Genomic DNA, 57,671 nt, shown 5'->3' on the forward strand with positions numbered 1-57,671 from the left:
TGACATCTGGGTTAGACATTCGGTCAACATCTGAAACGTTGCTGAAACGCCGCTGTATGTAAACGCGTGGTTTGCGCAGTCAGGAGTCGATCCGGGCCAACGCGAGTCCCACGCGGCGGCGTCCGGCGCAACCGTGGGGGCGCTATCGAACTGGGCCTTGCTTGCGATTCCGCCCGGAGTCCGAGCTGACGCTCGAACCAATCAAGCACTTCGCTAAGAGGTCGAAAGCGGCGCCCACCGTTCCGCCAGGCACATCAGCCGACGGATCAATTCACGGCTCCCTGACCGTGGCCCTCAAACTCTCAAACACGCCATTCCGAAACGGCATGAACACTCTAAAACCATTCCGTAAGAGACAGTTTCGAGCTATACAGTCTCGCTGTTGCCGAGTCCCAACGTACCGCTGACTGCGCTCATCGAAATTCCCCAGTTGTGCTTGCTGGAATTCCTCACCTGTGAGCGTCGGTCAGTGTATCGGTTGGCGTGTTCCGGTGGTAGCTCTGCGGAGGCTGTCGGCGGCGGCGTGGTGATCGCGTAGGCGGTAGGACTCGCCGTCGAGGTTGATCACCACCGAGCGGTGTAGGAGTCCGTCGAGCATGGCTGCGGCGACGGTGGTGTCTCCGAGGATATCGCCCCAGGCGCCGACGCCACGGTTGGTGGTGATCACGATCGAGGTCTTCAAATATCGTTGGGAGACAACCTGAAACAGTGCCGAGGCTGCTTCAGCGGGTAGCGGGAGATAGCCCAGTTCATCGATCACCAGGAGCGTTGGTCCGGCGAAGAAGCGCATGGTGGTGGCCCAGCGTCCCTCGAGCGCGGCGCGGTGACAGCGGGCGGCCAGATCGGCGGCGGTGGTGAAGTAGGTGCGATACCCAGCATGTGCTGCAGCCCTTGCCAATCCGACTGACAGGTGTGTCTTGCCGGTGCCCGGCGGGCCGATCAACAGAATGTTGGTTGCCGACTCCAGGTAGCGGCAGGTGCCCAGTTCGTCGATGAGGTTGCGGTCGATGCCGGCGGCAGCGTCGACGTCGAAGTCATCCAGGGTGGCCGGGGTGGGTAAGCAGGCGAACCGCAACCGCCCGGCCAACCGTCGGACGGTGCTGGCGTCGACTTCGACGGCCAGGAGTCGTTCCAGGGCGACGGTCAGGGACAGGCCTTCGGCGGTGGCTTGGTCCAGGACGGCGGGCAGTGCTTCGGCGGCGGCGTTCAACTTGAGCTCGGCCAAGTGGGAGCGCAGCTGCTGATAGCGGCTGGCGGCTTGCGTGGATGACTCCGTGGTGGCAGAGCGGGTGACCTTCGGGGTGCGGGTGGTGGGGGTCATTGGATGGTCCTGTTCTGGGCGGCCCGCTCGTAGGCGGACAGGTCGATGACAGTGGAATGGGTTGCAGTGGTGCTTGTTTCAGAGCTGGGTGACGTCCCGCCATGAAGTTGGAGTAGTTGTGCGGCAGCAGCTTTGGCCGCCAGCCCGGGTGGGATGCGTTCCTTGCGGCGATGCGGACGCCCGGTGGTGGCGGCGGCCATCGCCGCGGTGTCCAGTGCGATGACGTGTCCGCTGTCGCGGACCATCACCCCGAGCCCATCGGCGGCCAACCGGTGCCGGGCGATCACGATCCCGGCGGTGGTGGCGATGTCGAGGAACTTCCCGCCGACCGGATGGAACACGCTCACCGCGGCGGCGGCGAGCTCCGGTGGTACCGAGTAGCGGTTGCCGCGGTAGGACACCATCGCTTGCCGCGATGCGGTCCGCGCTTCGGTGAGGATCACCGGATACGGCGTCGCCGGCGGCGGCGAGAGCGGTTCACTCTTGGCCACGGTCAGCACCGAGGAGCGCCCGTCTGCGGTGGCACGCAGGCGGGTGTCACCCCGAACGCGAGCGAAACGGTCCACGTCGGTTTGAGCCTGCTCGGCGGTCAGTTCATCGGCCAGGGTGCGCTGAGGGGGACCCGTTTGGTGGTCCAGTCGCTATGCGACTTGGGGTTGGTGGGTCGTGGTCCACTGTAGAGCGAACTCGGCTGGAGTGCGTTCGCCGTGGGCGGAGTGCGGCCTGTTGGCGTTGTAGTCGCAGCGCCAATCTTCGATGATCACGCGAGCCTCCAGCAGCGAGTAGAAGCGCCACGAGTTGAGCAGTTCATCACGTAGCCGACCGTTGAACGATTCGATCCAGGCGTTCTGCCACGGCGAACCGGGATCGATGAAAAGCGAACCGGCACCGTTGAATCGGCACCAATCACTGACCGCGTGCGCCACGAACTCGGGACCGTTGTCGAAGCGCACGTAGTAGGGCGCCCCGTGGGCGAGGACCAGGCGATCCAAGACCTCGACGACACCGTCGGCGTCGATGGAGCGGTCGACTTCGATCGCGAGCGCTTCGCGGGTGAACTCGTCGATCACGTTCAACATCTTCATGGTGCGGCCATCGGCGGTGGTATCGAACTGAAAGTCCATCGCCCAGATCACATTCGGACGGATCGGTGACATCGCGCCCACGGCGACACCGATACCGGTCAGACGCTTCTTCTTGCGGCGTTGCGGGACCCGCAGACCCTCCTCACGCCACAGACGACGGATTCTCTTGTTGTTGACCTGCCAGCCAGCTCGGCGGGCCATCTTGGCTGCGCGCCGCCACCCCCAGCGAGGCCGGTCGGTGGAAAACCGGCGCAGCCAGGCACGTAACTCGGCCTCCTCCTCGGTGATCGGCGGTGGCGTCAGGCGCATCGTGGAGCGGTGGATGCCCACCACCGTGCACGCTCGGCGTTCGGATACCCCGAACCGGTCGCGCAGCACACGGACGGCGCGGCGCTTGCGGTTCGGGGTTAGAAGTTTCCCGCCGAAAGGTCCTTGAGCATGTCAATGTCGAGGGCCTGGTTGGCGACCAGCTTCTTCAACCGGGAGTTCTCCGACTCGAGTTCTTTGAGCCGTTTGGCCTCGTTCGCCTTCATGCCGCCGTACTGGGCAAGCCAGCGATGCCACGTCGACTCAGCGATCTCCAGATGCCGGCACACCTCGTCGAGTGCCTGACCGCCGGCGAGGAGCTTGTGGCCCTCGGCGAGCTTGCGAATGATCTGATCCGGCGTATGCCGCCGGCGCTTGTTCGATGCCATGTCGTCGTCGATTCTTCCTGCCCGAACACTCGGGCAACAGAGTCGCACAACAACTGGACCACTACGACGGGCTCACCTCAGCGCCACCACCGTTGGGCAGCAGTGTGATTGACCTTCTCCACCACACCCTTGCGGTTGCCGCGTCTCGGCGGACAGATGGCCACCGAGACGCCGTAGTGCTTGGCCACCCCGGCGAAGCTCCCGGTCACCCGCCCGCTGCCGGGATCGCACACCGTGGCCATCCGGTCGAAGCGCCACACACGGCTGACTCCGCCCAGGCCGCGGGTCACCCGGTCCAAGCCGGCGACCAGATGCGGCTGATCCTCCGAGGGCGACAACGCCGCTCGCCACTTACCCGAGTGCGCGAGGGATCCGACTAACAGGTGCGCGGTCTTGCCCCACCCCCAGGATGTCGGTGGATCGGGCAATTCCAGTCAGTCCCATTGGGTTTCATCACCTGGCGGATGCGGGATGACCGCATTCGGGCGCTCGGTGGCGGTGCGACAGGCCGCACACGTTGGCCGCAGATCCCGATTGCGGATGTGGCGGGTCAGGCTTTGATACGACAGCCCGAACCCGAGGCCCTCCAACTCGTCGAACAGGGTCTGGGCCCACAGATGCGGGTCCTCGACCAGCCGCGCGGTGATGTAATCCACGAACGGGTCGAACGGGTCCGGTGATGGCCGGGCACGTACACCGGGCGTGCCGTCACCGGCCAAATACTTGCGGACCGTCTTGCGGTCGTGGCCGGTGTGGCGGGCGATAGCCGAGATCGACCAACCACGTTTGTGTAGGGCGTGTACTTCCATGTCGTTCTCCCATGTGAGCATGAGAAAGCGGGCCTCCTTCGAGTGGAGCTGTTGGCGTCAGACACCAGCAGCATCGAGGGAGGCCCGCCCTTCTCGGCGGAGCCACACGGGTGGGGAATTTCGATGAGCGTCAGTGGGGAAATTCAGCGAGCGCAGTCACCGCTCCATCGGAAGCGCTGTACACGTGGTCTCCGTCCCTAGGTTTGGACCTTTGAGCTGCACAGTTAATACTGCAGGCTGGCACCGACACGATTCGGCCACGTACGTCCAGCTGCGCCCGGCACCCTGATCGGTCGCCAGACATCGCTTGAGCTGCGCATATGCTTACGGAGATTGGTGATCAACTGCGCAAGTCGAATTAAGACGAGAGATTTGCCGCTCATATTAAACCTATGAGGCAGAGGCTTCCGTCGATACTTCCGTCAAACCGTATGTGGCATGGCGTCGGCTTCCAAACTGCTCAACTCGACCTTGCGCCAGCAGCGTGCGAATGGTCTGGGTCCAGATATCCTCCGGAATGCCCGTCCTGTCTAAGATCTCCCGCTTACCCAGCGGTTGCGTCGACTCCCTGAGGGCATCCGACACTAATTCCACCATACGTCCGGCGTCGTGGACGGCGTCCGTAAGTTCGCGAGTCAATTTTCGCGGCAATGGAAGATTCAGTTCACGAACACGCTGCCAGCAGGCCGCCTTCTTGCACCATTCTGTCACATTTCCACTGCCAGGTGCGTCTATGAGAACCTCGCGGATCGCAATGCAGGTCGACTCAATGGCCTGCGCCAGCGCGTCAGAGATGTTCTGATCCAACCAGATACGGTCGAGATCAATCTGTTGCGATGTCCGATGCGCAAGGTAAGCGATGGTGTATGTAACGATGTTGGCGCGATAACCTCCGAACTGCTGGTCGGAGACGATCCGCTCGGTCCGCCGGAACAGGATCGCCATCGCCACAAGACGCTCAAAATATTCCTGTGTGGCCTGAGCGCGCCCACGTTGCGCGAGTCGCACCGTGAAGTGGTTGAAGTTCTTTTCGGCGCCCAGACTCACAAGATGAGGCAACTGATCCCATGAGTTTTCGAACTTCGCGAGATCGGTTTTGGTGAACTTCTGACTAGTCGGATTCACCGTCTTGAACATGCGCTTGCGTGCTGGGGTGCCCTCCTGTGCAAGCGCGTCCTGATATTGGCCGCGTGCGCGCTCGTAGAACCAGCGGGTTTGTACCTGACTGCCTCCGACGGCTGGCGCCCACACCGAACGTGACCACTTCTCGATCTGGACGTGGAAGGGGTCATTAGCTTCGAAATCTGCTTCGTTGACCTTGTTCTGGCTATTCGCGTATCGCGAGATGAGTGGGACGATCTCACTCAACTGGCTTTCTGCTACCACGGTCAACTTCACCGGAACCTGGATATGGGATATGTCGGCCTTCGTCCGCTTTGCCACGTCATGAATGGAAGCGGTTGTCTGTCCGCCGTTCACGATTTGGAGGTCCTTCACGGAGGCGATACCGAACCCCCCGTCGTCCATGGGGACGACCTTCACTGCCGACGCTGTAGCCGATAGACCGTTGTTGTAGGCCAAGAATCGATTAGGTTCGTTGAGAATCGTCTTCCTGATTCCTTGGTTTACTTTCCCGCGAGTCTGTAGAAAAGCACGAACATTGCGCTCTAGTAGCCGGGTACCGTACTCGTCGTAGATGTCTGCAAGAACCGATCCCGGGACAACCGCCAAATGCGCGGCATAGTCGCTCCATTCGTGTGGTACCACAAGGCACGGCAGCGGTTCGCCGAAACGGCGGACAAAGTCGATATTGATGGACTCCTGCTTTTGACCTGAGGTCACCGCGCGGTGCAGCCGCCTGATATCCCAGACATGGAAGGAAACCTGGAAACCGTCGTGCGTCTCGGGGCGACGCTGCTTGACTGTGGTCTTGCCGTCCGTCACCAGGAAGAGCCGCACTTTCTCCAGTCCGGCCATCTCACGGATGCTGAGCACCATGTCGAATTGTGCGGTGCTCTCCTCCATGGACAGGACCAGATCGCCTCTGGCCCTGTCGAAGAAGGTAAGCATCCGGGTAAACCCGGTTTCCACTTGATCGCGCGGCACCGTCTGCGGTGGGATGCTCTGGGTATAGATCGGCAAAATGAGGTCTAGGCGGCGGTCCTCGTCAGCTAGCGAATATCCCCCGACCCGCATCCCGCGATCTTGAAAGTACGCAACCTGCCCGTCATCGAGTTCGCCTATCTCAGTGAGTTCTTGGATGATTCTGGCGGTGAAAGTCTCCACTCGGAGCATCTCCGCACCCTCCAGCAGAGACTCACTGAGCACCTCCTGACGCAGATCCTCGGCGAACTGATCGACATCGTCAGGCACCCGTGGCCTCCCGAATGATCGGCACCAACACAGAGGCGTCCACGATGAACGGGCCAAGTGCGCTGACCGAGATGCTGTATTCGACATCACCCACGCCCGGGGGGCAGTCCGACTCCACCAGTCGCGGGAAGCCATCACCGATCAGGAAGATGCCTGCCGCGCGCACCGTGTAACCATCCCGGTAGACCCCCGCCTGAGCGTCCAAATAGTCGGCATCGAACAGTCGATCCTCAAAAATGTCGGCCGCCATTGGGTCCTGCAACCGCTTGCGGACCTCAGCGATCATGTCGGGTAGCGTCTGTCCCGCCCCCTCGCGGGCGTCTAACGAAAGCTGGTATAGAGCAAGGTGTTTCAACGCCGTCGTGTCGAGCTGCCGTTCGCTGGCGATGCGCAGCAGCTGCGGCTGCGCACCGATAGTCGTCTTGACCTCGACCGCAACCTCGCCGAAGGCGAAATCCTGTGGCCTCCCATGTGGACCCACCCACGCCTGCACCGCAGTGAAGGCCGGTACAGCACCCAGCAGGATGGTGCGCAGGAAGAAAAGCTCGCCAAACAGCCCACGCTGGCGTTCCGGTGTTAGACCGGTACTGCTCCCGCGTAGGAATCGTTGCCACCGCCGCACACGCTCGGTGACACGGGCCGCCACATCAGCCTTGTCGACCCCAGCCGCCGCGGCCTTGGCAACGTCGATGACCAACGTGTCAAATAGGTCGGCGAAGGACGGTTTCGATAGCACTAGCTCGAGCGCCTCCCCGCCAGCCGTTGCCGGCACCCGGCATAGGTCCAGCCCGCGTCCGCTGGGTAGCTCTCCCAGTTCAACACCCGACAGGTCGACGTCGATGAGCAACGCGCGTGTTTTGGCGGGCTTCTCTACGACCAAGTAAAGGTCGGCGACGGACTCCTGATGGATGCGACGCCTGAAACGGCCCTCCGCCGCAGCCTCGGCGGCCAGCTCCGCCCAGATCTGTGAGACGTTCACCCCGACGCCAACTCCTGCTCCCAGTAGACGTTATTGATCTCGTATTCGATCGGCTTAGCGTTGTCGCTGTTAGGGAAGCTAGCGGCGATCCCGACGATTGGGTCCGAGTCAACATCGAGCTCGGCGAGCTCTGGGTCGAGCAGATAGATCAGCAGCAGACCCCGACCGCGCGGTCGGGCCATCCGGATGGACGGGCCGTTGGGATTGTCTGGCGGGGTCATGCGGGTGGACTTCGTCAGGCCCGACTTCCACAGCATTCGCGTCCTCTGCAGGGCGGCCGCAAGCTCGTCCTCATTCAGATCAATCTTCTCGTCCGAGGGGCTGACCAACCGGCGTATGACGTACTCCTCGCCTAACGGCTCATTCGCCGGAAACTTAGCGCGCTCCGTGCAGCCGACGCTGAACCCGGGCCACTCCCGCAGGGTGCCCGGGTTGGACATCAGTCCCACGGTCCACGAACTTAGTTCGGCCGGATCGTCCTGTAACCGTACTCGGATGTAGTCCGCCATCACCCGGGACTGCGCCTTGGTAGCGCCCCTGTGTGTTTCGAAGGCGTCCAAGAAGTTCGCGACGATGTGTCCGTCCACGTCGTCCCAGACGATATTGGGATTTTTTGGGTCGATGGGTCGCCGGACAGCCGAGTTCTGCAGCAGGGCGGTCAGTTGTTTTGTCTGCTCGAAGTTGCCGGCGATGACCGCGGCCTCACGGCTGAAGACGATTGTCTCACTGACGCTTCCCGAGTAGGACAGCTTCATCCGGGTGCCGGTGCGCATCTTCGCCGCCGCGGTCACCATCAGATTGTCCGGGGATCTGCGGACCCGTAGGCCGAAGTCGTCGGGCGAGCCCCCGGTGAGCGCCATCTCGTCGAACTGGAGCAGCAATTCCTGATTGGCGAGCGCGATGTTCTTGTACCAGCGTTGCAAGTCTGCTGTCGTGAACAGCCGACACAGATCCTGGTAACCGGGCCGGTATCCGAACCAACGCCCCATCTGCAGCAACGTGTCATACATCCGGGAGGCGCGCAGGTAGTAGCTGACACTCAACCCCTCAAGTGTCAGGCCGCGGGAGAGCTTGTTCCCACCGACGGCGATGACGCTGACGCCGTTGGGTTTGCCGAAGTAATCCAGCGCATCCTTGGCGGTCCCGTTAATGATCTTGATCTCGATCTTCAGCGCGGCCTTGCGCAGCGCGGAGTGCACTTGGTCCCAGGTCACTTGGACCAGCTTCTTGTCGTCGACGAACGCCGTACTGGTCACGACGAAGTCCTTCTCCCAGAGGTCCCTCAGTTCGTCGACGAGATTGTTCTTCTTGCGCTTGTCACCGAACTCCAACAGATTCCGGATGTAGGTCAGTTCGGAACCAATCAGATCTGCCACCTGCTGCTGCACGTCGTTGAAACGGGTTACGTGGACCAACATCGAGTTGTGCTCAGTCGACTGTCCGCGCGCGCTGCGTGCTGCGCAGACAAGCACGAAGCTGAGGATGGCCTCGCGCAGCGAGTCCGGCAACTCTGCGGGTACCTGATATCCGTTTCGGTGGTTGTTGGGCATCCACGTGTCGGCGTCATCGACGTTGCGAGCGATCGGATAGGGCTCGACAGCCTCGATGTTGGCGTCCGGGTCACCCGTAAGGCCAAAGACCTTGGTCGCGCCGATGTAATCCGACGGCTCCTTCAAACTCAGGAGGAAGCTCCGCGGGAAAAGGTCCTCACCGTGCTCCTTGGTCTCTGCACCCTTGTAGATGAAGATGTTTGCGAACGGTGTCGCGGTGTAGCCGATGTATGCGCTCTGGTCGAAGCCGTCCAACAACTTCCGAATGCATCCATTGATCGCCGTCGGATCCGTGTCGGGGTCGAATGCGCCGGTACGCGTGTCGAAGGTGTCGCGAGTGTTGACCGAGGCGTGGTCGCACTCGTCGTCTATTACTAGCAGGGGGACGTGCGGGACCCTAGCCTTCGTCGCACCTTGTTGCAGCACCTGCTGGGTGGTGGTGGCCCACGCGATGAGGTTTTCCAGGATGCTTTTATTCTTCTTAACCACCAACAACAGCGGATCGGACCCACCGACGTTGATGCCGGCGTTCTCGGCGATGTTCTTCTTGAAGTCCCCCCGCTGAGCGCTGTTGGTCAGCGTGTTGACGATGTAGAAATCGACACCCGGTAGTAATCCCACCCCGAGCCTGGTGTTGGTCTTGTCGAACAGCATCCGTTTCTGTGTGTCGTAGCCAAGGAACCCTTCGTCCAGCCTCAGCTGGGTCTGACTGCGCAGGCTATCGTCGATGCCGGCAAGCACGACGATCAGCTTGTAGCCGGCGTCGGCGGCTTTGCAGATCAAACCGGTGTAGTTGGCCGTCTTGCCAGATTGGACTTGCCCGACCACCATTCCCCGCCGGTCCCATCGGCCAGGCCGAAGGGGATTCTCCAACCGGCTCAGGATCTGGTCGGTCACCTGATCCAGCTTCGTGGTGGATCGTGCGGTGTAGCCCTTCTCGTCCTCAAGGTAGCGCTGGTAGCGCTGCCACAGCCGCCAGTTAACGTCACCGCGGCGGTCGGGCAGCCAGTCAAGGTGATCCTCCCCCTCCCGACCGTCCAAAAACCCGGAGTCAGGGATGTAGACGTTGCAGTCCGCCTCGACGTCGCGGATCAGCTGATCGCGTTCAGGTCGCACCGCACTCATGGGCTCCATCGCGAGCACTTGGTCTACAACGTCCACCACCGCAGCGTTCGTGACGGGATCGACTGCCGCCAGCAGCATCACAGCCATACGCCTAGCCATCTGCAAGGGTGTCAAACTCACGCACCGGCCTCCTCTTCGTTGTGGGTGTCTAGGACCTCGTAGAGCTCCGGGAAGTACTGGAACGGATCGGTCGTCAAGACCCGGTCCCGCGCCGCGACGTGACCATCGCCCCGCCGCCGCAATGATTTGTACAGAGCGACCGCCAACGCTGACAGTTGATTCGAGGAAACGCCCTCGAACGGCCCCGCCTGCTCCTCGGGCCTCTCGGCACTGGCGATCGAAATCAACGGCACCGGGATAGTGCCCTCGACGATCTGCAGCAGATTGCGCACGTTCGGTGCCGACGGATGCTCCAACGCCTCGACGACCGCCGGATGCTCGCGGTTCACCTGATAGGAGACCTTGCCGTGCAGCACCCGCTGCACCCACGTTGGGATTAGGCCTTTCTCCTTCTGCCTGGTCAAGATCTTGCCGCGGTGCCGGTACACCTCCACCGCGCGAACGCGGGTCACCTTTGCGATGCGGCTAAGTTCCGCCCGCAGCACCCCGGGCGGCTGCGCCATCGACTTGCGAACGTCGATCTGCCACAGCTCATCCATGTCGTTTGTGATGTCGACCTGGATCCGGGCGAGCTTGTAGTGCTCTTCCTTTTGGAAGCCGAGCCCCAGCCAATCCCCGGCTACCAGCAGGCGTTTGTTCCGGTAGACGTAGAAGCCCTGCAGGCTGTTCCATCCACGTTTCCCGCCGGCGAGATCGAATTCCTCCTCAGTGAGCTTCGACCGGTGGGGCAGCACCACCGGCTGGACCAAGACCTTTCCGCCTGCAAGCGGGAGTTCTTCAGTTGCCAGTACCTGCCGGGCCTTGCTACGCGATAGGAACGGATCCCACGGCGGGACCTTGGTTTCGTTGACCGTGACGGTCCGGCCCTCGCGCGGGGTCAGGAACCGGTGGAAGGTCATCGACAGGTGCGAACGCACCAAACGGGCCAACTCCAAAAAGCGACGATGCGCGCCTTCGTCGTCGACATCGGTGGTAGCCACGATCCGGTCCATCTGCTGCCAGATGACCACGGTCCCCCGCGGCTGCTCGTTGAGGCGCTCTGCGAGGTCGGCGCAATCCATGGGATAACCGTGCAGCAGCCTCCATTCGTGGGTCGCCACAACGGTGTCTAAGTCCCAACGACGTGCGTGGAGCCCCGACGCCTCGGTCTTCGTGATCACGGTCAGCCGCCTGCACTGCGAGAAGGACGCCGTTTTCAGACCGAGGCCGAATCGCCCAAGATCGTCGGCCGCACGCTTCTCTTGGGGGCTTGTGCTGCCCGGGCGCATCGCCTGCTTAAGCTCGGGCTCTGTCATGCCCCGGCCGTTGTCCCCGATGGCGATCCGGCTGTTAGCTCCGTCCCAGTCGAATTCGATCCAGATCCGGTCCGCCGTCGCGGTGATGCTGTTGTCGATCAGATCGGCCACGGCAGTTTGCGGCGTATAGCCGAACGCCCGCAGGGACTCAACCAGGGCGGCCGGATCCGGCGCCGCGAGATCGAAGTTATCCCCAGATATGTCCCCATCCACAGGGCGAGGCTACGGCGGGTAGGGCCCCAAGCGCTGCCGCACCGCCGATGCGGGCTACCGTTCCGATGCTTGGAGGTGCCTGACGTCGGTTTTAGCTGTAACTCACGTACCGGGCCGCGTAGGGCTCAGTGGCCGCGAGTCGGCCAGTAAATGTCCGAGCATGCTGCTTAACTTGAGCCCATCAATGGCACTGAACTGAAAGCGTTGCTGCAATGAAACTTTCCACTGCGGCCCCGTCGGCGGCTCGGCTCACGTCCTCCCTGCGGGACATCGGCTATGACTTCGTCAGCGCGGTCGCCGACCTGATCGACAACAGCATCTCGGCAGGCGCAACCGACGTGGCAGTGGAGATCGAGTTCGCGGGCCCGGACTCAGTGGTCTACGTCGCCGACAACGGCTCCGGCCTCAACGCCCGCGGCATGATGGAGGCACTGCGTTTTGGTAGCCGCCGCACCTACGGTTCCGGCGATCTGGGTCGCTACGGTCTCGGTCTCAAAACGGCATCGCTATCCCAGGCTAGGTGCGTGACGGTTGTTTCGAGGCCCGCCGTCCGCAAGCGTCCACTATGGCGATCTTTGGACTTGGATCTGATCGCGCAACTCGACGAATGGGTCCTAGCCGAGAACCCCCCCGACCACGCCGTCGAAAAGAGCGAGGAGATGCTCGGCACCGGCACCGGCACTGTCGTAGTCTGGCAAAACCTCGATCGAGTGCTTCCCGCCTCTGGCGCCCACGGAGGTTGGGCAAAACGGCGTTTCGAGGTCCTTGCGGACAAGACGAAACAGCATCTAGCCATGGTGTTTCACCGGTTTCTCACGGGTGAGAGTGGCGCTCCGAGGATCTCCATCCGCGTCAACGGCGACAAAGTGCATGCATGGGACCCGTTCGTCCGACACGAACCAGGCACCCAGCAGCTGACCAACCAGCAGTTCGAGCTAGAGAGCGCCACGGGCGTTGGGGCGGTGGAATTACGTCGTTACATTCTCCCCGGCAAGAAAACGTTCAGCACCCTCAGTGCATTCGACGAAGCCGCGGGACCTCTGAATTGGAACAGACAGCAAGGTCTCTACATCTACCGCGAGAATCGGCTGGTGCAGTGGGGCAGTTGGGCAGGCACCCGCGGCATTGACGAGCACACCAAGCTGGCACGCGCGAGCCTTGACTTCGATAGCAACCTCGACGAAGTCTTCAACATCAACGTCGCGAAGATGCGGGTATCTGTACCCGCGCAGCTCAAGCAGATGCTTGACCGTCCGGTCAGCGAGCTGTGCATCCTCGCCGATCGGGTTTACCGACGGCAAGACGCCGACGTCGGCGATGACGCTAACGACGACGTGGTTGACCGTGATGAGAAAGCGCCGGTTAGCGGCGCGTTATCGGAGGTCGGCTTGGCTCTGAAGTCGGCGGCGATTCAGTCTGGCGAATACGACGGGTTCCGGAGCGTTATGAGGGTCATGAATGAGCAGCACCCCGAGCTGGCTCGAGGACTAGGCTTTTAGGGCTGCGCAGCCACACACCACCGATTCAGCGGACACTCACCGCACTTAGGCATGTCCACCAGGCAAGTCTCGGCCGCCAAAGCAATCAGCGCTAGGTGTGCAGACCGGGAGTGGTCCCCCAGCCCGATCATGCCGGCCACCGCGATCCGACCGTCCGTGTGCACGTTCCTCTTGTCGGCGTCACTACCTCGGAACCGGCTGGCAACGCGGAGAACACCCTTCGTGATCAGTACAGGCTCCTCGGTCTCTTTTCCGTCCGCCGTGGTGGGCAACGCCAGTTCCACTAAGTCGCAGAGAGCCGCCGGCAAGGCGGACAGAGCAGCCCGGTCGATGCTCGGCTGCCAAAGCGCAGTCGGGGCGATGGCCATCTGTTCAGCCAGCTGGCGCACGGCCGACATACGCTGCCCTCGACCAATCCCCGACATTAGCTCGTCCAGCAAATCGATTGCTGCCTTCATTGGGGGGTTACTAGCGGACACGTCAGCCTGGGCCGTGTCAATTACTTTCCATACCGCGCTCACGACCGTGGCGCTAGCGCGGTCAAGCAATATCTCACCCAGGACGAACTTCCACCTGCTTTTGGTCTTTAACCAGGGCATCGGGCCGATGGTGGGCTGTTCGCAGAACCAACTAGCCAACGTCGCCGAGACGTGTCGGGTCGATTTCCTTTCCTTCACTTTCAAATCCAACGACGACCGCACTGCTTCGCCGACCACCTGCCCAATAAGTGGCGGTACCGCGTTACCAATCTGCTTGAAAGCTACCGAGGGCGGACCGGCGAACCGGAAATCGTCAGGAAACGTTTGGATCCGAGCGGCTTCCCGCACAGTCAGCGTTCGCGGCTGTCGCGGATGGATGTACCAATAGCCGTCCTTGGCGATGTGGGCGGTAATAGTTCGCGACAAATCATTCTCGTCGAGCTTTTTGTATTTGTCATCGAAAATGTCCTTGCGATATCGCTGGAATTCTGGTGCAAGATCGGTGTACTTGGTTTTGTGCGTCATCGACTCGAAAGCCGCCCGGTCATCCTCACGCACCGGCCTAGTAATGTGGTCGAACAATCGCTCGGCGTCTGCTTCCGCCACCCGGCGTCGTAACCACCGTTGATATCCGGTTCGGGGTCCGCGGTAGTCGGCCCACCCGAACGCGCCGCCCTCTGGACGCCACCCCCCCTCTACCGGGGGCATATCCCCGATTGCGTTCCAAAGAGTGACCCGTTGAGGTGACTCGTCCGGCCAACTGAAAGCGACTCCGCCCCTAAGCGCGACCAACAACAGGCGCTGCCGCATCTGAGGCACGCCGTAACGCCATGTGTCAATCACGCGCGCCGATACCGAGTACCCGATCTGCTCCAGCTCCTCAGTCATGCTGCGCAGAATGAACATCTCGCGATCTAGCGCCATATCCGGGACGTTCTCCATGACCACTGCCTCAGGGCGGGCCAATTGGACCACTTCCAAGAATGACCGCCACAGGTCGCGTCGCTCGTCATTCGGATCGGCGGTCCCCGCCAAGACACGGGACCGGATCTTGGAACGGCCAGCTCGCGAAAACGGCTGGCAAGGTGGGCCGCCTGCAACCAGGTTCACATTATTGCGCTTCAACAGTTTGGCGACGCGCTTTATCGTCGCCGGATCCGCCAAATCCTCCTCCAGCGACATTCCAGGGAAGTGATGCCGGTGGGTCTGCACAGCAAAGTCGTAGTGATCGACTCCCAAAACCACGCCGAAACCGGCGTCCTCAAGTCCCAGACTCATCCCGCCAGCACCGCTAAATAGATCAGCCGCCAGCTGAACACCCCGTAAGCGCATGTCGGTGCACAAGGCAGCCAGGTCCTTCTCCGTGCCGACGTGTCCCACGTGCGCCGGTAGCTCGAGGAACGGTCCGCGGATCTGCTTCACCGCGTAGTTCCGCGTCGATGTCGAAGCAGATTCCAAACTCATGCCGCAAGACTAAGGTAGGGCTGTGACGCTTCATCGAGGCTCGCCGCCCATCCAGGAAGCCTCGCTGTTGATGACGGTCGAAGAACCCGCGCCACCGGCCGCGAACCCGCTGGATCCGCCGACAGAGCAAGTTCGACGACGGATGCAGTCGCAGAAGACAACCGGCACAAGGATCGAGCTCCAAGTACGGCGAGGCCTTCATTCCCGTGGCTACCGATATCGCGTCGACCGGCGTCTCTTACCTGATCACCCATTCCGGGGTGACATCGTGTGGGCGACGCGCCGACTTGCGGTGTTCCTCGACGGCTGCTTCTGGCATGGATGCCCGGTCCATGGAACTGCCCCTAAATCCAACGCTGAATGGTGGAGGACGAAGCTTGCGGGCAACCGCGATAGAGATCGACGGACCGATGCGATTCTTGAACGGCGCGGCTGGACAGTAATCAGGTTCTGGGAACATGAAAATCCGGACGAAATCGTTGAATCGATTATCGACCGACTGAAAAGACGCCCGTAGGTCCCCCGCTGAGACTGCCTAGCTCGGCATAGTTCGGAGATCGCGAGTGACCACCTGCGCATGCCGGTTGCGCAACAACTCTGACCCGCTGTCGCAGAGATGAGACGCCCGCTGCTCACTCTGAGACACGCGAGCCCAGAGGAACTACGGGCATCAATGCGATTTGACCAACGCTTGACCGATCTTCCTCGCCATCAACGGTGGCACGGCGTTGCCAACCTGCCTTCCCCGCGAAGTTAATGAGCCGCTGAAGCGAAACCCAGAGGGGAACGTTTGGATTAGTGCCGCTTCGCGCAGGCTTATCGCACGATCCTGCTCGGGGTGACCAAACCGGCCGTTCGAGTAGGACAGACAGCGAGTCGTTAGTCCAGAAGCGGGTCGATCCCACCACATCCGTCCGTACGCGTCAGTGTGACCACCGTGAACGAGGTGACAGTCAGACAGCAAATTCCTGTCCCAGTCTCGTCTATCGCCTCCCTCCGGTGTGTTGCGGATACGCTCCTTATTGACCTCCGATAACCGCATAGCGGCATGATCGGGGTCGCGATCATCTACCCCACCGTCGGGGAGCGGACGTAGATGGCCAATGGCTTTCCTCACCGTGCACGGGGGACGCTTCGTCACCGCGTGGGTCGGACGAGGCAGCACCGGCATACCGATGCGGGAGGCGACGATTACAAGTCGACGCCGCTCTTGCGGAACCCCGTAGTCGAGCGCTCTGAGCACATCAAGTTGGGTCACGTAGCCAGCCTTCGCCAGGGCCCGCAAAAACTCGCCAAGTGGCCCGTTACTGCTGGCGGCTTGTAGGCCTGGAACGTTCTCGACTACCACCAGCTCTGGCCGCAACGCCGCAACAAATCTCTGAAATTGCTGCAACAAAGTTATTCTGGGGTCCAGCGATGACCGAAACTTATTCTGACGCGAAAAGGGCTGACACGGCGCGCAACCTGAGAACAATCTCACGCCATTGTGCGTTGTAAGGACCTCAACTTCCTCAATGGAAACCTCCCTAATGTCACGGTTCAGAACTGCGACTCCAGGAAAATTTCGCCTGAAAGAATTGGCGCTGTCGGCATCGTGATCGATCGCACCACTGATTTTCAGTCCAGCATCGCTGAAGCCCTTGCTCGTACCGCCACACCCGGAGAAGAAATCGAATACCGATACTTCGTCGGGCCTCACAACTTGACACTCTCGACGAAGCCTTGGACTATCCCAGCTATTAAAGAAACCGTTTCATCACTTGCCGAGAGCTTACTGATTTCGGCCTGCTGAAAGACAAATATCTCGTCACCCGACGCCGGCCTCCCGAGTTCTTGAGTGGCAATTTCCAGCCATGCACCCTTTACTTTCCGCTCTTCGTCATGCAGGGTTTTCTGTTCGAGACGTGAATCCCGACTGCGAAGCAAAAACTCCTCAGGCGTGTCGACTGGTAGGAAGTTCACGAACATCCGGCGCCAGTCCAGAACTGCGCGTAACGACTCTCGGCGATGACCAGCACTCTCCTCCTCACTCGAGCCGTATGGAAGCTTAGGTTCGTTGCCGTTCAAGGAAGCAACCACGACCTCTTCTAAGTGATCTGGCGCGACGTTTCCGGATGCGACAGGTTCATCCGTTTTTTGGTCACCATCCAGCAGGAGCAAGAGTCCACCCCTCTCGTCATGCGCCCACATCGGCACATAGTGGCTCCATAGCGTCTCAGCCCCGCCAGGTATGAACTTGACGTCTACCGAGTCCGCTATGGGCAACCCTTTGATGGCGAACCGTACCAGCGCGGCGGCGAGGCGGTCCTCAACCACTACCGTGGGACGGTCGTACGACGCTCCCACTGCTTCGAACGCTGCGTGAGGTGCAACGCCCTGCGAGGGCATGTCTACCCTGCCGTCATCTGCCCGTATTGACAGCACCTTTATTGCGTTGACCGGCAGCGTCCGAACCATTTCAGGCGCATGGGTAGCCAGAACTATTTGATGGTGGTGCCGCTTCGCGACATTCGATAAGAAATTGATCACTTCACGTTGCGCCGAGGGATGAAGCGAAACCTCCGGTTCGTCAAATAAAATGAGTGACTTAGGTTCAGCGGCGAGAACTGAGCACACCAACATCACCGCCGCATATTCTCCGCTCCCCGCAAAAGCTTCCGAGTACTGAATACCCGCCGCTTTCATCAAAACAGTCCAACCGCCCTGTCGCCCAAAATACCGATGATGAATAACTCGAATTGACTCGTATTTCCGGCCCAGAATTGCTTGGATCGCAACTAGCTCTTCTTCGCCAACGGAATGAATTGGCTTTATTATCCGTTCGGCCCCGTACCAGACGTCGCTGCGCTTTTGTTCCGATATCGCCCCAGCCAGACGAGTTGATCGTTTTCGTATTGCAGACTTTCGCAAACGTAACGCTTGCATAAAAGTCAGCGCTCCGGGTCGATTGATTTCCGAATGATAGAAAGCCCAGTCAAATGCCGAGAGCTGCGAACGGAAGTCGAGATAAAGAACTTCTTTGTCGAGAGTGTTCCATCGCGTTTTCGACCCGTCCTTCGGCTGGGCCCCGCTGAAATGGTACTTGTCCATGTTGTCGGGTGCGCTTGTAAGGGGGCGGCTTGGCTCAAATAGGTCAGGATCGATTTCATTCTTCGAGCGTGAACTTCTCCGGCGGCCTATACGGGTCTTAACAACCTCAACCAGGCCACGGGCAGTATCGGAGTATCTTCCGTAAATAAAGCGATGGCGAGCATCTGGGGCAATGGCATCCATCGCGGTACCAAACCAATAATTTCCTAGATCATTTCCCGTCGGACTGCCCTGCAGCGCACGCAAGATCGCAGTCTTGTTACAACCATTTGGGCCGACAATAGCGGTCAGCGGATGACTGAACTCGATCCTCAAACCCGTGACCAGATTCTTGAAAACGGGAAAACGTATGTAGTGAATGGCGGGTTCGAAAACACCCTTGCTCCACATGCGTGAAAGCTGATCGTGAAGCTCGTCCAAGGCCCCCCCAAGCTAGTACCTGCAGGAAACTTAGCAAGGTTCACCTGTCATCGGGACTAACGTTCGGCGCGCGTCCGGTCGAAAATCCCCAGCTCCCAAACCGTGGCGGGCCTAGCGAGCTGTCATCTACAACGGACGAGTAATGCCACGACCCCCTGACCGGGAACTGGAGCGACTCGGGCTACTCGGATCTCAGGCGGCAGACCCTGCACGTCCGGGTCGTAGCTGTGCGGGTCGAGCGCGGCCGCCGTCGACCAATCTGCCGATGACACCGGTTCACGACCGAACACCCCCTTGAACGCAGCTTCCTCGTTTCGACGTCTGTCGGCCTCCGACTCGGCGTGTCCCGGCGGCCCCTGCTTGAAGTCGACCGCTTGAATGGCGCCGTCGTTCGATGGGTCTCCTTCACCCTCGAACCGGATCCCTTGCAGTTCCCCGGCATTCTCAGTGAGCTGGTCGCCGACCAGACGATCGGTCTGCACCAGACGCTCGGCATGCCAGCGGATGTATTCTGCGTGCTCCATCGCCGCCCGGTGACGTACAACAGCGGTATCTGGATCGAAGTCGCGAGCGTCGATGACCGAAAGGTTCTCGGCCACGGTGAACCCATCCCTCTCGGCGTCGTCAATGGCATCCAGGGCCGCTCGCTGCGCCGCACGCACGTCACCGGCACCTCGTTCGGCGATCTCGGCAGCGGCCGCTTGCATTGCGCTCTGCTGTCTCACCACCGCGAGGTCAGTCGTAACCCGTTGCACCGCTGCGTCCTTAGCGGTCCCCACCCACTCAGTGCCACCGGGCGCGGCGACGTTCGCCCGATGCCGGTCGAATGCGTCCTCGGATTCCGAGGCGGATTCACGCCACCGTGCCGCCGCGTCGCTGAGGTGGGCGCTCTGCCAGCTCTGAAGCTGCGACTTTGTCGGCGAGGGTGACGCCACGGCAGCAGGATTCACATGGACTCCGCGAGGCGTCCCCTTGCGTCGGCGTCTGCCGTGTCATATGCGTCGGCGCTCGTGAGCATGTCGGCCGCGACAGCCTTCACCCGCTGCGCTTGGCGCCTTCGGACACTGACCACGGCACCGTTCAATGCCGCCACACCTGCATGGCTGGGTTGACTTCCCACGTCCGATCCCTGGTCGCCGCGCCCGGCGAGATCGGAAGCGAGGGCGACGCTGCTACCTGCGCCCTGCCTCAAACCCGCGGCGTCAACCGACAACGGCATCTCGTCCACCCCCTAGATTCTGCCGCACGCCAAGCACGGACTTGCGCACCATTACCTCGAGCCCCACCCCTCACCCCCGCAACCGCGCATTGATCGTCGCCAACACGCTCCAGCCGATCAGCGTGCCCAGCGCGATCGAGAAGATCGCCGCGACCGCCGTGCCCAACGTGTAGATGTCACCTTCTCCTGCCACCGCCTCACCGAGCGTCTTGAAGCTCAACGCCCCGGGGACCAACGCCCAGAACGCCGCGAGCATCATCACGATCGCCGGCGGCGAGGTCTTGATCCGCGCCTCGAGCATCGCGAACGGCACCACCAGGAACGCCCCGACCGCACCGGAATGCGTTGCGTTGAGGAACATTCCACCCACCTTCTGCCCGATCAGTGCCACCCCGACCGCGAGCACCAGCCATAGGAACGAGCCCATCGGCGCCGACAGATAGAAGTAGAGCCCAATCGCGATCACCACGATGGCCACGTACAGCGACCAGCCACCCATCTGCGCCGACGGCTGCTGCGGCACCAGACTCGCGTCTCGACTGCGGCAAGTAGCGCCGTAGGCCTGCGACGAGCTCGGCGGCCGGACCGGCCCCGACCAGGTCTGCACCGTGCACACCGAGACCGCCGACTACACGATCGACATGAGCTTCCCGGTCGCCTATCCCGACCAATCCGCACTGGCCTCCGTCCTTAGGCGCCAGCGGGACCAATTCGTCCAGACGCTCAGCGAGCTCCCCGCCCGCGACGTCCCCAAGGCGCTCGACATCAAGTCGACGACGTACGCGGCGGGTCCAGCGGGTACCGGCACCGAGAGCCTGGTGCTCGAGGAGTACGTCAACGTCGGCGGGGCTCACCCGGAGACCTACTACGACGCGCTCAACTTCGACATTGCCAAGAAGGCGCCTATCACCTTCGAGACGCTGTTCAAGCCGGGCACCGACCCGGTCGCGGTGCTCGACCCCATCGTCGAGGAAGAGTTGCGGAACCGCCTGCAGGGCGCGCCCGTCGACGCCAACCCCATCGGTGCGCAGATGTACCAGAACTTCGCCCTCACCGACGACGCGGTGATCTTCTTCATCGGCCCTGGCCAGTGGACGATCGAAGCCGCTGGCGCGCAACAGGTCTCGGTGCCGCGTAGCGCGCTCGCGTCGATCCTGGCCTAGCTGCCAGCAATCTAGGGAAGCAGTTTCGTACTGCCATCGATCGCATGGGTGGTGCTGACGATCTTCGCGATGCAGTTGTCCCGGTCGAACCCCTGCTGAGTGCACCAATCGAGAATGTCGTAGGGGTTGTCGGACTGAAGGCCGACCACGGTAACCCAGAAATTCCGTCCGTCATAGGTCGACCAGTCCCCCGACCACAGCAGCCGGACGTTGGGGTAGATGCCGCGCAGGCGTAGGTGCTCGTCGAGGATCGCCTGGTTGTTCCAGGTGATGCCCTTCGCCTCGAGGCCAACGCGTTTCGAACTAATCTGCGGGATCCAACGATCGGCGAGATAGCTCGCGACCGAGGAGCGGTCCTCGTCGGCGATCCGCTGCAATCGAGCGAGACTGACCTGCTCCATGTTTGGAGGAGGCGGCGCGGCGCTGGTGCGCGTCGGCGTCCAGGTCCGCGTCGGCTTCGAAGAGGAGGTCGTCGGATCGTCGCTAGTGCCCATCAGCAATTCGACCCCGGCCTTCGCCTCCGCTTCGGTGTAGCTCATCTCCGGGTGCTGCGCGACGTGAACGCGGTAGAACTGCGCGCCCGCGGGCACGTCCGCCACGCGGAAGCGCAGCACGCATCCGTCGCTCTCCTTGTAGCCCGCCGAGATCGACCCCTTGGCCAGCAGCGTGCCCGACTCGTTCTCCACTGTGATGGGAGCGTTCGGGCCGACGTCGCCGAACTCCCGCGCGCCCGCGCAGCCATAGCCGGCGGGAAGACCCGACGTCTTGACCGCGTCGTTGGCCAAGCGCAATGAACCCGCCAGGCTGAACGGAGGTTGCGATGGTTCGCGCGCCGGCGCTAGCGCGAAGTACCCGACCAGCGCCACCACGACCAGGACGACTGCCGCAGCGGCGGCGATCCACGGTCCTCGACGACGACTAGTCTTCGCCGCGGGTGGTTGCGGCGCCGCGGCCGCGGGCACGGTCGCTGCCGCCCGCAGCATGGTGTCCGCGTCATCGAATGATGACGGCGTCCCGGCGGGCACCGGCAGCACACCCTCCTCGAGGGCGGTGACGAAGTCCGCGCACGTCGCGAACCGTTCGTCGGGGTCCTTGGCCATCGCCCGGGACAGCGCTGCGTCGAACCGAGCCAGCTCGGGCCGGGCACCTCCGAGGGACGGCGGATCCGCGTTGAGGTGCTGACTGATGACGACGGCGGCATTCGAATGCTGATACGGCTGCTTCCCCGTCAGCAGGTGATAGGCGGTTGCCGCCAGTGAGTACTGGTCGGCCCTGCCGTCGAGCGGCAGTCCCATCAGCTGCTCGGGCGCGGCGTAGGCGGCAGTGCCGACGGTCATGTTGGTCGCCGTCAGGCCACCGGAGGTGTTGTCGGAGAGATCTCGTGCTACACCGAAGTCGCCCAACAGGATTCGTCGTTCGCCGGGCTCGGCGTCGGCGAGCAGGATGTTGGCCGGCTTGACGTCGCGATGCAGCAGCCCCTTGGAGTGCGAGTAGTCGAGCGCCGAGGCCACCGCCTCGACGATGGCCAGCGCGTCGTCGACGGGCATCCCGTCCGGGTGCTCGTCCAGCAGTCGGCTCGCGTCGTCACCGTCGACGAAGTCCATCGAGATCCACAGCCGACCGCGATACTTGCCACGGTCGAGGATTCCGACGATGTGCGGGTGCCACAGCTTCGATGCCAAATCGGCTTCGCGGTTGAAGCGTTCGATGTAGTCGGGATCGGACGAGATGGCGGTCTTCAAGACTTTGATCGCATCGTGTCTGGGCAGCCTCGGGTGCTGAGCGAGGTAGACCTCGCCCATTCCCCCCGCGCCAAGCTGCCGCTCAATCGTGTAGCCGGCAAACTTCGCGCCGTTCGCCAACGGCATGCAACGACGGTACCCATCAGGTACCTGATCAACACGAGTTATCTGCGAAAGTGGGCCGGTGATCGGCCTACGCTGACACCCATGCCCACGATCGACGTCGCCCATCCCCCGCAACTCGTCATGCGCCTGCTCAACCCGACCCTGCGCACCGCGCTCCGTGTCCCCGGCCTCGGCGCGTCGCTGAAGGACTTCATGGTCCTCGAGTACACCGGCCGCAAGTCGGGCCGACGGTTCTCCGTGACCATCAGCGCGCACCACCTCGACGGCGAGCTCTACGCCATGGCCGAAGCGGGCTGGAAGTACAACTTCGCCGACGGCGCGCCCGCCGACGTCTGGTACCGCGGGAAGCAGACGCCGATGCAGGGCCAGCTGATCAAGGACCCCGCGACCGTCGCCGACATCGCCCACCGCGTGGCCACCGGCTACGGGGCGAAGAAGGCGCAGCGCTCCATGGGTCTGAGCTTCAGCACGCCGACGGTGCCCTCGCTCGACGATTTCGCCGAGGCAATCCCGCGGCTGCACATCGGCGCGATAAAGCTGACCCCGCGCACCTAACCCTCACCGCCGCAACCGCGCGTCGATCGTCGCCAACACACTCCACCCCACCAACGTCCCGAGCGCGATCGAGAAGACCGCGGCCACCGTCGTCCCCAGCGTCGTGATGTCGCCCTCGCCGGCTACGGCCTCGCCGAGGGTCTCGAAGCTCAGCGCGCCCGGCACCAATGCCCAGAACGCCGCCAGCATCATCACGATCGCCGGCGGTGACGTCTTGATCCGCGCACCGAGCATCGCGAAGGGCACCACCAGGAACGCCCCGAGCGCACCGGAATGCGTGGGCGACAAGAACAATCCGCCCACCTTCTGTCCGATGAGGGCGACGCCAACGATGAACACCAGCCACGCGAACGACCCCTTGGGCGCCGAGAGGTAGACGTACAACCCGATCGCAATCACGACCACCGCGACATAGAGCGACCAGCCGCCCATCTGCGCCGACGGCTGCTGCGGGACGATCTCCGCCCCGAGGTGAATGCCCAGGCCGACGCCGAACACCAGCAGCATCAGCTGCATGACTCCATAGATCAGCCGGGTGGCGCCACTGATCATCTGCGCACTGGCCAGCTCCATCGCGCCGATCGTCAACGCCAGGCCGGGCAGCAGGGCCACCAGTGGCGGACTGATCACCCGCAGCAACCCATCGTTGGCGGCATCCGCGACGAACCACGTGGCCAGCAGCGTCACCACCGCCGCCGCCAGCGTGGGCAGCACGGCGTTCAACGTGGGGAACGGCCGACCCAAGATGACGATCGCCCCAACCACCGAGCCGAGGAACACGTAACCCCACAGCGATGCCCACGTCGGGTTGATCACCATGCCGAAGCCCAGCGTGGTGATCGTGTACCCGATGACGGTGGTGACCGGACCGAATCGCGGCGGCATGGTCCGCGCCGCCGCCGCTTCACGTGCCGCATCGGCGGCGGTGATGGCGCCGAACTCGGCGAGTTCGGCGATCGCGTCGACCCGGCCAGCCAGGTTCAGCTGCGTGGTGGGGTTGACCACCGTCTCCACCTCGTAGGCGACGGTGCCGACCTGGACCACCAGCGCCGTCGGCAGCACCACGACGCGGACGGTCTCGCTGGTGTAGTTCTTGGCGATCGCCAACAGCCGTGCCTCCACCAGGTGCGTGGGCTGCTCGCACTCGATCAGCGCGATGCCCAGCTCACGCAGCATCGCGGCGACCTCGGTGTCGTCGTCGACCGGTCCCCCGGTCAGGGCCCGCGGCACTTCCTTGCGGATCGATTGCAGGAACCCCCGCGCGTCATCGCTCATAGCGGTGATTGTGACGGGCGGCTGGCCGACCGCCCAACCCCACCGGCCGGCCGCGCCGTCTCAGCCCGTCGGCGTGGTGTCGGATGCCCGCGGGCGCGTCGCACCCCACAGTCCAACACCGATGCCGACGACGGCGCCGCCGAGCCCGATCAGCTGTTGAGACCGCCTCATCTGGTGATGAGCGTTCAACCCGCCGAGGAGATCTGCCGCGTCCGCACCACCGGAGGCCAGGAACCAGCCGCGCGTCTCGCGGCCGCGAAGGGCTGCCGTCGCGAGCAATCCGCCGATGAGCGCGTCGCGGTAGCCCATCGAGTACAGCAGCAGCCGTGCGCTGCCCACCGGTTCGTCTGGGTCACCCCACCACCTGTTGGCGCGAACCGGATCGACGAGGAACGAGAGTCCCGACGCGAGGCGGATGCCCCCGACGGCGAGTGCGGCACGGTCGATCGACATGCTCGGACCCTAGGGCCTCTTTCCCCGTGCGAGAGGGGTTTTGCGGCTGCCGACCATGGAGCCCGTCGCCGGGGCGGCGGCGGTGCGACCCGATTGCACCCGGTACTGCCGTGGCGTCGTTCCGAACCAACGCCGGCACGAGCGGTTGAGCGCGCTCTGCTCGGTGTAGCCGAGCAGGCCCGCGACCTGGACCAGCTGAAACCCCGGCTGGGCGAGGTACTTCGCGGCGAGCATACGGCGTTCGCCGTCGATGACGTCTTGACACCGCGTCCCCTCCGCTGCGAGCTGGCGCTGCAACGTCCGCGGATGCAGGGCCAGCTCGCTCGCGATCGCGTCGACACTGCACTCCCCCGTGGGCAACAGGTGACGAGCCAGCTGGGCGACCCGATCCGACAACCGAGCCGTCGGCGGAAGGTACTTCGACTCAAGGTATTTCGCCGCAATGCGCCTGGCCTCGGGATCGGCGCTCTCGACCCGTTGGTTCGCCAGCCGTGCGGACAGTTCGAACCCGCACGTCGGCCGCCCGAAGCGCACCGGGCAGCCCAGCGCCTCCCGGTAGGCCGCCTCCGACCCTTGCCGGCCGTGCATGAACCACACGGACTTCGGCCGAGCATCGGCACCGCCGAGCAGGCGGATGATCCGAGCGCTCAGCGCGATGCCGACCTCGTAGGCCTGGATCACCTCGGGCAGCCCTCGTTCGGTCACCTCGAGGGTGACCTTGAAGCTGCGGTGCGCCGTCGTCTGCGGGACGGGCTTCAACGCCAGCGCCGGTGAGTGGACGTAGAGATAGCGCCCGAGGGACTGCACGCCATCGCGCAGGGTCTTCGAATTGCGCGCGATCACCGCGAGTGGCCCGAGAATCTCCAGCCCCCGCCAGTGCGACATGCGCAATCCGAAGTCCGGACAACACAATTCGTCGGCGGTGACGTCGAGCAGGCGGACGTAGGCCGCGAACGGAATGAAGGCGTGTTCCGGGTCCTCCACGATGACCGGGATGCCGAAGCGCGCCAGATACGCCTCGGGGTCTCCCCCGAGCTCGTGCACCAACTCGGGATAGCCGCGCAACACGGTTGCACGGATCAGACTCCCCATGCGTCACCCCTGTCGGCAAATGTTAAAAACCTGTCGCAAATCGTCAAGACGAATGCCACTGCCCTACGGCATCCTGAATGTACAACCTCCTGCAACGCCGCAGTTGGAAGCAGAAGAAGGCGATGAACGCACCACATCTGAACGCCCCGACCACCAGCCCGTCCGGCAACGGCACGGCTAGCGGACCGAGCGCCGACACCTCGATCACGCGTCGCACTCGACGCGACCAGACGAGGACGTGGAAGACGTTGCGTCACAACGACACTGGTCGACTGACCAGTCGGTGGTTCGTGCCGTTCATCCAGGACCCCCCGAGCGTGCCCGCGACCCCCTGCCACCACATCTGATCAGCAGCCCCGCGCTGCTGCCACAGGCTCTGAATCTTGACCCGTAGCCACACGTTCGTGGCTCGTCGACCCCCAGCACCGCGCCTCGCGGTGTCGACTTCTTTCCCCAGTTCGGCTGGGGTACTGCAGGAGATTCCATGAACGACCAACCTCGAAAGCCCAAGGTGCGCAACAACTGGACCAGCGCGCACGACGACGTCCTGGCCCGCATCGCCACCGCCGCCGAGCGCGTGAAGCGCTATGACAATCCGGAGACCAGGGCCGCGCTCTTCGAAGCCGTCGAGGCCGCCCGCATCGCTGGCGTCGGATGGACGAAGATCGGGGACACCCTCGGCATCGCCAGCGGCAACGCCTACCAGCGTTACCGGAAGCGTCAGCCGACCGGTACTCACCACCTTCGGACGACGCACGAGGACGAACCACCCTGCTGATGCGCCCAGGACCGACTGCCTACCCGTAGTCGAAGTACGTCGTACCGATGCCGCCGACGCCGACGTTCGACGAATAGATCGGCTGCTGCGCGAACGGGGTGTAGCCGGTGTTCATCAGGCTGTCGTTCGGGACGACGACCGGGGTGTTGAACGCCGTCGTCACGTACGAATACAGCAGGCTCAGACCGTCGGCGGTGTACACCGAGACCGTCGTGCCCGCCGGAAGGTCACCGGTGAGCTGTCCGGTGCCCGTGAGGTACGTCGGGATGGTGCCGGTCACCCCGCCGGAGTCGATGATCACCCAGACGACTTGGAGGGGGTTGTTGCCCGTCCGCGCCTCTAGGTTGCTGATCGGCGCTCCGGCCACCCCCACCCGGGCGGGTCGCGGGTTGGGGCCGAAGATCAACACGCCGCGCGTCTCGTCGATCAGGACGCCGTCCTTAAGTTCGCCGGGCAGGGCGGTGGTCGGCAGGCTGGGGCCGGGGCCCACCGCGTTGGGTCCGATGCCGAGCACGCCCACCACGCCTGCGGGTTCGAAGTACGCAGCGAACGCGTCCTGCGACGCCGCGCCGACGAGATTGACACTCGTTGGGGCCGTGACGATTCCGTAGCCGAAGTCGACGATCGTGGTGTACGTGTCGTAGGTGTATGTCAGGCCACCGCTGTACCCGCTGGTGCCCGACCCCGTTTTGGTGCCGAGACCGGGCAGTCCGACGTAGCGCGGATCGATCACCAAACCGGCTGATCCGGTGTCGACGAGGACCGGCACGCTCGGGCCACCGTTGATGGACATGTAGACCACCGGTTCGGTGACGGCCTTCATCGTGAGCGGCACGAATCCATAGACCCTGCCGTTCTGGGCTGCCAACGACATGAGCTGCATCGCCTGGTTGGCGGCACTCGCGGAACCGAAGACGGCGACCAACTGGGTGAAGGTCTGTGCTGTCCCGAGCCATGACTGCGCGACCGACGGGAACAGCAACGTCACGTCCAGGGTCAGGTTGGCCAACTGGTGCACGATCGGGATTCCCGCGGTGGCTATTACCAGGCCCTGCGCCCCCGGCGTCACCGCCTGCCACGCCGACAACCACAGCTGCGCCTGCACCAGCAGCGTCAGCGGCACCACGGCCACGACGCCGGAGACGAGATTGGCCTGCCCCCACGTCTGCGCTACCAGCACCGTCTCGGCCGCGGTGATCTGCTGCAGCGCCAATTGCACCGAGGCGCCCGGCACGATCGTCAGCCCGTTCAGCCACGACGTCGTGCCGGTCGCGGCCGCTGCGGTGGCCTCGGCGACGGGCGCGCTGGTGGTCGCTGCCGGGCCGACGGTGCTCGGGACCGTGGCGTCTTCACTGGGTTGGCGCCGCGCCAAGGCCAACGTGCTCAGCAGCAGCGGGTTGTCGGGCGGGCCGGCGGGGTCTCCGGTGGGTGCTTGCGTCGATTCGATCGGCTCCACCGCCTCGGTCGACGCCATGCCCGTCGGGCGCACGTCCGGGACCTCGGGTGTCGTTGACGGAGATGACTCGGCCGCATCGGTTTTCGCGCCGTGCTCGTTCGCCGTCGACAGGTCGACCGTCGAGCTGCTGAACGTCACCGTGGGCGTGCCGTCGCCGCCGACGGTGGTCGTCGTCTGGCTGTCCGACGTCGTGGTGGTGAGGGTCGTCGTCGCGGGGCCAGCCGTACCGCTCGCCGCGTCGTGGGCGGCGCCGCCGACGGCGGGCTGATCCGCGGCTACCGAATCGGCTGCGGCTACCTGGCTCGACGACGTGTCGCCAGATGACGTGGATGTCTGGTCGGCAGCGTCATCGGCCCACGCCGTCGCCGACGTCGCACCGATTGCCAGTCCGACGCCCAAGGCGACCGCCAACGCTCCGACCCGTCCGACGTAGCGTGCATGACTCATGACTCGACCCCCCGTGCTTGGCAAACGATCTTGATTGTTGCCCAGGCGCGACCGCCCGGTTCGCATTTCCGGCCGATGCGTCAATATTCGTCGACCCGCGGGCGGGTTGCCGACGCCGATCCCGGGTAGCCCCATTGGATGACCGACTCCGAAGCCCCGCCCCAGCTCGTCGCCGACGCCATCGTGCAACGGCTCCAACAGTGGCAGGTGTCAAGGGTGTTCGGCTACGCCGGTGACGGGATCAACACCCTTCTCGGCGCCATGCAGCGTGCGGACGGCCCGGAGTTCGTCTCCACCCGGCACGAGGAGCTCGCTGCCTTCGCCGCCTGCGGCCACGCCAAGTACACCGGCACGGTCGGCGTCTGCATGGCCACCCAGGGTCCGGGCGCCATCCACCTACTCACCGGCCTCTACGACGCCAAGCTCGACCGGCGGCCGGTCGTCGCCATCGTGGGCCAGGTGGTGTCGACCGCGCTGGGCAGCGGCTACCTCCAGGAAGTCGACCTGCATTCGTTGTTCAAGGACGTGTGCGCGCAGTACGTCCAGACCGTCTTCGCGCCCGAGCAGGCGCTAATGGCTCTCGACAACGCCATGCGGACGGCTATCGCCACGCAGACGCCGACTTGCCTGATCATCCCGCACGACGTTCAGCAGGCCGAGATGCCCGAGGAGACCGAGCACACCCACGGTGTGGTCCCGTCCTCGCCGATTTCGGCACGGCCCCAGATCACTTCACCCGAAGCGCAAATCCGTGCCGCGGCCGACGTGCTCAACTCGGGCAACAAGCTCGCGCTGCTGGTCGGCCGGGGGGCGGTCGGTTGCGCCGACCAGATCGCCGCGCTGGTCGACGCGACGGGCGCCGGCGTCACCACCTCACTGCTGGGCAAGCCGGTGCTCGACGAGACACTGCCGTGGCACACCGGCGTGATGGGACACCTCGGCACCACGGCCAGCGCGCAGCTGATGGCCGAGTGCGAAACGCTGCTCATCGTCGGCTCCAACGATCCCTGGACCGAGTTCTACCCCGCCCCCGGCCAGGCCCGCGCCGTGCAGATCGACGTCGAGCCGCGGGTGCTCGGCGCGAAGTACGGGATCGAGGTGGCAGTCAGCGGCGATGCGAGACAAGCACTTTCGGATCTGCTGCCCCTGCTCGAGCGGAAGACCGACCGCTCCTGGGAGCAGCAGGTACACGAGTGGACCGGGCAGTGGCACGAGGTGGCCGAGCAGCGCTGCGCCGAGGTGGGCACCAACGCGAACCCGGAGTTCGTCGTTCGTGAGCTGTCCCGGCATCTGCCGGACGACGCCCGGGTCGCCGTCGACGTCGGGTCCTCGGTCTACTGGTACGCCCGGCATCTGCGCCTGCCGCCCGGCGTTCCCGCGCACCTCTCGGGCTATCTGGCCTCGATGGGCAGCGCCCTGCCCTACGGCATCGCCGCCAAGCTCGACGCGCCCGATCGGCCCGTCGTCGCGCTTCTCGGCGACGGCGCCATGCAGATGGCCGGCCTTCAAGAACTCGTCACCCTCGCCGACCGGTGGCGGGACTGGGCGGATCCGCGCTTCGTCGTTCTCGTCCTGCACGACGGCGACCTGTCCGAGGTGTCATGGGAACAGCGGGAAATGGAGGGAAATCCGCGGTTCGGCGCGTCGCAGACCGTGCCGTCATTCCCGTATGCCGCCTACGCCGAGATGCTGGGCCTCGGCGCGGTCCGCATCACCGAGTCATCCCAAGCCGCCGACGCGTGGCGTCGGGCGTTCGCCGCCGACCGTCCGTTCGTGATCGAGGCGCTCACCGACCCGGGGACACCGCTGCTGCCACCGTTCATGCCGGAGTCCAAGGCCGACGGTCTATTCCAGGCGCTGGAGTCCGAAGGCGACGACGCGGCACGCGACCGGGTGCAGCGCCAGCGCGCCGCCGACGACTCCTCGCGCTGAGGCGGCCGCCCGACCCACCTGACGGCCAACCCGCACTAGCGTCCGAAACCGGCGTCCCGCAGGGCCTGGGCCATCGATCCGGCGGCGGGTGGCGTATCGTGGCGGCCGGAGTCGTTGGGCCGGTTAGTGTTTGGCCGCGCGGTCTTCGGTGCCGGCGCCTTCGCCGGCCCCCCTCGTCGTTGCGGTTCGTCGTCGAGGCGCAGCGTGAGGCCGATCCGCTGACGGTCCACGTCGACCTCGAGGACCTTGACCTTCACGACCTGCCCGGACTTCACCACCTCGTGCGGGTCGGAGACGTACCGGTTGGACATCGCCGAGACGTGAACCAGGCCGTCCTGATGGACGCCCACGTCGACGAACGCGCCGAATGCCGCGACGTTGGTGACGACGCCCTCCAGCACCATGCCAGCCTTCAGATCGGCGACCTTCTCTACCCCCGCGGCGAACGTGGCCGTCGAGAAGGCGGGCCGTGGGTCGCGGCCCGGCTTCTCCAACTCGGCGAGGATGTCGGTGACGGTAGGCAGGCCGAACCGGTCGTCGGCGAAGTCGGCGGGACGCAACGACTTCAACGTGCGCGAGTCACCGATGAGCTCGGCGAGGGTGACACCCGCGCGGTCCAGGATGCGCCGCACCACCGGATAGGACTCCGGGTGCACGCCGGACCCGTCGAGCGGATCGTCGCCGCCGGTGATCCGCAGGAAGCCCGCGCACTGCTCGAATGCCTTGGGGCCCAAGCGAGGAACCTTCAGCAGCGCCTTGCGGTTGCGGAACGGCCCCGTCGACTCGCGGTGCGCGACGATCGCCTCGGCCAACGAGTCCGTCACCCCGGACACCCGCGCGAGCAGCGGCACCGACGCGGTGTTGAGGTCGACTCCGACGGCGTTCACCGCATCCTCGACCACGGCGTCCAAGCTGCGGGCCAGCGTCCCGGGTGTGACGTCGTGCTGGTACTGCCCGACGCCGATCGACTTCGGCTCGATCTTCACCAGCTCGGCCAGCGGGTCCTGCAGCCGGCGGGCGATGGAGACCGCGCCGCGAATCGTCACGTCCAGGGTCGGCAGTTCGTGCGCGGCGTACGCCGACGCGGAGTACACGGAGGCGCCGGCCTCGCTCACCATGGCCTTGACGGGGGCCTTGGCCCCGGCGGCGCGGATGTCGGCGATGAGTTCGGTTGCCAGGGAATCGGTTTCTCGTGACGCCGTGCCATTGCCGATGGCGATGAGGTCGACTCCGTGGCGGGTGATCAGCGCACCGAGGGTGGCCTTGGCCTCGTCCCACCGCTGCTGCGGCTGGTGCGGGAAGATCGCGCAGTGGTCGAGGACCTTGCCCGTCGCGTCCACCACGGCGACCTTCACGCCGGTCCGGAAGCCGGGGTCCAACCCGAGCGTGGTGCGGGTGCCCGCCGGCGCCGCGAGCAGCAGGTCCTTGAGGTTCTTGACGAACACCGCTACCGCGTCGAGCTCCGCGCGCTGCTTGAGCCGGATCCGCGCATCGACCGCAGCCGAGACCATCAGCTTGACCCGCCACGCCAACTTCACGGTGGTGACCAGCCAGGGCGTGGCCGGCGCCTTCGCCGATAGGTCGACGCCGAGCGTCCTGGCCACCATGGCGTGGTAGACGTCGTCGTCGTCGCCGCCCTCGAGATTGAGCGCGAGCACACCCTCCTTCTCGCCGCGCATCACGGCCAGCACGCGGTGCGACGGCATCTTCTCCAACGGCTCGGAGAACTCGAAGTAGTCGCGGAACTTTTGCGCAGCAGGGGTTTTCGCGGCGTCGGTCGATGCCAGCGACGTGCGCAGCGAACCGTCGGCCCAGAACTTGGCCCGCGCGGCACCGACGAGTTCGGCGTCCTCGGCGGCGCGCTCGATCAGGATGTGCCGTGCGCCGTCGAGGGCCGCAGCGGCATCGGCGACCTCCTCGCCGACGAAGTCTGCGGCTGCGCTCTCCGGGACCAGTGCCGGATCGGCCAGCAGCCGGTCGGCGAGCCGCTCGAGGCCGGCTTCGCGGGCGATCTGCGCCTTGGTGCGACGCTTGGGCTTGTAGGGCAGGTAGATGTCCTCGATCCGCGACTTGGTGTCGGCCGCCAACAACGCGGCATGCAGATCGTTGGTGAGCTTGCCCTGCTCCTCGATCGAGGCGATCACCGCCGTGCGCCGGGCGTCGAGTTCCCTGAGGTAGCCGAGGCGGTCCTCGAGCGTCCGAAGTTGCCCGTCGTCGAGGCTACCGGTCACCTCCTTGCGGTAGCGGGCGATGAACGGGACCGTCGCGCCCTCGTCGAGCAGCCGAACGGTGGCGTCCACCTGCGCTACGCGTACGGCGAGTTCGTCAGCAAGACGGGCGTTTACGGACTTGACGGCAGGGCTCGGAGTCACGCCGAGACCCTACCGAATGCGTCCGACGCACCCGTCGCTTCCAAGAGGTGAGATCGTCTCCGCAAACGAAGCAGCAATATTGACGACGCGGTATGGTCACTCGTCGTGAAAATCTCCCTGCCGCGTCGAGGTCGCTCGTGACCGGGGTGATTGTGGAGCGGGCGATCGAGGCTGGGGCGGCGGTCGGGTTCGATGTCCGGGACGGCGGATCGGCGGGTCTGGTCGTGCAAGCGGCGAACGGTGAGATCGTGGCGGCAACGCCCGAAGCGGAGCGGATCCTGGGGTTGACCCTCGGTCAGATGTTGGGTCGCACCACTGCCGACAAGCGCTGGGCCGCCGTCGACGGGGACGGGGTGGCGCTCCGCCCACAGGATCACCCGGCGATGCTGGCCATGAGCAGCGGCATGCCCGTCCGGGACGCGGTGATCGGGGTGCACCGGCCCGGTCGAGACGCTGCGGGCGAGCACATCTGGCTGATCGTCGACAGCGAGCCGCTGATCTCGGACGGCGCGACGACGGGTGTGGTGTCGCGGTTCGCCGCGATGACGGGACCTCGGGCCACGGAGCTGCGGCTCGCCGCGTCGGAGCGGATGTACCGATGGTTGGTGGACAACGCGCCGGAGATGGTGGCCTGGCAACTCCCCGACACCACGTTCATCTGGGTCTCGAAGGTCTCGTCGACGCTCTTTGGTCGTGAACCCGAGGAGATGATCGGGGCGACCGTCTACGACTTCGTCCACCCCGAGGACCTGGCCGCCCTGCAGGCAGCCGAATCGAGTGTCTACGACCATCCGGTCCCCCCGTCCTTGCTGCTGAGGATGCGGCATCACGACGGCCACTACGTGTGGACCGAGGTCGCAGGCCAGGTGCTCTACGACGCAGACGGCGCCCCGTCACAGATCCGCTCGTCGTGGCGGGACGTGACCGCACGCGTCACCGCCGAACGGGAGCGCGACGCGGCTCTCGAGTTGGTGCAGTCAGCGATCGAGAACTCCCCGATCGGCATTGCGATGTGCCTTCCCGACGGCACGTTCGAGCGGGTCAACTCGGCGTTGTGCGCCATGTTGGGCTTCGAACGCGACGAATTGGTGGGACGTCGACTGAGCGACCTGGTCGAGCCAGGTGACCGCGCTCTAGATGGCGTCGCCACCGTCGCGACCGGTGCGTCGGCGCTGCAAGAAGCCGAAGGCCACTATCGGCGACGCGACGGAACGCAGATGTGGGGCCACAGCACGTTGGTGGCCATCGGTGCCGGGGACGGCCCGACGCCGCGGCTCCTCCTGCAGCTTCAGGACATCACCGAGCGGCGCAGAGCCCTCGACGAGCTCGCTCACCTCGCGTCGCACGACTCGCTGACGGGGCTGGCGAACCGGGCCGCGCTGAGCGACCACCTAGTCCGCGCGGCACGGGAACTCGCTCCGCACGACCTTAGTGCCATGCTCTTCATCGACGTCGACGACTTCAAGGCCGTCAACGACGACTACGGCCATCGCATCGGCGACTCCCTGCTGAGCCAGATGGGTCATCGCGTGAGCCACGCGATTCGTAGCGAGGACGTGGCGGCTCGCCTCGGTGGCGACGAGTTCGTCGTCTATTGCCCGAAAATCGTTGGCGGCAAGGAACTCTCGCAGATGGTACGTCGCATCTCCGGCGAACTCTCCGGCCCATACCGCATCGGCGAACGCATCATCGACGTCTCGGTCAGCGTCGGCGTGACCACGACCATGGGGAGCGCACTGGGTGATCTGATGGCCAGGTCCGACCAGGCCATGTATCGCGCGAAACGCGCGGGCCGGGGGCTCATCGCGATGGACGATCCGGCCGTGGAAAACGCCGATCGCTGATCGCGGTCGTTCACGCCGTAGTCGAACCCGCGCACGCCCGCGCGCACATCGCCGCCGCCATGAAGCCGCCGAGCGCCGACCAGCCCCACACCCCGCTCAGCCCCTCCTTCGCCATCAGGAGCAACGCCACGCCTGCGACGCACACCAGTACCCCCGCGGCCACCGACCGCGCACCCGTCGACCGGGCCGGCGCGTCCCACCACGGCAATGGGCGATGCTCCAGCGGCGAGAGCAGCATGAACGCCAACGCCATGACGACGGCGAACACGGCCGCCCGCAGCGCGAGGCGCCCCCAGAAACCCGGCACGTGCACGTCGTATGCGTCGATCCCGACGGCGTGCAGGGCGAAGGTCGCGACCGCGATGGCCGGGATGTGCCAGAGGTAGAGGGTCATCGCTCCCCCGTTGCCGACGACGACGCACCGCCAGACCCGCGGGTGCGCCGCCCACCGTCGGATCAGGCCCGCCGTCGCCACGAACAAGCACGACATCCAGGTGCACTGCAGCGCCATCAGCAGCGTCGGCGGGGTGACGTTCGAGAGGCGTTCGACACCGGTCACGACGAGGGCCACCTCGTACGGACCGAACAGGACCGCCACCACCTGGGCGGCGAACGCCACTGCCGCGACGGCGAGCGACACCCGCGGGCCGATCAGGTCCCGGGCGTAGGCCACTCCGATCACCATCGGGATCAGCCACACGAAGACGAAGTTGGGGAGGCCCGCCCACAGTGTGCCGACGCCGATCCGCACCGTGTCCATCGCGCCCGCGGCCACCAGCAACGCCAGAACGAGCACCGCGACTGCGCGGCCTGACTGCAGCCGCGTCAACGCCGGGACGAAGGCGAGGACGACGAGGTACACGCCGAGGAACCAGAGCAGGGCAACGCACTCGCGCCCCAGCCCGGCCGCGGACTCGGCGCCCAGCACCAGACGGGTGACGAGCAGGCCGACCACCCACGCCGCGAGATACCAGAACACCGGCCGGCACAGCCGCTGCGACCGGGCGAAGAGCCAGGTGCCCCATGACTTGCCGGGCTTCCAGCCGTACGCCCCCGCGGCACCGCCGGCCAGGAAGAACAGCGGCATGATCTGCGCCGCCCAGGTGATGGGGGCCAACGCGGGCAGCTGACCCAGCAGATTGCCGATGCGCAGACCGCCGGTGTCGATGGTGGCCAGCAGCAGCGCGCAGTGGCCGAACATCACCACCAGGAGTGCCCCGAGTCGGGCGACGTCGACGGCGCGGTCGCGGACGGGTGCGGCGTCGTCGGCGACCGTGGGTGCATCCGACGTGGACCTGGTCATTGCCATGAGTCCACCATGCCGGGGCGCCGTCCGCCGCGGATGAGTAGGAGTACGTGACTTTGGGGCTGCGGACGTGGTTCGCCTACATTGCATGGTGATGCGCTCAGCCTTGATCGTCTTATCCGTCCTCATGGCCATGATTACCTCGTCGACCGCCCCCGCCGACGCCGCCCCGCCGGCGATGCCGGACCTGAGGGGCTATTTCGCCGTCGTCCCCGACGCGTACGTCATGGGGAACGAGGCCTACTTTCAAACCCCCGACGGGCTGTTGTGCTCGATCCAGCCCGACCGTGGGGTCGCCGGCTGCGACGGGCGGCTGCCGGGCGCGGTGGGCGGTGCCAACGAGATCGTCCTGACTGCCGACGCCAATGCACGCGGGCTGCGGGCGACCGCGAACCCTCGCTTCGTGAAATCGACCGGTAACGCTGCCCCGGTGCTCCACGAGGGGCAGAAGCTCGTCCTCGGCGACTTCGAATGTGCGGTCGCGCCAGGGCCGTTCACGGCGTGCACCAAGGCACAGCCGACGACCCAGTGGATGGTCATATCTCCCGACGCCACCGGTATCGGTCCGGCCACCGAGGGATTGCCGCCGGGCTTCCCCGACCCCAACGACTTCGTCGTCGGCGACTTCTAATGCCGACGTCGGCATTACATGTCTTATGCCGACCCGTGGAATATGCCGACAGTGCTTGCGATGGCGCTCTCCTGCGCGGCTTTCGGGGCTGAGGGGTCGGCATATTCACAGGGATGTCAGCCAGGCCAGGATGTTGGGCGCGGGGCGGTAGATCCCGGGCTTGACGTTGGGTGGCCTGGTCCGGTCGATGGCGGCTTGTTTGATGGCCATGTCGGCGTGGAGGTAGGCGTCGGTGCTGTGGGTGTCGCTGTGCCCGAGCCATAAGGCGATTACGGAGACGTCGACTCCAGCGGCGAGAAGGTTCATCGCCGCGGTGTGGCGCAGGGTGTGCATCGTGACGTGCTTGGCGGTGAGGCTGAGACAGGTGGTCGTCGCGGTCGCGATGTGCGTGGCGAGGCGATGTTCGAGTGCGTCGCGGGACAAGGGTTGTCCGTGGGGGCCGCAGAACAGCGCGGAGCCTGGCCGGGTCATCCGTTCGGCGAGATAGGTCGTCATGGTGCTGGCGGTGGCTCTGGTCAGCGGGGTGATCCGTTGGCGACGTCCTTTGCCGGTGCAGGCGATGTGAGGGCCGGTGCCGAGGTGGATGTCGTCGTGGGTCAGTGAGCAGATCTCGCTGATCCGCAGACCGGTTTGCGCGGTCATGGCCAGCAGGGCGTGGTCGCGTCGCCCGGTCCAGGTGGTGGGGTCTGGTGCGGCCAGTAGTGCGTCGACCTCTGCGGGGTCAGGAACTCGATGACGGGCCTGATTGTGCGTTTGGGTGGGATCGCAAGGACCTGGGTGATGGTGGCGGCGTGCTCGGGATGGTCGGGCAGAGCCCGGCCGAGCACGGAGCGGATCGCGGTGAGTCGGGCGTTGCGGGTTCTGCTGCTGTTGCCACGTTCGTGTTCGAGGTGGTCGAGAAACCCGGTGACGTGCGTGGCGGTGACGGCGTCGAAGTCGAGTGCGTCGGCGGGAATCCCGAGTGTCGCGGTCAGGTACTTCAGGAGCATCCGCCAGGTGTCGCGGTAGGAAGCGATGGTGTTGATCGACAGGTCGCGCTGGGTGTGGGCGAAGGTCGTGAAGTAGGTCTGCAAACTAATAGCCAAGGCGTTCACTGTATTTCACTTTCGGAGATGGGTTCGAGTTTGCTTGCGGCCAGGGCCATGAGTTCCCCGGTCGCGGTCAGGTACCAGTAGGTGTGGGCGGCGTCGGAGTGCCCCAGCCAGGTGGCCAGCAGCGAGAGCACCCGGTCGGGGTCACCGCCGTGGGCATAGGCCACGGTCATGTGCGCGGTGGCGAAGGTGTGTCTCAGGTCGTGCAGACGGGGGCGTGCCCTGCTCCGTGGGATGAGCCCGGCAGCCTCCCGGACTCGTTTGAACAGGGACTGAAATGACACGTAGACGTATCCGGTTCCCTTGCAGGTCACGAAGACCGGGCCGTGGGGGTCGGGGCGGGTGGCCATTCGGGCAGGCAGAGCGATGTACTGCCTGAGGGCGGCCGTCGTCGAGGGGTGCACTGGGACGCGCCGCTCGTCGACTTCGCGGCCTTGATCGTCAGCAGGTCGTTGTGCTGGTCGATGTCGGGTACTCGCAGGTTCAGTGCTTCGCCGATCCGCAGGCCGGTAGCGGCAAGCAGACCGATGACGGTGCGCAGGGTCGCGGCGATCCGTTCGTCGGCGAACTCGGTGTCGCAGGTGGCAAGCAACGCATCGATGTCTTGTTGGCTGTAGATGAAGGGAACGGCTCGGGGTTTGCGGGCCGCAAGCAAGCCGTTGGGGATGACGGGGACATCGACATCGTCGGCGTGGAGGTAGGCGGCGAAGCGGCGCACCAACGACAGGCGGGTCGCCCACCATGAGGGGTGCGCGTCGGGGTTGAGCCGGGCCCACGTCACGGCATCATCGATGGTGAACGTCGTTGTCTGGCCTTGAGCTTCGAGCCAGGTGCAGAACAAGCCGACTTGGCGTTCGAGGTCGTTGAGCTGAAACCCCAGAGACCGGCGCAGCTGCAAGTACTCATCGAGTCGTTCGCGCAGTGTCCTCATCGCGGCACCTGCCCGAACGGGACGACCAACTCGCGCAACGATGCGAGGTCGACTTTCGCGTAGCCCATCGTGGTGACCGTGTAGGCGTGCCCCAGGAGCTCCTTGGCTTCGGTCAAGGAGCCACCTGCGGCCAACACGTCCATCGCGGCGGTGTGCCGCAGCCGGTGCGCGTAGATCCGGTCGATCCCCGCCAGATCCGATAACCGGGCGATGACCCCCGAGATGCCCGAGGTCGTCATCATCTGTCGGGGTGCCCGCAGCCGCACGAACACGGCCCGGTCCAGAGCGGGCGGCCGCAGCCGTAACCACGTCTCCAATGCCTGACCCACATCGACCGGGAGCGGCAACAGGTGCTCGCGACCCTTGCCGGTGACCCTGAGACGTCCACTTGCCCAGTCGATGTCGTCGATCCTCAGTTGGGCGGCCTCGCCAGCACGTAGGCCAAGGCGCACCAGGATCGTGACGAGTGCCCGGTCCCGCGCGCCGAGCGCGGTGGCCTGATTGCACACACTCAGCAAGGCCGCGACCTGATCGGTGTCCACGCCCCGCGGCAACGATCGCCGCGTCCCGGCAGCCTTGAGGATCCCGGCGGTCAGGTCCCGATCGAGGCGGCCGGTGCTCAACGCCCACCGCAGCAGGCAGCGGACAGATCCGACGATGTGAGCACGTGCAGCAACACCGTAGGGGCGTCCACGCTCAGCGACGTAGGCGTTGATGATCGACGCGTCCAGGCGCCGCCACTGTACCGAACCGTCAGCCGCCGTCAACACCTCCAGAAGGCCGGCCGCGTAGTGACAACGGGCCGCGATGGTCTTCTCAGTCAGTCCGCGCTGCTGCCGCATCCACGAACACCAGTCCACCACCGCGGACTTCACCGGCGTGAGTGAATCTATTTGGACCCCAGCCGAATTCAGATAGCCGGCGGCCATCAAGAACCTGCGTATGGTGCCGATCCAACGCTTCACTGTGGCGCACGGAAGATCTCGGGATCCCTCCACTTCGAGGAACCGGGCCAGCAGATCCTCATCGATGTCGTCGACCTCGACGCCCACCAGCTGCATCCACCAGCTCAGTCGTTCCAACACATTCACGACCGCGGCCGCCGAACCCGGCGAATAGCCCAGCCCGGCCAACCATCCCGAACACTCGCCCAGCACCATCGGCGCCAAAGGGCCCACCGGAACCCGCGGGACTCGAACCGGATACGACCGGGCCGTCGGCGATCTCTTCGTCACGGACCTCACCTCCAGACAATTCAGTGCCTGAAGCGTGACCACGACTATGCGACTATGCCGACCTTTTGTACCTCAGCACCACCGTTGGGCTGCACCATCGCAACGACTGTCGGCATATTCCACGGGTCGGCATAAGACGACACCTACATCGTCGGCCAGGGAGCGAAGAATCTGTTCCCGGTGTTCACCGTGGACGGTGGCCTGACGTGCGCGATCATCGTCTTTAGCGGCGGTGAGATCGGTTGTAACGGAACGCTTCCCGGCGTGACCAGCGGTCAGAACGAGGTCTACCTCCAGCTACCGGGCACCGCCGGGATACGCCGCACCGAAACCCCGAAGTTCAATGCGCCGGCCTACCCCGGGCGCATCGAGCAGCTACCCGTCGGGCATCGGGTCAACGGCATCGGCTCCACCTGCATGGCCACCAGCGGCGGGGTGGCGTGCGTCGGCACGCTGGCGGGCAACGTGGCGGGGTTTCAGGTCTCGCCGTCGGGCGTGACGACGATCGGCGGCTGACCGCGCACGCCGGTCAGATGATCGCGCGCAGGCCCAGCGCGCTGGAGAACGACGCCGCGGCCACGCACACGTCCGTCGCGATATGCCGGGACAGGGGTTCCGGGAGGTCGACGACGTGTCCACATACGCCGCCGAGCAAACCGCCCACGGGAAGCAGCGTCACCACCGTGGGTGTCAGCTGCAGGACGATGGCGTAACCGTCGTGATCGCCGGTGGTGAACGTCCCGTCGTTCACGGCGTTGCCCAGGGGAACGATGCCGAGCACCGTCGCGCCGCCGCTGGCGACCAGTCGACGTGCCAGCTCCGCCCGAGCGTTCTCGTACGAAACATATTGGTGCGTGAACGGATTGGCGGGATTGAGCGCCTCCGTGCTGAACGCGCCGGTCCACACGTAGCCGGTGTCTGCCGCCGCGGGGGCGGGCCCGATCACCCGACCGTGATCGTTGGGGAACAGGAAGAACCCGTCGGAGAACGCCTGTAGGAAGCCGGCAGGTTGTTGACCGTAGGTCGTGCCGTCGATGAGGCCCGAGAAGCCGACGCTGTGGATCGGCTGCGCCGGGAATCCGGCCCGAGCCATTGCCGCGTTCAGTCGTGCGGTGGACTGCGCCGCGCTGGTGGCCGTCGGGTCGATGATGATGACGTTGATCGGCTCCAACACCGTCTTGCCCTCGTGTGGTACCCCGCCATAGTCCGAGATCTGGCCATTGGGCTCCAGTAACCACGTGCCGACGTCGCCGTAGGGGGTGTGTGTGACGTCGCCCGGGCTGGGGACGGCCGGGGCCGCGACGGTGGCGGCCGCCGCTGGCTTCGTCGTCACTGCCGGTGCCGTGACGACGGCGTCCTCGACGTCGCGGCGGATCAGCTCTAGCGCCGCGAGCGCGACCGGCACCGGCGCGACCGGTGTGTCGCGGGTGTTCGCCGAGGAGGTGGTGTTCTCGCGGCGGACGCTCGACGTGGATACGGCCACCGTGACCGGCGCGGCAGCGGGTTCAGTGTCGACGCCCACGGACGTCGTCGTACTGCTCGGAGTGCTGTCGGCCGCAGGCCGTGCGCCGTGACGCGATATCGCGGTGGTCGCGCTGGGCAGCGCGTCGTTGCCCAGCTGCATCTTCGACACGCTCGTCGAGTCGTCGGCGTCCGTGTGGTTGGCCGGCGCGCCGCCGGTCGATTCGCCCGCGGACGAAGCCGGGGAGGTCTGCGCTGCGGTGCCGCCCGCGGTGGCGTCGTCGGTGGTGCCCTCGGCGTGCGCGACTCCCGCGCCAGCGATGGCGGCTCCGATGCCCAACGCCACCGCCAGTGCGCCCACGCGCCCGACGTACTGTGCCGCGATGGGCTCGGCGTGAACCGCGTGCCGTGGCATCGATCTGGCCTTGCGGTGTCGCCCCATCGCCTTAGTCCCCCTCGGTCCCGCTGCAGTCGAGGAAGTTTATACACATGGCGGGCCTCGCGAGCAAAGCACGCCGCGTCGGCATCGGCGGCACTGTCGCGACGGGTACTGATCTTGGTTGAGCAGGCCGAACGGGTGCAGACGGCGCAGAGAGGTCGGCCGTCCCGACGGACGTCGCAGTTACAGCAATGACGGCGAAGGGGCCCGCGAGGCGTTGCCCCAAAACAGGTAGCGCACTACCCGTGTGGTGCGGGTGGCGCGCGCTGAGCCTTGTGGGTGTAGAGCCCATCCGTCCGCCGCAGGAGCCCGCAATGTCCGCACTAACCGTTGCCACTGGTTTCACCAACGCCGTCGCCCTCACCTATTCGGCAAACCGCAACGTCGCCGTCGTCGGCGAGCGCGGCGGTCGCCTCGTGCTCCTCGATCTGCTGCGGCCCGTTGCCGGAGGTTACGAGCAGCGCGTCATCGGAGACGGCTACCGCAACGTCGATCACGTTGCCTACGATGACATCTCGGACCGATTGCTGATCGCCGACGCCGACGGCGTCTGGGTCGCGCGCCTGGCGACGGCCGACCGTGCCGACGCCACCGCGTTCGCGCACGCCCCCGTCGACGTCCGCGCACTGTGCACCGCCTCTGCTGCCGGCTCCCCCGTGGCCCTGGTGCTCGACGGCGACCCGGCGCCGCACGTCGACTCGTACAATCTGGGCGCCGGCCCCGGCACCGTCGTCGGCACACTGCTCGAATCACTCGACGGAGCCAAGGATGCCGCCGTCGCCGACTCGGCGTCGGTGTTCCTGCTGACCTCTGCGGCCGGCGGCAACATTCTGCAGCTCGCCGACTGGACGACGTCGACCGTGACACAGATATCAAGTGGCGCGATACCTTTCGGTGGTCACGTGGCCGCCCTCGACAGTCAGTGGGCACTGGTCGTGTCGAAGAGTGGGGAGTTCGCCTGCGTCCGCCGCGACGGGGCGCTCCGCCGCCCGACGGCGGCGGGATCCCCGTCGGCCGTGACCGCCATCGCGGTGACCAAGGAGGGCCACGTCCTGATGGCCACCACCGATTCCGTCCTCGAAGACACCCTGCCGGCCGGCATCCGCGAACGCGTCCTGCTGACGCTTGATCCGGGACCGATCTTCATCGGCGGATACGCGAAGGTTCACGTCGACGTCGCGGGCACCGGTCTGACCATCGACCAAATCGAGTTGAGCGTCCGAGAACCCGATCTGGGCGCCATCTCCCCGTCGCGTGATGCGACCTTCGACCCCGACCACCCGCACCTGTTGCTGACCGGCGGCTGGCGACCGGGCGTCGGCGAGATCCTCGCCAAGGAGATTGCGACGGGAACGGTCGTGGGCCGAGCCAACTTTCGCATCGACGAGACCTGGCGGGATTCCCGGGTCGGCCCGAGCTTCTGCGTCACCGGCAAGGTGGACAGTCCCGTCGTGAAGCCGGCCTGGGGCGGCGGGGATGCGGGCATCCAGAACGTCGACGTCTACAAGGCTCCCGCGAAGTGGCGGGTGGCCATCGTCATGATCGACAGCACCACCAACCCGTATCCGACGCTGGCGGCCGACATCGCCAAGATCCGCCAGAACTGGTTCGATAACTTCACCGGCGGCGTCCCCTCTGGAGGCGTAACGCGTTCGGTCACTGCGTATTACAGCGAGGTGTCCTACGGCAAGTTGACGATGAGCCTGGTCGGAAACAAGGTCGCCGGACCGGTCCACGCCACCGGCAGCTGGGACGACCTGTTCGAGTTGGAAACGGTACCCGACCCGGCGAACCCCGGTGCCACCCTTCCTCGACGATGGAACCCCAAGCCCGATACGTGGAAGACGCTGGTGTCGACGCTGGAGCAGGCGAATGCCGCCGCGGTGAAGGCGGGCAACCCGGCGCTGGTGGACTTCGGCAAGACCGATGCGGTCGCCTTCGTCGTGCGCACCGTCAATGCGCCCGTGGCGGGGGTCAATCCACCGACGGGCGTCAGCATCGGCCGGTACGTGTGGCCGCAGCAGACCACGATGACGGTCAAGCTCAACGGCAAGGACACGACGCTGCCGATGCTGGTCATGCCGGAGGACTGGACGGCCATCGACGGCAGGCAGGTGTACGAAACGCTGGCCCACGAACTCGGTCATACGTTGCAGCTTCCGGATCTCTACCTGTACCCGTGGATGAACCAGGGGCTGTCGGCGCGCGAACTCGGGGCGTGGGACCTGATGTGCAACGACGGCGGGCTCCCCCACCTCAGCCTGCCCAGCCGGATGGCGCTCGGGTGGGTAGGGGCAGGCGAGGTGAAGGCCTACAACTTTGCGGCCAATCATCAACCGTCGGTGCTGGAGCAGATCACGCTGCAAGCTCTCGAGACCAAGACGATTCCCGCCAATGCGTTGCGCGGTGCGGAGATTCGGCTGGCTCCCGGCCGCAACTACTACTTCGAGTATCGGAGCCGGCAGGGCGCGTCGCTGGGTGACGGCAGCCTGCCACTCGGGCCGGTGGTCGTCGGCACCGACGTCGTGTCGCCGAAGGGGGCACAGAACCTCGACAGCCGGGTGATGACGATGCGCCTGGAGGACGATCCCGATGGGGTCGACGACACCGACGGGCTCACGACGCAGGGCGCCTTCCTCACCGTCGGCAAGAACTACAAGGAACCCGACTTCACCGACGGCGCGCCGAAGGACTTCGTCGTGACGACGAAGGCGATCCGGCCCGACAGCGCCGACGTCGAGATCCGATACAACACCAGCGGCCGCCCCGAACTGTCCATTCGCACCTGGCCCAACGGTCAAAACCAGTGGCAGAGTCCGGACATCGAGATCCGCAACGCCAAGAGCGATGCCGACAAGAAGTGGTTGAACGTGCCGTGGGCCGGCCAGCCCAACCGGGTCGTCGCGAAGGTCACCAATAACGGCGCGTTACCAGCGCGCGGCGTCAAGGCCTTCTTCTCCTTCTTGGACTTCACCACCAACGGGGAGAAGGATCAACCGGTGGCCCAGCCGTTGGGGTCATCGCCCGCAGTCGACATCCCGCCCGATCACCTGCCGCACGAGCTCGAAGTGGCTTGGGTGCCGCCGGGTGAGGGGCACTACTGCATCACCGTCAACATCCCGCTTTACGAGGATGCCGGGAATCCCGCGGTGCACGAGAGTAGCGATCGGGACAACTTCGCCCAGAGCAACTACACGAAGTTCTGGTCGGAGAGCGCGTCACCGTCGACGCGCGTGCGGTTCCCGGTCAAGCTGGAGAACCCGACCAACGGCACGGTGGTGATGTTTCCCCAAGTGCGCCAGACGATGCCGTACTACCGGACCTATCTCGAACACAGCTGGTTGCGACTGGGCCCGCATCAGAAGGCGGAGGTGATGGTGATGACCGAATCGCTCGTGGGCGACCCGGCCTTCGCCGCATCCTTCGAGCCGGGCGCGGCGTGGGAAGCCCCCAACCTCTTGGAGATCTCGGGCTGGGTGGCCGGGGTCTGTGTGGCCAAGTGCACCGGAGGCGCTGCGGTACAGGTCAATTCGGGCCGAACCACGACGATCCGGGACATCCAGGTGGTCGCCGAGCCCGGCGTCCTCGGTTGGGTTCGACTGCCCGACGGCTCGTCCGCCACGAATGGGACGATGTTGGCCATCGCCCGCGGGCGTGGCGCCGATCCCGACCCGGAGCGTGATCTCGTCGGACACGGTGACCTGCAGAACGACGGCCGGTTCTTCGTCTCCCTGAATGGTCTCGAGCGCGGTATGGAGATATCCCTCAACTACCTTCCCGGTGCCTCCTACGCCCCGTGCGAGGCCGGACCGATCGACGCCGACTTCTGAGCCGGGAACGCTGAAAGACGAACGCCATCAGCGTGTTAAGGATCGCCCCCCGGAATGGACCATGGTGGAGGTGGCCTCGGAGTACGCTCCGCGGGTGACCCACAAAGCGATAACCCTGGCCGAGCAACCGAGCCTGAGGGACATGGCAATACCCGATGCCGACATCTGGCCGGAGTTCAATCTGCAGGGCGAAACCTACCGACGATTCTGGACCCGTCTCTCCGACGAGCTCCCGGAATTTCAGTTCGCGATGTGCGATGAGCAGACCGGCGAGGTGATGGCCGACGCGCATACCGTGCCGTGTTGGTGGGACGGGACACAGGGCGGGCTGCCCGGTGGCTTCGATGCGGTGATCGCCGACGCGTTCAGGCGTCGCGATGCCGAGCAACCGTTCAACACGTTGTGTGCCATCGCCGCCGAGATTCCGAAGGATGGCCGCGGTGGGGGTTTGGCGGTCGAGATATTGGTGGCGATGGGTGACATCGCGACCCGCCACGGCTTCACTCAGCTGATCGCGCCGGTTCGTCCGACCCTCAAGGACCGCTACCCGATTACACCGATCGAGCAGTACATGAACTGGCGCCGTGAGGATGGGACGCCAGTGGATCCCTGGCTACGGCTCCACGAGCGCATCGGCGCGACGATGGGACCCTCGGTAGACACGTCGTACCGCATCGAGGGCACGGTCGGAGAATGGGAATCTTGGCTCGACATGGTGTTTCCGGAATCGGGCGCCTACGTGTTCCCCGGTGGGCTGTCGCCACTGGACGTCGACCGTGATGCCGACCGGGCAGTCTACGGGGAGCCGAACGTGTGGATGATTCACGACCTGGCGTCACTGTCGAAATATGAAGCGCCCGTTAACTCTTCGCGATAAGGTGCTGATACGGGCGCTTAGTCGTCGCTGTACGAGCGGGCATGATCGAGGGTCCGCAGCCACTTCGGCGCCCCCTGTTCGGTGTTGAGGCCCTTCTCGATGACGGCCAAGTTGTGGTGCACGTGCACGCCCGTCACCGTCGACTCGGTTGCCGAGATCCCGGCGTCGTCGTCGCGGATCTGCTCGGAGTGATGCAGACCGTCCAAGAGATCCTTGATCATCTCCATCGAGCGGTATTGGGCTGACGGGTCGGGGTCTCCGCCCCAGGTCGGCCAGTAGGACGACGCCAGGTCCTCCACGACGTAGAGGCCACCCGGCCGTACGTGCGGGAAGAGCGCGCGAAAGGACGCGATGATGTGGTGACTGATATGACTGCCGTCGTCGATGATGATGTCGAAGGGCCCCAGTTCGCGAGCCATCGCATCCAGCCCTTGCTCGTCACCCTGGTCACCTTGTAGGACATTCAGCCGGCTCTCCACCACGCCGGTCTTCTCGAAGATGTCGAGTCCGTAGATCAGTCCCCGCCGGAAGTAGTGCTTCCACATGCGCAACGACTCGCCGCCGGCGTCGATCAGGTTGTAGCCACCGATGCCGATCTCGAGCACCTTGACGGCTTGGTCACGGTAGGGCTCGAAGTACTTCTGGTAATGCGGCGTGTACCAGCGTCCCCCCCATTTATCGGAACCGAACCGGACCGCGAGGTCGGACAGGTCGTGCGGCCGCTGGGACATCGCGGCGACCATCTGTCGCGTCGCTGCGGCGATGACGGGACTGTGTTCCTCGTCGGCCAGTTGTCGGGCGAAGAGTTCGCGGGTGGCCCCGTGCGGTCCAACCGGACCGAACAACTCCCGCAGCAGATCGATCAGGTCCTGACGGACGATTGCGGGAGCGTCGTCGCTCCAACCCTTCTCGACGGACGACGCGGTGCTGCCCAGGCTCACCAGATAGCCCAGCCGCTCCCCCCCGAAGCCGAGGTCGCATTGAACCGTCAGGTGTTCGGCCGGAGCGTTCAGCAGGGCAGCGCGCGAGATCACCTCGGCCAGAAGCGCTTCCGCGACGTCAGCCGGGCCGATCTCGGCTATCCGTGCCGCGATCTCTGCGTCGGGTAGGGTCGCTGCGTTCAGGATGCGTTCGATGGTCCCAATGTGATTCGGCATGAGCGAACGACCCTCCATTGGGCCGGTGAGGGCCAGGAAATCGAACCGTAGCACGCACCTGCGGCGGTGTTTCGTGGTTCGAGTTCCTCGACCGCCGTGCGTCCGTGGCTCGGTTACTGCCGGGCCTCGTCGAGGGCCGCCTCGACGTCCGCTTGCGTCTCGGCGAGGAAGGCTTGGAACTCATCGCCGATCATGAAGGTCGTCGTGAACTGGCTCCGCTCGGCGATCTGCTTCCAGGTCGGGGTGTTCACCATGTCGCCGAGCGCTTTCTGCCAGTACGCCACGGCGACGTCGGGCATGTTCGGCGGTCCATAGAGGCCGCGCCAGTTCGACAGGGTGACGTCGAGTCCCTGCTCCCTGGCGGTGGGCGCGTCCACACCGGGCAGCCGGTTCTCGGCCAGCACGCCGAGCGCCTTGAGCTCTCCGGACTTCACGGTGTCGATGAACTCGCTAACACCGCCGATCGCGACGCTGATGTCCCCGGCGCGCAGCGCGGCGATCTGGTCGCCGCCGCCCTCGTGGGTCACGTAGTTGACCAAGGCGGGGTCACCGCCTGCGGCCGACACGAGCAGATCGAAGGGAGCTTCGTCGTCGTGGGCGGCGCCGACGGTGACGCGGGCCGGGTCGGACCGAATCGCCGCCAGGACACTCGGGAGGTCGGTGAACGGCGATGCGGAATTGGTTACCACGACGAAGTATTCGGTCATCAGGCGGGCGATCATGGTGACGTCGCCGTATCCGTACTTCGACGCGCCGCGCGACTGGTTCATCATCATCGACAGGGACGTGACGGAGATTTGGTCGTCAGCGCCTCGGTACTGCTCAACCATGGTGGCGAGGTAGTCGGCGCCGCTGGCTCCGGGCCGGTTCTGCACCGGCAGTGGGACGTCGACGATCTTCTCGGTCTGCAGCGCGTCGACCACCGAGCGGATCGTGAGGTCGAACCCGCTGCCGGGGTTGGCGCCCGCGGTCATCGTGACGGGTCCGGACGGGTACGCCGGCGCGGCGGAAGCAGTCCCGGAGATCTGATGTCCCGCCAACCCCACGGTCAGTGCAAGGAGTGCGGCGAGTACGGCCTTCGTCTTCACGAGGGAGTGTGCTCCTTTTGAGTCATGAACGTGGTCGTTGCCACCTCTAGAAGAGGTACACCCCTTCCGCCTGGGGGCGCGATGAGGGGCATGGTTGATGCCGGCGGCGTCGACATCGCGGAGAATGGGGCCGTGTCGACAGACTGGTGGTGGATGCCGATCGGCATCGTCCTCGGCTTGGTGTTGGCATGGGTGGCGCTGGTGACCGCGCTGTGGTGGGCCAAGCCCGACGACCTGGACGTACGGGATGCCCTGCGGCTGCTGCCGGATGTGCTCCGCCTGGTGAAACGGTTGGCGTCCGATCCGGCGATGCCGCGCGGAATTCGCATTCGACTGGCGCTGCTGTTGGCCTACCTGGCGCTGCCGTTCGACCTGGTACCGGATTTCATCCCGGTCCTGGGTTATGCGGACGACGCGATCATCGTGGCGGTGGTGCTTCGCAGCGTGGTACGTCGCGCTGGCGCAGACGCGGTGCGTCGGCGTTGGCCCGGCACGGACGAGGGCTATGCGGCCCTCGCCCGCCTCACCGGTATCGACGGTGCCCGCGAGGAGCGGGACTGAACTTCAGGCCGAGGTGGACTTCACGGCCGGCAGGACCTCGCGAGCGATCAGTTGGTCGGAGCGTTCCCGCGTCGCGGGATCGATATCCCTTGAGCCACCGACAATCACCACGTGCGACAACCCGATGTCGATGAGTCCGCGCAGTCGCTCGGCGCAGTAATCTGGCGTGCCCACGATGCAGAACTGGCTCAAGAAGTCCGCGGTCAGCGATTCCGACTGCTCGGCATGTTCCAACCCGTGGTGGTAGTAGTCGTATCGGTTGGTGACCTCTTCCACCGCGGCCGCTTCGGCGGCCGGCATCGACGACACGACGTTGCGCTGAAAGTGCGCCGAGACACTCGCATTGCCTCGCACGATCTCCTCGATGGCACGTCGATCGGTCCCCGCCCCGACGACGACGAAGGCGCCGACGTCGAAGTCCTCGCTCTCGAGCCCGGCGTCGTGTCGTACCTGCCGGATGGCCTGCATGGACCGCCGCACCCGTTCGGCGTCGGCACCCACGGTGAGGGTCACGCGGTCACCGAGCCGCGCCCCGACTGAGGTCACCAGAGGCCCGGAGCAGAAGACGTCCACCGGGACCTTCGGTTCGTCTGCCAGTGGCAGCCACGTGATCCGACTCTCGAAGTCGCCCAACGACACCGGCGCGCCACGTAGGTAGTTCTGCAACTGCAGAAGCTGTCCTTCGAACTGCGACGCGGAGGGCGGCTTCACCCCGATCAGCTCCAAGGCGCTGTCACCGCGGCCGATGCCGAGGTGCGCGCGGCCGCCGGTGACGTGTTGCAGCGTGGCGAAGGCCGAGGCCACCACGGCGGGGTGCCGGGACGTCAGATTGGTCACCGCGGTGCCCAATCGCAGGTGCGACGTGGCCCCCGCGGCGAGATACAGCGAGGCGAAGACGTCCATGCTCAGGTTCTGAGTGTCGGTGAACAACAGGCCATCCCAACCGTCGCACTCGACGGCTGCGGCGTGCTCCTGCATACCGTCGACGATCGGATAGGAACGCAGAAAGAACTCGGTGCGCCGAGTCGGGCCGGCCGACACATCCTTCATCTCAGATTCCCCGTGGTCGCAAAGCCGATGTGGGTCGCGGTGACCATACACGCGGATAGTGTCGATCAGCCGTTGCCGCGGTCTCGAGGATGGCGATTACCCAGTGCTCCTCGCCCGGGTGAGCCATCATCGTGCGACACGCTCGGTGACGAGTGTTCGTATGGCGCCGGGGAGGGCAAGCCATGGTCGAGCCCACCAACGCTCACGTCGTTCACCTGCAGGACGGGCGGCGCATGGGGTATGCGCAGTACGGCGACCCCGACGGCTTCGTCATCGTCAGCGCGCACGGCGGCCTGGCATGCCGGCTCGACGTTGCGGCTGCAGACACCGCAGCGCGCGACGCCGGGGTCCGGCTGATATCGCCGGATCGACCAGGCATCGGGTGGTCCGACCCCCAACCCGGGCGTACGGTCCTGGACTGGGCCAATGACGTCACCGACGTGCTGGACCAACTCGGTGTCGACCGTTTCGCCGCCCTGGGGTGGTCGATGGGTGGGCAGTACGCAGCCGCGATCGGTCATGCGCTGCCGCACCGGGTGTCGCGGGTCGCGATCGTCGCGGGAGCCCTGCCGCTTACCGAGCCGGGAGTGTTCGCAGAGCTGCCGGCGATCGACCGCGCCTACACGGTGCTGTCCGAGTGGGCACCATGGGTTGCCCGGCAATGCTTTCACACGATGGGATCGGCGGCGCGGTGGGCGCCGAACACCTATGGCCGTCTCGCGGCTCGTGATTTGGGACCCGCGGACGGCGCCGTCCTGCGCGCCGAGGGGTTCGACACCTTCGCGTCGATGGCGCAGGAAGCCTTGCGCCGGCCAGCTGGCGTCGTCGAGGAGTACCGCGCGTGGAGACGGCCGTGGGGATTCGCACCCGAGGATCTTGCGGTGGCAGTCGACGTGTGGGCCGGAACCGACGACGAACTGATCAACGCTGGGTGGCCGCACGCGCTGGCGGATCGTATCCCCGGGGCCCAGCTGCGTTTGCGACCCGGCGGCCACTTCATGGCGCACCTGCATTACCGGGAGATCTTCGACGCCCTGTGTGCGTGACCATTGTTCATTCCTTCCCTAGCGAGGGCGGTTGAACTCTGGTCGCGGCAACCAAAGGACTTCAGGTAGTCGGCGGGTGACGCCATCGGCTGGTGCTGCAGATGAGCCCGGACCGGTCGGTGCAAGTTGCCGAGCAGGTGGCGCAGGACGCGCAGAGTCACCCCGACTGCCAGTTCGTTGTGCTGCGGGCTGGCCGGGACGTCGGGATCGAGAACCGTCACCGCACCGCGCTACGGAATGATTACGTCGGACCGCCCGGCGTCGGAGGGGTCGATACCGACCTGGGCCAGCAGGGAATCCGCGTCGCCCCCGACTTCCCGGACCACGTCGCGAAAGTGCGACAGCGCCGTCGCCCGAATGACCGCCATGGCCTCGAAGGCTAGGTCGCTGTCCTGAGAAGGAGACTGTTGGTCGATTCGTCCGGCCGGACCGGCATTACCGTCGTCATCACCACCGCGGATTCGCACCCGGGCGCCGCGGCACCAGCAAGAGGAGAGGCCGTCATGGCACCTGAATCCGACGAACGCCCCGTCAAACTCAAGGCCCTCGGCGAACTGCCGAGCGGTGAACCAGTGGTGATGGTCAACCTGCTGAAGTTCAAGGAAGAGGGCGGCCGCGACCGCTATCTCCAATACAGCCGCGAGGTGCAACCCCACCTCGACCGCGTCGGCGGAACCGTCCGCTACGCCGGCGCCAACCCGCTCAACGTCATCGGCGACGGTGAGAGCCCATGGTGGGACGCCATTCTCGTCGTCGAGTACCCCTCCACCAAGGCCTTCAGCGACATGGTGACCGACCCCGGCTACCAGCAGATCCATGGACATCGGGCGGCTGCCCTGACCCAGGGTGACCTGGTGGCCACCTCGCGGTGGGTTCTCGGCTAGGAGGCGCATCTCGTCACCACCGGTGGGGCCGAGGCTCATAGCCAGACCCATGTGATGATCAGTCATGGCCCCGAATGTCGTGTCGATACCTGCCGGAGTCGATCCCGTCGAGTTGGTGCGTCGCCACGAGCCGGTGATCCGCTTCACCGAGGGTGAGCTGTTCTTCCCGATGGCCGTGGACGCCTACGTCGAGGGGGCGGCGCTGTGGCGGCGAACGGCCGGGCAGGCAGACCGCGAGCGTCTGGTAGACCACGGCGAGCTGACCGTGGACGCGCTGTGCACCCGCGCCCGCAGCGGTGTCGGCACCGCTCTGGAGCTGCGCTATGTTCCGTCCGCGTTGAGCCCGGGCGAGTTACGGCTGTGGCGGCGAGATCCGGACCGCGCCCGCTTCCGAAGCACCACGCGGTTCGCCGCAGTAGGACTGCTCGGCAGGGTCATCGATTCCCTATTTCGGCTGTCCCTGATCCTGCGAGGTTCCGTTCCCGGCGGATTGACTGCCGCACTGCACCGCCGTTACCGCGGTTCTGCGGCTGCCGCGGAGTTCCCGTACTACGCCCACGTCAGCACAGACGGCGGCTACGTCGTCCTGCAGTACTGGTTCTTCTACGCGATGAATGACTGGCGATCGAGTTTCGGCGGGGTCAACGACCATGAAGCCGATTGGGAACAGGTCACCGTGTTCCTCGTTCCGGCCGTGGATGATTCGGGCCAGGCGCGCCGTCCCGACGGAACCGATGTCCTGCGCGTCGGGTGGGTGGCGTTCTCCTCGCATGACGAAACCGGTGACGATCTCCGGCGGCGTTACGACGACCCGGACATCACCTGGGTCGATGACACGCACCCGGTCGTGTACGCCGGCGCGGGATCCCATTCTGGCGCCTACCTTCCTGGCGAATACCTGGTGCGCGTCGAACCGCCTGTGCTGCAACGCTTCTTCGCGGCGGTCAGCAGGGCCGGTGGGGTGCTCTTCCCGTGGACGCGGGATCGCCCGGCGCCCGGAGTCGGCATCCCGTACGTCGACTACAAGCGCGGCGACGGGATGCAGATCGGCCCGGGAACACCGCACTCCTGGACACCGATTCTGATCGACGCGGACACCCCGTGGGTCCGGGACTTCAGCGGCCTGTGGGGGCTAGACACCGAGGATCCCTTCGGCGGTGAACGCGCACCCGCCGGACCGCGCTATGAGCGCAACGGCACGATTCGTCCGTCCTGGGCCGACCCCGTCGGCTGGGCCGGCCTGCAGAAGGTTCCCGCCACGACCGCTGAGTACTACCGTGCCGTCGACGACCGGCTCGCCGAGTTGGAGCGGCAGCGGGCCGCACTGACCGCCGAGCTCGTCGCAAACGACGCCATCCAGCGACAGTTGAACGTGACCGTGACGGCGTCATTCCCGCTGGTTGCCACCCGCCGCGGGGCGACCGGCGCCGTTCGGGCGTTGCGAGAGCAGGAAGCCGCATCATCGGATCTCCGCGCCGCGCGCCGCGCCGTCGTCATCGAACAGCAGCATCTCAGTCGCGCGCGCCACGAGCCGCCGCCGCTGGCCGGGGTGCACGCTCACCTCCGGCGCAGGGCGTTGCCGAACGTGGATGCCGACCGACCGCCGGGCTTGCTGCTGCGCTTCTGGACCGAAGTCTCGCTGTCGGCGCTCCTGGCGCTGACCGGCGGCGCCTTGGTGTTCGGCACCATCTCGTCGATCCGGGTCGCCGTTTCCGCGGTGCTGATCGTGATGGCGGTGGAAGCGGTGCTGCGCCGCAAGGTGGGCGTCTTCCTGCTGGGGGTCGGCGTGCTGGCATCGATCGCCGGCATCGTGTTCCTGCTCGTCACCGACCTGCGAACCGCCACCGGTGTGCTTCTTCTGCTCGCCGCCCTGGCATTGCTCATCGCCAACGTGCGCGCCTATCTAGGTCGGCGCTGATCAATACTGGGCGCCCGGCAGGCACGTTCGGACGCCGGAGCGGACGTTGGTCGTCACCTCAAACCGTGTTCACGACCAGCGTGAGGACGATGCCGAATACCGCGGCCGGTATCGCCATGCTGGCAAGGAATCCCAATCCGAACCGGCGACCGCCAGCGATGAAGGCCAGGACGATCTTGACGAGCAGATTGGATCCCAGAGCTGCACCGACCGCGACGAGGGCGGTACTGACCGTGATGTCGCCCTTGGCGGCCAGGCTGGCGGCGGCAATCGAGCCGGCGTGGGCGTCGGCGAGACCCGCGGCGGACGCCGCGAACACGGCCCCGTTGGGGCCCAGCACGTCAGCGCCCCACTGACCGACGAGCAGGGCAACGGTCAGCACTGCGGCCAAAACGGCGGCGGGCCTGAAGGCGAAGGGTCGGCTTGCCGACACGGCGTCGGCGTCGCCGACCCCCTCGGCGTCCTTCTGATGCGTTTGGGTGGCGCCCCGGTAAACGACGGCGGCGATCACCACGAGAATGATGGCCCCTGCGAGCACTGGAGGCCACAAGTGGCGCAGCACCTCGACGTCGACGAGGCCGATCACGACAGTCAGCTGCACGAAGGTAGCGAGGCTGGCGACGAGTGCACCGGCCAGCGGGGGCCGCAAGCTCGTGGATGTCCGGCTGAGTCGGCCCATGGATGCCGTCGTTGCGCTTGCCGAGACGAACCCGCCCGCCAAACCGGTGACGAGCAGGCCTCTCTCGGGGCCGAGCGCCCGAACGCCGATGTAGCCCACCCAGCCGATGCCGGTAAGCAGCACGACGAGCAGCCACACCTTCGACGGATTGAGCACACCGTAGGGCCCCAGCCCTCGATCAGGTAGCAGCGGCAGGATGACGAATGCCACGGCGAAGAACTTGATCGCGTCCTCTAGTTCGACTTCGCTGACGATCTCGCGGGCGAAGCGGTGGATGCGCGTCTTCGACACCAGCAAGGCAGCGACGACCACGGCGAGGGCCACGGCGACCGCTGGGCGGGTGTATGCGAGCGCGCCGAGCAAGTAGGCAACGAGCGCGGCGATCTCCGTGGTAGTTCCGGGGTCTTCTTCGCTGGTGCGAAAGTAGGCGAGCGCCATTATCGCCCCGACTCCGAGAAGGCCCGCCACGACGGCCCACTGGTTCAGACTTGCTGTGACGGCACCCACCAGCGACAGCAGTGCGAACGAACGCGACCCGGCGGAGAGCTTGCGCGGGTGATTGCGTTCCCGCTCCAGGCCGAGAAGTAGTCCAATGGCCAGCGCCACCAGGAACGGCTGAATCAGTGGCCAGCTCACATCGACCCCCGATTTCACCGAATCACAGGAACTTTACGTTCATTTCGGCGCGGATTGCGGTGATGCGGCCGCCTCGTCGAGTCGCTCGGGGCCCTGCTGGTCCGCTGGCCCTGATCATGAGACACCGCAGACGCACGAAACCCGCTCCGACATGGGCCAGAGCGGGTCTTCGTCGGTCGGGCTGACAGGATTCGAACCTGCGACCCCTTGACCCCCAGGGACCTCGGGAGGGTGAATTGGCGTTTCATCGCGTCGCATTAGTGGTGATCAGAGGGTTTTGATCGTCTCAGCCGTGTCACGCTCTTCGGCGTGATCGAACGCGTCTTGGGACACTGTTGGGACACTGGGCCGTGCGGCGGTTCCAGAGAAACTCAGAACCTGCCCCGCCGTCAGGAAGTCTGCGCGTCAGGGCGGAACGCTCAACTGGTGCCAGCGTCAGAATATTCGCTGAATGGTTCCTTCGCATGCGGGCGTCGTTGGTTCCACAAGTCAGATTGAGCCCAACATCGAGGTGCGGATGCGAAGACTCGCCGAGCGCGATAACCGGACTGTTGACGACGCCGTCGCGACTGGCCGGGTTCTCAACCGTCGTCAACAGATCGCGATAACGTCCAATTCTGTTGTGTGTCACCAAAGCGTTTGCGATGGATCGGCAGCTCTCCAAATCGGACGCGAATCCGTCGGATACCGAGGCCGCATACTTTGCGCCGGTAGATTTTGAGGATGCTCGACGAGGACTGGAAGACGACCGCCGAACGTCTCTGGCGTTCTTTCGTCGATCTTCGACAGGTCGTCGAGGACACCGTGGTCAACGATCGGATTGATAGCAGTGACGCCCTTCGGCAGTTCTGTCGACACGCGTTCGAGCTGAATGACTGGCTGTCAGCCTCCGAGATTGACCAGACCGCCAAGCGCGCAGTGTCAGAGCTATTCGGCAAGCCATCCAAGAACGCGGCGAAGCGCGTCCCTGCAAAGTCAGTAGCGCTTGCGGCGTGCGCAGACATCGCGAACAGATCCAAGCACGCAGTGTTGAGCGGCCCGAGCTACTCCGAAGGTGGGCACGCGGAGATTACATACGAGTCGATTTCATCAGTCAGCGACCTATCCGATTTTGCACGACAGTTCGTCGATGACGTCCCTCGATTCGGCGACCATCAGTGGATGTGGCTCATCACGATCAACGGCAAGGAATACGACGCTCTGCTCTTAGCCGAGGACGCGATGACAGACTGGACGAATTGTCTCGTCAGTGTCGGACTGGTAACGGCGCACCCGAACGGTTGGTCGTTCTCCAAACCGGACTAGGTGAAGCGGGTATGCCGCCACATGCTCCGATCGTCACCAGCCGATAATTCTGTGATATGTCGACTTATCTCCGAATACGCTGGATCGCAACCGTATTGATCCGCCGTGCTTCATGGATAATTACCATTATCTATGATTTTAGTCTGCATATTGCATCAGATGAATCAGCATCCCCGGTCCGTGTTCGTCAGCTAGGTGAAGCACCCTGCGTGCGAAATCGGCACTGAGCAGCAGCGTCGTCGGCCTCATGGCATCACACCACAGGTGTAAGTTCCGTCGTCCGCCGAAGGCGGCTAATTAAGTGGCGCGAATGGCTGGCGCTGACCTGCAGCGATATGGTAATGATTCATTGAATGATTCGATGAATCAACAAACGAGACCGTTGGAGGCCAGTTTGCCCGTCGACAAAAGTGGCCGTTTCTACGTCGTCGAGTCCGTTCCGCTGCTTCACCCCGAGGCGCACACTGTTCAGGAGATGCTCGACGGTTGGCGCAATCAGCAGTTGTGCCGCAACCTCGCGCACGACACCATCGACCAGCGGATCCGGATCGTGGAGCGATTCCTCGCCTATACCA

At 65.0% G+C, this 57,671-nt stretch carries 46 protein-coding genes and 3 pseudogenes (1 of these 49 only partly in view); 18 read left to right on the plus strand and 31 right to left on the minus strand.

The genetic code is table 11. The annotated features are described in order from the left end of the window. Nucleotides 1–466 precede the first annotated feature (466 nt). The 8 genes and pseudogenes from istB to QUE68_RS14065 form a co-directional block, all read right to left on the minus strand. The gene (gene istB / locus QUE68_RS14030; RefSeq protein WP_284236030.1) at nucleotides 467–1,321 is read right to left on the minus strand and encodes an IS21-like element helper ATPase IstB; all 855 of its coding nucleotides are present in this window, start codon (nucleotides 1,319–1,321) and stop codon (nucleotides 467–469) included. Continuing rightward, nucleotides 1,318–1,932: pseudogene (locus tag QUE68_RS14035) on the minus strand (Mu transposase domain-containing protein); the annotation flags it as partial. The pseudogene QUE68_RS14035 and the gene istB, both read right to left, overlap by 4 nt. A gap of 30 nt (nucleotides 1,933–1,962) precedes the next feature. Beyond that, a protein-coding gene (locus QUE68_RS14040; protein WP_286275699.1) for an IS3 family transposase occupies nucleotides 1,963–3,101 on the minus strand; the annotation gives its coding sequence in 2 pieces (ribosomal slippage) (nucleotides 1,963–2,831 and nucleotides 2,831–3,101; 1,140 coding nt in all). Nucleotides 3,102–3,181: 80 nt separating this feature from the next. Then, nucleotides 3,182–3,931 (minus strand): annotated as a pseudogene (locus tag QUE68_RS14045) (transposase); the annotation flags it as partial. Nucleotides 3,932–4,300: 369 nt separating this feature from the next. After that, nucleotides 4,301–6,283: an AIPR family protein gene (locus QUE68_RS14050; RefSeq protein ID WP_284236029.1), complete on the minus strand. Its 1,983-nt coding sequence runs from the start codon at nucleotides 6,281–6,283 to the stop codon at nucleotides 4,301–4,303. Next, complete coding sequence (locus tag QUE68_RS14055; protein WP_286275700.1) at nucleotides 6,276–7,262, minus strand: PD-(D/E)XK motif protein; 987 nt, start codon at nucleotides 7,260–7,262, stop codon at nucleotides 6,276–6,278. The genes QUE68_RS14050 and QUE68_RS14055 overlap by 8 nt, the downstream gene beginning before the upstream one ends. After that, nucleotides 7,259–10,057, minus strand: a complete 2,799-nt coding sequence (locus QUE68_RS14060; RefSeq protein ID WP_284236026.1) for a Z1 domain-containing protein — start codon at nucleotides 10,055–10,057, stop codon at nucleotides 7,259–7,261. The genes QUE68_RS14055 and QUE68_RS14060 overlap by 4 nt, the downstream gene beginning before the upstream one ends. Further along, complete coding sequence (locus QUE68_RS14065) at nucleotides 10,054–11,565, minus strand: ATP-binding protein (RefSeq protein WP_284236025.1); 1,512 nt, start codon at nucleotides 11,563–11,565, stop codon at nucleotides 10,054–10,056. The genes QUE68_RS14060 and QUE68_RS14065 overlap by 4 nt, the downstream gene beginning before the upstream one ends. 212 nt (nucleotides 11,566–11,777) lie before the next feature. On the opposite strand from QUE68_RS14065, the gene QUE68_RS14070 reads away from it, so the two are divergent. Next, entirely contained in the window at nucleotides 11,778–13,064 is a 1,287-nt protein-coding gene (locus tag QUE68_RS14070; RefSeq protein WP_284236024.1) for an ATP-binding protein, read from the plus strand. Here QUE68_RS14070 and QUE68_RS14075 read toward each other — a convergent pair. Beyond that, nucleotides 13,061–15,007, minus strand: coding sequence for a DNA cytosine methyltransferase (locus QUE68_RS14075; protein WP_284236023.1), 1,947 nt, complete (start codon nucleotides 15,005–15,007; stop codon nucleotides 13,061–13,063). The two genes, QUE68_RS14070 and QUE68_RS14075, sit on opposite strands and share 4 nt — an antisense overlap. A 142-nt stretch (nucleotides 15,008–15,149) precedes the next feature. Here QUE68_RS14075 and QUE68_RS14080 point away from each other — a divergent pair, with 142 nt between their 5' ends. Next, nucleotides 15,150–15,524 carry a very short patch repair endonuclease gene (locus QUE68_RS14080; RefSeq protein WP_286275820.1) on the plus strand — a complete coding sequence of 125 codons (375 nt, stop codon included), beginning with the start codon at nucleotides 15,150–15,152 and terminating at the stop codon, nucleotides 15,522–15,524. A 153-nt stretch (nucleotides 15,525–15,677) separates the two neighbouring features. Here the strand turns inward: QUE68_RS14080 and QUE68_RS14085 are convergent, their stop codons facing one another. From QUE68_RS14085 to QUE68_RS14100, 4 genes are all read right to left on the minus strand, one after another. Continuing rightward, complete coding sequence (locus QUE68_RS14085) at nucleotides 15,678–16,706, minus strand: DNA cytosine methyltransferase (protein WP_284236022.1); 1,029 nt, start codon at nucleotides 16,704–16,706, stop codon at nucleotides 15,678–15,680. Beyond that, nucleotides 16,703–18,517: an ATP-binding protein gene (locus tag QUE68_RS14090; protein ID WP_284236021.1), complete on the minus strand. Its 1,815-nt coding sequence runs from the start codon at nucleotides 18,515–18,517 to the stop codon at nucleotides 16,703–16,705. Before QUE68_RS14090 ends, QUE68_RS14085 begins: the two co-directional genes overlap by 4 nt. 122 nt (nucleotides 18,518–18,639) lie before the next feature. Beyond that, nucleotides 18,640–19,179, minus strand: coding sequence for a hypothetical protein (locus tag QUE68_RS14095; RefSeq protein WP_286275701.1), 540 nt, complete (start codon nucleotides 19,177–19,179; stop codon nucleotides 18,640–18,642). Between the two features lie 627 nt (nucleotides 19,180–19,806). After that, on the minus strand, nucleotides 19,807–20,343 hold the full coding sequence (locus QUE68_RS14100; protein WP_284236019.1) for a hypothetical protein: 537 nt from the start codon (nucleotides 20,341–20,343) through the stop codon (nucleotides 19,807–19,809). Between the two features lies 1 nt (nucleotide 20,344). Here QUE68_RS14100 and QUE68_RS14105 point away from each other — a divergent pair, with 1 nt between their 5' ends. Then, entirely contained in the window at nucleotides 20,345–20,899 is a 555-nt protein-coding gene (locus tag QUE68_RS14105; RefSeq protein WP_284236018.1) for an esterase, read from the plus strand. A gap of 11 nt (nucleotides 20,900–20,910) precedes the next feature. On the opposite strand, the gene QUE68_RS14110 is transcribed toward QUE68_RS14105, so the two are convergent. Next, the gene (locus QUE68_RS14110) at nucleotides 20,911–22,767 is read right to left on the minus strand and encodes a serine/threonine-protein kinase (RefSeq protein ID WP_284236017.1); all 1,857 of its coding nucleotides are present in this window, start codon (nucleotides 22,765–22,767) and stop codon (nucleotides 20,911–20,913) included. 81 nt (nucleotides 22,768–22,848) lie between these two features. Between QUE68_RS14110 and QUE68_RS14115 the strand changes: the two genes are divergently transcribed. After that, entirely contained in the window at nucleotides 22,849–23,322 is a 474-nt protein-coding gene (locus QUE68_RS14115; RefSeq protein ID WP_284236016.1) for a hypothetical protein, read from the plus strand. Between the two features lie 3 nt (nucleotides 23,323–23,325). On the opposite strand, the gene QUE68_RS14120 is transcribed toward QUE68_RS14115, so the two are convergent. The 3 genes from QUE68_RS14120 to QUE68_RS14130 are packed head-to-tail and all read right to left on the minus strand — an operon-like array spanning nucleotide 23,326 to nucleotide 26,142. Then, nucleotides 23,326–24,597, minus strand: a complete 1,272-nt coding sequence (locus QUE68_RS14120; RefSeq protein WP_284236015.1) for a threonine/serine exporter family protein — start codon at nucleotides 24,595–24,597, stop codon at nucleotides 23,326–23,328. A 60-nt stretch (nucleotides 24,598–24,657) separates the two neighbouring features. Next, the gene (locus tag QUE68_RS14125; RefSeq protein ID WP_284226736.1) at nucleotides 24,658–25,050 is read right to left on the minus strand and encodes a DUF4267 domain-containing protein; all 393 of its coding nucleotides are present in this window, start codon (nucleotides 25,048–25,050) and stop codon (nucleotides 24,658–24,660) included. 9 nt (nucleotides 25,051–25,059) lie between these two features. Then, complete coding sequence (locus QUE68_RS14130; RefSeq protein WP_284226737.1) at nucleotides 25,060–26,142, minus strand: AraC family transcriptional regulator; 1,083 nt, start codon at nucleotides 26,140–26,142, stop codon at nucleotides 25,060–25,062. A 77-nt stretch (nucleotides 26,143–26,219) separates the two neighbouring features. Here QUE68_RS14130 and QUE68_RS14135 point away from each other — a divergent pair, with 77 nt between their 5' ends. Together QUE68_RS14135 and QUE68_RS14140 are read left to right on the plus strand one after the other, a co-directional pair. Further along, nucleotides 26,220–26,489, plus strand: coding sequence for a hypothetical protein (locus QUE68_RS14135; RefSeq protein ID WP_284236014.1), 270 nt, complete (start codon nucleotides 26,220–26,222; stop codon nucleotides 26,487–26,489). 137 nt (nucleotides 26,490–26,626) lie between these two features. Continuing rightward, the gene (locus QUE68_RS14140; RefSeq protein ID WP_284236013.1) at nucleotides 26,627–26,920 is read left to right on the plus strand and encodes a hypothetical protein; all 294 of its coding nucleotides are present in this window, start codon (nucleotides 26,627–26,629) and stop codon (nucleotides 26,918–26,920) included. Nucleotides 26,921–26,939: 19 nt separating this feature from the next. Here QUE68_RS14140 and QUE68_RS14145 read toward each other — a convergent pair whose 3' ends face one another. Next, entirely contained in the window at nucleotides 26,940–28,823 is a 1,884-nt protein-coding gene (locus QUE68_RS14145; protein WP_284236011.1) for a PecA family PE domain-processing aspartic protease, read from the minus strand. Nucleotides 28,824–28,961: 138 nt separating this feature from the next. On the opposite strand from QUE68_RS14145, the gene QUE68_RS14150 reads away from it, so the two are divergent. Then, nucleotides 28,962–30,755 (plus strand): thiamine pyrophosphate-requiring protein, encoded by a 1,794-nt coding sequence (locus QUE68_RS14150; protein WP_284236010.1) that lies wholly within the window; start codon nucleotides 28,962–28,964, stop codon nucleotides 30,753–30,755. Nucleotides 30,756–30,790: 35 nt separating this feature from the next. Here QUE68_RS14150 and QUE68_RS14155 read toward each other — a convergent pair whose 3' ends face one another. Further along, the gene (locus QUE68_RS14155) at nucleotides 30,791–33,127 is read right to left on the minus strand and encodes a Tex family protein (RefSeq protein ID WP_284236009.1); all 2,337 of its coding nucleotides are present in this window, start codon (nucleotides 33,125–33,127) and stop codon (nucleotides 30,791–30,793) included. 137 nt (nucleotides 33,128–33,264) lie between these two features. Between QUE68_RS14155 and QUE68_RS14160 the strand changes: the two genes are divergently transcribed. Beyond that, the gene (locus tag QUE68_RS14160; protein ID WP_284226743.1) at nucleotides 33,265–34,971 is read left to right on the plus strand and encodes a sensor domain-containing protein; all 1,707 of its coding nucleotides are present in this window, start codon (nucleotides 33,265–33,267) and stop codon (nucleotides 34,969–34,971) included. A gap of 10 nt (nucleotides 34,972–34,981) precedes the next feature. On the opposite strand, the gene QUE68_RS14165 is transcribed toward QUE68_RS14160, so the two are convergent. Continuing rightward, complete coding sequence (locus tag QUE68_RS14165; RefSeq protein WP_284226744.1) at nucleotides 34,982–36,280, minus strand: acyltransferase family protein; 1,299 nt, start codon at nucleotides 36,278–36,280, stop codon at nucleotides 34,982–34,984. Nucleotides 36,281–36,371: 91 nt separating this feature from the next. On the opposite strand from QUE68_RS14165, the gene QUE68_RS14170 reads away from it, so the two are divergent. After that, nucleotides 36,372–36,908: a hypothetical protein gene (locus QUE68_RS14170; protein WP_286275702.1), complete on the plus strand. Its 537-nt coding sequence runs from the start codon at nucleotides 36,372–36,374 to the stop codon at nucleotides 36,906–36,908. A 105-nt stretch (nucleotides 36,909–37,013) separates the two neighbouring features. On the opposite strand, the gene QUE68_RS14175 is transcribed toward QUE68_RS14170, so the two are convergent. The 4 genes and pseudogenes from QUE68_RS14175 to QUE68_RS14195 form a co-directional block, all read right to left on the minus strand. Next, complete coding sequence (locus QUE68_RS14175; RefSeq protein ID WP_286275822.1) at nucleotides 37,014–37,607, minus strand: tyrosine-type recombinase/integrase; 594 nt, start codon at nucleotides 37,605–37,607, stop codon at nucleotides 37,014–37,016. Beyond that, nucleotides 37,547–37,993 carry a phage integrase SAM-like domain-containing protein gene (locus QUE68_RS14180; protein WP_286275703.1) on the minus strand — a complete coding sequence of 149 codons (447 nt, stop codon included), beginning with the start codon at nucleotides 37,991–37,993 and terminating at the stop codon, nucleotides 37,547–37,549. The genes QUE68_RS14175 and QUE68_RS14180 overlap by 61 nt, the downstream gene beginning before the upstream one ends. A gap of 5 nt (nucleotides 37,994–37,998) precedes the next feature. Further along, nucleotides 37,999–38,930 (minus strand): annotated as a pseudogene (locus QUE68_RS14190) (tyrosine-type recombinase/integrase). Further along, the gene (locus tag QUE68_RS14195; RefSeq protein WP_284232746.1) at nucleotides 38,927–40,165 is read right to left on the minus strand and encodes a tyrosine-type recombinase/integrase; all 1,239 of its coding nucleotides are present in this window, start codon (nucleotides 40,163–40,165) and stop codon (nucleotides 38,927–38,929) included. The pseudogene QUE68_RS14190 and the gene QUE68_RS14195 overlap by 4 nt, the downstream one beginning before the upstream one ends. 180 nt (nucleotides 40,166–40,345) lie before the next feature. Here QUE68_RS14195 and QUE68_RS14200 point away from each other — a divergent pair, with 180 nt between their 5' ends. Beyond that, on the plus strand, nucleotides 40,346–40,681 hold the full coding sequence (locus QUE68_RS14200) for a hypothetical protein (RefSeq protein WP_286275706.1): 336 nt from the start codon (nucleotides 40,346–40,348) through the stop codon (nucleotides 40,679–40,681). Between the two features lie 13 nt (nucleotides 40,682–40,694). Here the strand turns inward: QUE68_RS14200 and QUE68_RS14205 are convergent, their stop codons facing one another. Beyond that, on the minus strand, nucleotides 40,695–42,041 hold the full coding sequence (locus QUE68_RS14205) for a hypothetical protein (protein WP_284226746.1): 1,347 nt from the start codon (nucleotides 42,039–42,041) through the stop codon (nucleotides 40,695–40,697). A gap of 338 nt (nucleotides 42,042–42,379) precedes the next feature. On the opposite strand from QUE68_RS14205, the gene QUE68_RS14210 reads away from it, so the two are divergent. Both QUE68_RS14210 and QUE68_RS14215 read left to right on the plus strand, forming a co-directional pair. Beyond that, complete coding sequence (locus QUE68_RS14210; RefSeq protein ID WP_284226748.1) at nucleotides 42,380–45,895, plus strand: metallopeptidase domain-containing protein; 3,516 nt, start codon at nucleotides 42,380–42,382, stop codon at nucleotides 45,893–45,895. Between the two features lie 94 nt (nucleotides 45,896–45,989). Then, complete coding sequence (locus QUE68_RS14215; RefSeq protein ID WP_284226749.1) at nucleotides 45,990–46,772, plus strand: hypothetical protein; 783 nt, start codon at nucleotides 45,990–45,992, stop codon at nucleotides 46,770–46,772. Nucleotides 46,773–46,789: 17 nt separating this feature from the next. On the opposite strand, the gene QUE68_RS14220 is transcribed toward QUE68_RS14215, so the two are convergent. Then, nucleotides 46,790–47,929, minus strand: coding sequence for a class I SAM-dependent methyltransferase (locus tag QUE68_RS14220; protein ID WP_284226750.1), 1,140 nt, complete (start codon nucleotides 47,927–47,929; stop codon nucleotides 46,790–46,792). 113 nt (nucleotides 47,930–48,042) lie between these two features. Further along, on the minus strand, nucleotides 48,043–49,017 hold the full coding sequence (locus tag QUE68_RS14225; protein ID WP_284226751.1) for a tripartite tricarboxylate transporter substrate binding protein: 975 nt from the start codon (nucleotides 49,015–49,017) through the stop codon (nucleotides 48,043–48,045). A gap of 153 nt (nucleotides 49,018–49,170) precedes the next feature. Here QUE68_RS14225 and QUE68_RS14230 point away from each other — a divergent pair, with 153 nt between their 5' ends. Further along, entirely contained in the window at nucleotides 49,171–49,578 is a 408-nt protein-coding gene (locus QUE68_RS14230) for a YkvA family protein (RefSeq protein WP_454786364.1), read from the plus strand. 3 nt (nucleotides 49,579–49,581) lie between these two features. Here the strand turns inward: QUE68_RS14230 and QUE68_RS14235 are convergent, their stop codons facing one another. Further along, nucleotides 49,582–50,628 (minus strand): LLM class flavin-dependent oxidoreductase, encoded by a 1,047-nt coding sequence (locus QUE68_RS14235; protein ID WP_284226753.1) that lies wholly within the window; start codon nucleotides 50,626–50,628, stop codon nucleotides 49,582–49,584. Between the two features lie 182 nt (nucleotides 50,629–50,810). Here QUE68_RS14235 and QUE68_RS14240 point away from each other — a divergent pair, with 182 nt between their 5' ends. After that, nucleotides 50,811–51,674, plus strand: a complete 864-nt coding sequence (locus tag QUE68_RS14240) for an alpha/beta fold hydrolase (protein WP_284226754.1) — start codon at nucleotides 50,811–50,813, stop codon at nucleotides 51,672–51,674. Here the strand turns inward: QUE68_RS14240 and QUE68_RS29485 are convergent. Both QUE68_RS29485 and QUE68_RS14245 read right to left on the minus strand, forming a co-directional pair. Next, nucleotides 51,641–51,895 (minus strand): AraC family transcriptional regulator ligand-binding domain-containing protein, encoded by a 255-nt coding sequence (locus tag QUE68_RS29485; RefSeq protein ID WP_349816663.1) that lies wholly within the window; start codon nucleotides 51,893–51,895, stop codon nucleotides 51,641–51,643. The two genes, QUE68_RS14240 and QUE68_RS29485, sit on opposite strands and share 34 nt — an antisense overlap. Nucleotides 51,896–51,904: 9 nt before the next feature. After that, nucleotides 51,905–52,042 carry a hypothetical protein gene (locus QUE68_RS14245; protein WP_284226756.1) on the minus strand — a complete coding sequence of 46 codons (138 nt, stop codon included), beginning with the start codon at nucleotides 52,040–52,042 and terminating at the stop codon, nucleotides 51,905–51,907. A 135-nt stretch (nucleotides 52,043–52,177) separates the two neighbouring features. On the opposite strand from QUE68_RS14245, the gene QUE68_RS14250 reads away from it, so the two are divergent. Both QUE68_RS14250 and QUE68_RS14255 read left to right on the plus strand, forming a co-directional pair. Further along, entirely contained in the window at nucleotides 52,178–52,558 is a 381-nt protein-coding gene (locus tag QUE68_RS14250; RefSeq protein WP_284226758.1) for a DUF1330 domain-containing protein, read from the plus strand. Nucleotides 52,559–52,622: 64 nt separating this feature from the next. Then, on the plus strand, nucleotides 52,623–54,476 hold the full coding sequence (locus QUE68_RS14255; protein WP_284226759.1) for a hypothetical protein: 1,854 nt from the start codon (nucleotides 52,623–52,625) through the stop codon (nucleotides 54,474–54,476). A gap of 58 nt (nucleotides 54,477–54,534) precedes the next feature. On the opposite strand, the gene QUE68_RS14260 is transcribed toward QUE68_RS14255, so the two are convergent. Beyond that, nucleotides 54,535–55,791 carry an MgtC/SapB family protein gene (locus QUE68_RS14260; RefSeq protein WP_284226760.1) on the minus strand — a complete coding sequence of 419 codons (1,257 nt, stop codon included), beginning with the start codon at nucleotides 55,789–55,791 and terminating at the stop codon, nucleotides 54,535–54,537. A 723-nt stretch (nucleotides 55,792–56,514) separates the two neighbouring features. On the opposite strand from QUE68_RS14260, the gene QUE68_RS14265 reads away from it, so the two are divergent. Both QUE68_RS14265 and QUE68_RS14270 read left to right on the plus strand, forming a co-directional pair. Beyond that, nucleotides 56,515–57,096 carry a hypothetical protein gene (locus QUE68_RS14265; RefSeq protein WP_284236008.1) on the plus strand — a complete coding sequence of 194 codons (582 nt, stop codon included), beginning with the start codon at nucleotides 56,515–56,517 and terminating at the stop codon, nucleotides 57,094–57,096. Nucleotides 57,097–57,490: 394 nt separating this feature from the next. Next, on the plus strand, nucleotides 57,491–57,671 hold the beginning of the coding sequence (locus QUE68_RS14270) for a tyrosine-type recombinase/integrase (RefSeq protein WP_284234072.1). Its footprint extends 926 nt past the window's final position; only the first 181 of its 1,107 coding nucleotides appear in the window; its start codon is at nucleotides 57,491–57,493; the stop codon falls past the right edge of the window.

The sequence above is a fragment of the Mycolicibacterium sp. TUM20985 genome (assembly GCF_030295745.1).
Classification (GTDB): Bacteria; Actinomycetota; Actinomycetes; order Mycobacteriales; family Mycobacteriaceae; genus Mycobacterium.

What these genes read in the sequence shown, in the direction of transcription:
- istB (WP_284236030.1), bottom strand. Translation starts at nt 1,321, where the DNA reads ATGACCCCCACCACCCGCACCCCGAAGGTCACCCGCTCTGCCACCACG.
- QUE68_RS14070 (WP_284236024.1), top strand. Translation starts at nt 11,778, where the DNA reads ATGAAACTTTCCACTGCGGCCCCGTCGGCGGCTCGGCTCACGTCCTCC.
- QUE68_RS14075 (WP_284236023.1), bottom strand. Translation starts at nt 15,007, where the DNA reads ATGAGTTTGGAATCTGCTTCGACATCGACGCGGAACTACGCGGTGAAG.
- QUE68_RS14080 (WP_286275820.1), top strand. Translation starts at nt 15,150, where the DNA reads ATGCAGTCGCAGAAGACAACCGGCACAAGGATCGAGCTCCAAGTACGG.
- QUE68_RS14110 (WP_284236017.1), bottom strand. Translation starts at nt 22,767, where the DNA reads ATGCCGTTGGCGAACGGCGCGAAGTTTGCCGGCTACACGATTGAGCGG.
- QUE68_RS14115 (WP_284236016.1), top strand. Translation starts at nt 22,849, where the DNA reads ATGCCCACGATCGACGTCGCCCATCCCCCGCAACTCGTCATGCGCCTG.
- QUE68_RS14120 (WP_284236015.1), bottom strand. Translation starts at nt 24,597, where the DNA reads ATGAGCGATGACGCGCGGGGGTTCCTGCAATCGATCCGCAAGGAAGTG.
- QUE68_RS14125 (WP_284226736.1), bottom strand. Translation starts at nt 25,050, where the DNA reads ATGTCGATCGACCGTGCCGCACTCGCCGTCGGGGGCATCCGCCTCGCG.
- QUE68_RS14130 (WP_284226737.1), bottom strand. Translation starts at nt 26,142, where the DNA reads ATGGGGAGTCTGATCCGTGCAACCGTGTTGCGCGGCTATCCCGAGTTG.
- QUE68_RS14135 (WP_284236014.1), top strand. Translation starts at nt 26,220, where the DNA reads ATGTACAACCTCCTGCAACGCCGCAGTTGGAAGCAGAAGAAGGCGATG.
- QUE68_RS14140 (WP_284236013.1), top strand. Translation starts at nt 26,627, where the DNA reads ATGAACGACCAACCTCGAAAGCCCAAGGTGCGCAACAACTGGACCAGC.
- QUE68_RS14145 (WP_284236011.1), bottom strand. Translation starts at nt 28,823, where the DNA reads ATGAGTCATGCACGCTACGTCGGACGGGTCGGAGCGTTGGCGGTCGCC.
- QUE68_RS14150 (WP_284236010.1), top strand. Translation starts at nt 28,962, where the DNA reads ATGACCGACTCCGAAGCCCCGCCCCAGCTCGTCGCCGACGCCATCGTG.
- QUE68_RS14165 (WP_284226744.1), bottom strand. Translation starts at nt 36,280, where the DNA reads ATGGCAATGACCAGGTCCACGTCGGATGCACCCACGGTCGCCGACGAC.
- QUE68_RS14170 (WP_286275702.1), top strand. Translation starts at nt 36,372, where the DNA reads ATGCGCTCAGCCTTGATCGTCTTATCCGTCCTCATGGCCATGATTACC.
- QUE68_RS14205 (WP_284226746.1), bottom strand. Translation starts at nt 42,041, where the DNA reads ATGCCACGGCACGCGGTTCACGCCGAGCCCATCGCGGCACAGTACGTC.
- QUE68_RS14210 (WP_284226748.1), top strand. Translation starts at nt 42,380, where the DNA reads ATGTCCGCACTAACCGTTGCCACTGGTTTCACCAACGCCGTCGCCCTC.
- QUE68_RS14220 (WP_284226750.1), bottom strand. Translation starts at nt 47,929, where the DNA reads ATGCCGAATCACATTGGGACCATCGAACGCATCCTGAACGCAGCGACC.
- QUE68_RS14230 (WP_454786364.1), top strand. Translation starts at nt 49,171, where the DNA reads ATGCCGATCGGCATCGTCCTCGGCTTGGTGTTGGCATGGGTGGCGCTG.
- QUE68_RS14235 (WP_284226753.1), bottom strand. Translation starts at nt 50,628, where the DNA reads ATGAAGGATGTGTCGGCCGGCCCGACTCGGCGCACCGAGTTCTTTCTG.
- QUE68_RS14240 (WP_284226754.1), top strand. Translation starts at nt 50,811, where the DNA reads ATGGTCGAGCCCACCAACGCTCACGTCGTTCACCTGCAGGACGGGCGG.
- QUE68_RS14245 (WP_284226756.1), bottom strand. Translation starts at nt 52,042, where the DNA reads ATGGCGGTCATTCGGGCGACGGCGCTGTCGCACTTTCGCGACGTGGTC.
- QUE68_RS14250 (WP_284226758.1), top strand. Translation starts at nt 52,178, where the DNA reads ATGGCACCTGAATCCGACGAACGCCCCGTCAAACTCAAGGCCCTCGGC.
- QUE68_RS14255 (WP_284226759.1), top strand. Translation starts at nt 52,623, where the DNA reads ATGGCCCCGAATGTCGTGTCGATACCTGCCGGAGTCGATCCCGTCGAG.
- QUE68_RS14265 (WP_284236008.1), top strand. Translation starts at nt 56,515, where the DNA reads ATGCTCGACGAGGACTGGAAGACGACCGCCGAACGTCTCTGGCGTTCT.